General features: G+C 29.4%; 50 protein-coding genes, 1 pseudogene and 1 other annotated feature (2 of these 52 cut by a window edge). Of the genes and pseudogenes, 12 read left to right on the top strand and 39 right to left on the bottom strand.

Annotation, left to right across the window (positions count from 1 at the left end):
- Positions 1 to 31: pseudogene (locus ARA56_RS16370) on the top strand (3D domain-containing protein); its annotated part reaches 245 nt to the left of the window's first position; the annotation flags it as partial.
- 188 nt (positions 32 to 219) lie between these two features.
- On the opposite strand, the gene ARA56_RS03810 reads toward ARA56_RS16370, so the two are convergent.
- From ARA56_RS03810 to ARA56_RS03790, 5 genes are all read right to left on the bottom strand, one after another.
- Positions 220 to 1185, bottom strand: coding sequence for an aromatic acid exporter family protein (locus ARA56_RS03810; RefSeq protein ID WP_055264123.1), 966 nt, complete (start codon positions 1183 to 1185; stop codon positions 220 to 222).
- A gap of 18 nt (positions 1186 to 1203) precedes the next feature.
- Positions 1204 to 1890, bottom strand: a complete 687-nt coding sequence (locus tag ARA56_RS03805; RefSeq protein WP_055264121.1) for a PHP domain-containing protein — start codon at positions 1888 to 1890, stop codon at positions 1204 to 1206.
- A 122-nt stretch (positions 1891 to 2012) separates the two neighbouring features.
- The gene (locus ARA56_RS03800) at positions 2013 to 3113 is read right to left on the bottom strand and encodes a DHHW family protein (protein WP_055264119.1); all 1101 of its coding nucleotides are present in this window, start codon (positions 3111 to 3113) and stop codon (positions 2013 to 2015) included.
- 11 nt (positions 3114 to 3124) lie between these two features.
- Positions 3125 to 4501 (bottom strand): MBOAT family O-acyltransferase, encoded by a 1377-nt coding sequence (locus ARA56_RS03795; RefSeq protein ID WP_055264117.1) that lies wholly within the window; start codon positions 4499 to 4501, stop codon positions 3125 to 3127.
- 73 nt (positions 4502 to 4574) lie between these two features.
- The gene (locus tag ARA56_RS03790) at positions 4575 to 5060 is read right to left on the bottom strand and encodes a DUF4358 domain-containing protein (protein ID WP_055264115.1); all 486 of its coding nucleotides are present in this window, start codon (positions 5058 to 5060) and stop codon (positions 4575 to 4577) included.
- 274 nt (positions 5061 to 5334) lie between these two features.
- Between ARA56_RS03790 and ARA56_RS03785 the strand changes: the two genes are divergently transcribed.
- Both ARA56_RS03785 and ARA56_RS03780 read left to right on the top strand, forming a co-directional pair.
- On the top strand, positions 5335 to 6105 hold the full coding sequence (locus ARA56_RS03785; protein ID WP_055264113.1) for an N-acetylmuramoyl-L-alanine amidase family protein: 771 nt from the start codon (positions 5335 to 5337) through the stop codon (positions 6103 to 6105).
- 109 nt (positions 6106 to 6214) lie between these two features.
- Complete coding sequence (locus ARA56_RS03780) at positions 6215 to 6631, top strand: hypothetical protein (protein WP_055264111.1); 417 nt, start codon at positions 6215 to 6217, stop codon at positions 6629 to 6631.
- Positions 6632 to 6876: 245 nt separating this feature from the next.
- On the opposite strand, the gene thiI is transcribed toward ARA56_RS03780, so the two are convergent.
- From thiI to ARA56_RS03760, 4 genes are all read right to left on the bottom strand, one after another.
- Entirely contained in the window at positions 6877 to 8034 is a 1158-nt protein-coding gene (gene thiI, locus ARA56_RS03775) for a tRNA uracil 4-sulfurtransferase ThiI (RefSeq protein WP_055264109.1), read from the bottom strand.
- Positions 8031 to 9176: a cysteine desulfurase family protein gene (locus ARA56_RS03770; protein ID WP_055264107.1), complete on the bottom strand. Its 1146-nt coding sequence runs from the start codon at positions 9174 to 9176 to the stop codon at positions 8031 to 8033. Before ARA56_RS03770 ends, thiI begins: the two co-directional genes overlap by 4 nt.
- A 117-nt stretch (positions 9177 to 9293) precedes the next feature.
- A complete protein-coding gene (locus tag ARA56_RS03765) occupies positions 9294 to 10166 on the bottom strand; it encodes a DegV family protein (RefSeq protein ID WP_070205642.1) in 873 nt (290 codons plus the stop codon).
- A 196-nt stretch (positions 10167 to 10362) separates the two neighbouring features.
- Positions 10363 to 12942: a calcium-translocating P-type ATPase, SERCA-type gene (locus ARA56_RS03760; RefSeq protein ID WP_055264103.1), complete on the bottom strand. Its 2580-nt coding sequence runs from the start codon at positions 12940 to 12942 to the stop codon at positions 10363 to 10365.
- A 158-nt stretch (positions 12943 to 13100) separates the two neighbouring features.
- On the opposite strand from ARA56_RS03760, the gene ARA56_RS03755 reads away from it, so the two are divergent.
- Positions 13101 to 14741, top strand: coding sequence for a putative manganese-dependent inorganic diphosphatase (locus ARA56_RS03755; RefSeq protein ID WP_055264101.1), 1641 nt, complete (start codon positions 13101 to 13103; stop codon positions 14739 to 14741).
- A gap of 28 nt (positions 14742 to 14769) precedes the next feature.
- Here the strand turns inward: ARA56_RS03755 and ARA56_RS03750 are convergent, their stop codons facing one another.
- The 8 genes from ARA56_RS03750 to ARA56_RS03715 form a co-directional block, all read right to left on the bottom strand.
- Complete coding sequence (locus ARA56_RS03750) at positions 14770 to 15615, bottom strand: aminotransferase class IV (RefSeq protein WP_242855866.1); 846 nt, start codon at positions 15613 to 15615, stop codon at positions 14770 to 14772.
- A complete protein-coding gene (locus tag ARA56_RS03745; RefSeq protein WP_055264099.1) occupies positions 15606 to 16250 on the bottom strand; it encodes an HAD-IB family hydrolase in 645 nt (214 codons plus the stop codon). Before ARA56_RS03745 ends, ARA56_RS03750 begins: the two co-directional genes overlap by 10 nt.
- 255 nt (positions 16251 to 16505) lie before the next feature.
- Complete coding sequence (locus ARA56_RS03740; RefSeq protein WP_055264097.1) at positions 16506 to 17699, bottom strand: pyridoxal phosphate-dependent aminotransferase; 1194 nt, start codon at positions 17697 to 17699, stop codon at positions 16506 to 16508.
- A 14-nt stretch (positions 17700 to 17713) separates the two neighbouring features.
- Positions 17714 to 18538: a PHP domain-containing protein gene (locus ARA56_RS03735; RefSeq protein WP_055264095.1), complete on the bottom strand. Its 825-nt coding sequence runs from the start codon at positions 18536 to 18538 to the stop codon at positions 17714 to 17716.
- A 139-nt stretch (positions 18539 to 18677) separates the two neighbouring features.
- The gene (locus tag ARA56_RS03730; protein WP_055264093.1) at positions 18678 to 19013 is read right to left on the bottom strand and encodes a DUF1292 domain-containing protein; all 336 of its coding nucleotides are present in this window, start codon (positions 19011 to 19013) and stop codon (positions 18678 to 18680) included.
- A gap of 162 nt (positions 19014 to 19175) precedes the next feature.
- The gene (gene nifJ / locus ARA56_RS03725) at positions 19176 to 22697 is read right to left on the bottom strand and encodes a pyruvate:ferredoxin (flavodoxin) oxidoreductase (protein WP_055264091.1); all 3522 of its coding nucleotides are present in this window, start codon (positions 22695 to 22697) and stop codon (positions 19176 to 19178) included.
- Between the two features lie 140 nt (positions 22698 to 22837).
- Positions 22838 to 23269, bottom strand: coding sequence for a flavodoxin domain-containing protein (locus ARA56_RS03720; RefSeq protein WP_055264089.1), 432 nt, complete (start codon positions 23267 to 23269; stop codon positions 22838 to 22840).
- 131 nt (positions 23270 to 23400) lie between these two features.
- Positions 23401 to 24474, bottom strand: a complete 1074-nt coding sequence (locus ARA56_RS03715) for an undecaprenyldiphospho-muramoylpentapeptide beta-N-acetylglucosaminyltransferase (RefSeq protein WP_055264087.1) — start codon at positions 24472 to 24474, stop codon at positions 23401 to 23403.
- 146 nt (positions 24475 to 24620) lie between these two features.
- On the opposite strand from ARA56_RS03715, the gene ARA56_RS03710 reads away from it, so the two are divergent.
- On the top strand, positions 24621 to 24803 hold the full coding sequence (locus ARA56_RS03710) for an alpha/beta-type small acid-soluble spore protein (protein ID WP_032117680.1): 183 nt from the start codon (positions 24621 to 24623) through the stop codon (positions 24801 to 24803).
- A gap of 203 nt (positions 24804 to 25006) precedes the next feature.
- Here ARA56_RS03710 and recJ read toward each other — a convergent pair whose 3' ends face one another.
- The 5 genes from recJ to gdhA all read right to left on the bottom strand — a co-directional run bounded on the left by recJ (position 25007) and on the right by gdhA (position 33969).
- Positions 25007 to 26773 carry a single-stranded-DNA-specific exonuclease RecJ gene (gene recJ / locus ARA56_RS03705; protein WP_055264085.1) on the bottom strand — a complete coding sequence of 589 codons (1767 nt, stop codon included), beginning with the start codon at positions 26771 to 26773 and terminating at the stop codon, positions 25007 to 25009.
- Positions 26774 to 26931: 158 nt separating this feature from the next.
- The gene (locus ARA56_RS03700) at positions 26932 to 27471 is read right to left on the bottom strand and encodes a DJ-1 family glyoxalase III (protein ID WP_055264083.1); all 540 of its coding nucleotides are present in this window, start codon (positions 27469 to 27471) and stop codon (positions 26932 to 26934) included.
- Between the two features lie 11 nt (positions 27472 to 27482).
- Positions 27483 to 30401: a DNA topoisomerase IV subunit A gene (locus ARA56_RS03695; protein ID WP_055264081.1), complete on the bottom strand. Its 2919-nt coding sequence runs from the start codon at positions 30399 to 30401 to the stop codon at positions 27483 to 27485.
- A 22-nt stretch (positions 30402 to 30423) separates the two neighbouring features.
- Positions 30424 to 32373 (bottom strand): DNA gyrase/topoisomerase IV subunit B, encoded by a 1950-nt coding sequence (locus ARA56_RS03690; protein WP_055264079.1) that lies wholly within the window; start codon positions 32371 to 32373, stop codon positions 30424 to 30426.
- 249 nt (positions 32374 to 32622) lie between these two features.
- The gene (gene gdhA, locus ARA56_RS03685) at positions 32623 to 33969 is read right to left on the bottom strand and encodes an NADP-specific glutamate dehydrogenase (RefSeq protein ID WP_055264077.1); all 1347 of its coding nucleotides are present in this window, start codon (positions 33967 to 33969) and stop codon (positions 32623 to 32625) included.
- A 207-nt stretch (positions 33970 to 34176) separates the two neighbouring features.
- On the opposite strand from gdhA, the gene uvsE reads away from it, so the two are divergent.
- The gene (uvsE, locus tag ARA56_RS03680; protein WP_055264075.1) at positions 34177 to 35415 is read left to right on the top strand and encodes a UV DNA damage repair endonuclease UvsE; all 1239 of its coding nucleotides are present in this window, start codon (positions 34177 to 34179) and stop codon (positions 35413 to 35415) included.
- A 211-nt stretch (positions 35416 to 35626) separates the two neighbouring features.
- Here uvsE and ARA56_RS03675 read toward each other — a convergent pair whose 3' ends face one another.
- Genes ARA56_RS03675 through ARA56_RS03660 form a run of 4 tightly spaced genes read right to left on the bottom strand, consistent with a single transcriptional unit; the run spans position 35627 to position 39491 of the window.
- Positions 35627 to 36241 (bottom strand): DUF2238 domain-containing protein, encoded by a 615-nt coding sequence (locus tag ARA56_RS03675; protein ID WP_084758945.1) that lies wholly within the window; start codon positions 36239 to 36241, stop codon positions 35627 to 35629.
- 41 nt (positions 36242 to 36282) lie between these two features.
- Complete coding sequence (locus ARA56_RS03670) at positions 36283 to 37263, bottom strand: rhomboid family intramembrane serine protease (RefSeq protein WP_055264071.1); 981 nt, start codon at positions 37261 to 37263, stop codon at positions 36283 to 36285.
- 1 nt (position 37264) lies between these two features.
- The gene (gene pepF / locus ARA56_RS03665) at positions 37265 to 39061 is read right to left on the bottom strand and encodes an oligoendopeptidase F (RefSeq protein WP_055264069.1); all 1797 of its coding nucleotides are present in this window, start codon (positions 39059 to 39061) and stop codon (positions 37265 to 37267) included.
- A 31-nt stretch (positions 39062 to 39092) separates the two neighbouring features.
- Positions 39093 to 39491 carry a DUF6762 family protein gene (locus ARA56_RS03660; RefSeq protein WP_055264067.1) on the bottom strand — a complete coding sequence of 133 codons (399 nt, stop codon included), beginning with the start codon at positions 39489 to 39491 and terminating at the stop codon, positions 39093 to 39095.
- A gap of 148 nt (positions 39492 to 39639) precedes the next feature.
- On the opposite strand from ARA56_RS03660, the gene ARA56_RS03655 reads away from it, so the two are divergent.
- The gene (locus ARA56_RS03655; RefSeq protein WP_055264065.1) at positions 39640 to 40053 is read left to right on the top strand and encodes a hypothetical protein; all 414 of its coding nucleotides are present in this window, start codon (positions 39640 to 39642) and stop codon (positions 40051 to 40053) included.
- A gap of 50 nt (positions 40054 to 40103) precedes the next feature.
- Here the strand turns inward: ARA56_RS03655 and ARA56_RS03650 are convergent, their stop codons facing one another.
- From ARA56_RS03650 to ARA56_RS03645, 4 genes are all read right to left on the bottom strand, one after another.
- Positions 40104 to 40376, bottom strand: coding sequence for a hypothetical protein (locus tag ARA56_RS03650; RefSeq protein ID WP_055264063.1), 273 nt, complete (start codon positions 40374 to 40376; stop codon positions 40104 to 40106).
- A 12-nt stretch (positions 40377 to 40388) separates the two neighbouring features.
- Complete coding sequence (locus ARA56_RS17115) at positions 40389 to 40676, bottom strand: sensor histidine kinase (RefSeq protein ID WP_084758949.1); 288 nt, start codon at positions 40674 to 40676, stop codon at positions 40389 to 40391.
- A gap of 241 nt (positions 40677 to 40917) precedes the next feature.
- Positions 40918 to 41085 carry a hypothetical protein gene (locus ARA56_RS16580; RefSeq protein WP_156334251.1) on the bottom strand — a complete coding sequence of 56 codons (168 nt, stop codon included), beginning with the start codon at positions 41083 to 41085 and terminating at the stop codon, positions 40918 to 40920.
- Between the two features lie 219 nt (positions 41086 to 41304).
- Positions 41305 to 41862, bottom strand: coding sequence for a manganese efflux pump MntP (locus ARA56_RS03645; protein ID WP_055264061.1), 558 nt, complete (start codon positions 41860 to 41862; stop codon positions 41305 to 41307).
- Positions 41863 to 42084: 222 nt separating this feature from the next.
- Here ARA56_RS03645 and ARA56_RS03640 point away from each other — a divergent pair, with 222 nt between their 5' ends.
- On the top strand, positions 42085 to 43302 hold the full coding sequence (locus ARA56_RS03640) for a 6-phosphofructokinase (protein ID WP_055264059.1): 1218 nt from the start codon (positions 42085 to 42087) through the stop codon (positions 43300 to 43302).
- 56 nt (positions 43303 to 43358) lie between these two features.
- Here ARA56_RS03640 and ARA56_RS03635 read toward each other — a convergent pair whose 3' ends face one another.
- Entirely contained in the window at positions 43359 to 44660 is a 1302-nt protein-coding gene (locus ARA56_RS03635) for an aminotransferase class V-fold PLP-dependent enzyme (RefSeq protein WP_055264057.1), read from the bottom strand.
- A gap of 149 nt (positions 44661 to 44809) precedes the next feature.
- On the opposite strand from ARA56_RS03635, the gene ARA56_RS03630 reads away from it, so the two are divergent.
- The 3 genes from ARA56_RS03630 (at position 44810) to abc-f (ending at position 48323) form a co-directional block, all read left to right on the top strand.
- Positions 44810 to 45472: a hypothetical protein gene (locus ARA56_RS03630; protein ID WP_055264053.1), complete on the top strand. Its 663-nt coding sequence runs from the start codon at positions 44810 to 44812 to the stop codon at positions 45470 to 45472.
- Positions 45473 to 45476: 4 nt separating this feature from the next.
- Positions 45477 to 46091 (top strand): DUF4397 domain-containing protein, encoded by a 615-nt coding sequence (locus tag ARA56_RS03625; RefSeq protein ID WP_055264051.1) that lies wholly within the window; start codon positions 45477 to 45479, stop codon positions 46089 to 46091.
- 315 nt (positions 46092 to 46406) lie between these two features.
- The gene (gene abc-f, locus ARA56_RS03620; RefSeq protein ID WP_055264049.1) at positions 46407 to 48323 is read left to right on the top strand and encodes a ribosomal protection-like ABC-F family protein; all 1917 of its coding nucleotides are present in this window, start codon (positions 46407 to 46409) and stop codon (positions 48321 to 48323) included.
- Positions 48324 to 48357: 34 nt separating this feature from the next.
- On the opposite strand, the gene tyrS is transcribed toward abc-f, so the two are convergent.
- From tyrS to ARA56_RS03605, 3 genes are all read right to left on the bottom strand, one after another.
- Positions 48358 to 49551, bottom strand: a complete 1194-nt coding sequence (gene tyrS, locus ARA56_RS03615; protein ID WP_055264047.1) for a tyrosine--tRNA ligase — start codon at positions 49549 to 49551, stop codon at positions 48358 to 48360.
- 263 nt (positions 49552 to 49814) lie between these two features.
- Positions 49815 to 50074: a binding site (T-box leader), on the bottom strand.
- Between the two features lie 177 nt (positions 50075 to 50251).
- Positions 50252 to 51028: an SDR family oxidoreductase gene (locus ARA56_RS03610; protein WP_055264044.1), complete on the bottom strand. Its 777-nt coding sequence runs from the start codon at positions 51026 to 51028 to the stop codon at positions 50252 to 50254.
- Between the two features lie 36 nt (positions 51029 to 51064).
- Positions 51065 to 51916: an NAD(P)-dependent oxidoreductase gene (locus ARA56_RS03605; protein WP_055264042.1), complete on the bottom strand. Its 852-nt coding sequence runs from the start codon at positions 51914 to 51916 to the stop codon at positions 51065 to 51067.
- Between the two features lie 286 nt (positions 51917 to 52202).
- Between ARA56_RS03605 and ARA56_RS03600 the strand changes: the two genes are divergently transcribed.
- Entirely contained in the window at positions 52203 to 53030 is an 828-nt protein-coding gene (locus ARA56_RS03600) for a hypothetical protein (protein ID WP_055264040.1), read from the top strand.
- A gap of 119 nt (positions 53031 to 53149) precedes the next feature.
- Here the strand turns inward: ARA56_RS03600 and ARA56_RS03595 are convergent, their stop codons facing one another.
- The 5 genes from ARA56_RS03595 to ARA56_RS03575 all read right to left on the bottom strand — a co-directional run.
- Positions 53150 to 54385, bottom strand: coding sequence for a Gfo/Idh/MocA family protein (locus tag ARA56_RS03595; RefSeq protein WP_055264038.1), 1236 nt, complete (start codon positions 54383 to 54385; stop codon positions 53150 to 53152).
- 129 nt (positions 54386 to 54514) lie between these two features.
- Complete coding sequence (locus tag ARA56_RS03590; protein WP_055264035.1) at positions 54515 to 55396, bottom strand: GGDEF domain-containing protein; 882 nt, start codon at positions 55394 to 55396, stop codon at positions 54515 to 54517.
- Between the two features lie 121 nt (positions 55397 to 55517).
- On the bottom strand, positions 55518 to 56204 hold the full coding sequence (locus ARA56_RS03585; RefSeq protein WP_055264032.1) for a pseudouridine synthase: 687 nt from the start codon (positions 56202 to 56204) through the stop codon (positions 55518 to 55520).
- The gene (locus ARA56_RS03580; RefSeq protein ID WP_172675739.1) at positions 56191 to 57645 is read right to left on the bottom strand and encodes an aminotransferase-like domain-containing protein; all 1455 of its coding nucleotides are present in this window, start codon (positions 57643 to 57645) and stop codon (positions 56191 to 56193) included. The genes ARA56_RS03585 and ARA56_RS03580 overlap by 14 nt, the downstream gene beginning before the upstream one ends.
- Positions 57646 to 57659: 14 nt before the next feature.
- Positions 57660 to 57671 carry the 3' end of a D-alanine--D-alanine ligase gene (locus tag ARA56_RS03575; RefSeq protein WP_055264028.1) on the bottom strand. 213 nt of this gene lie beyond the right edge of the window, so only the last 12 of its 225 coding nucleotides appear in the window; its start codon lies off the right edge, out of view; its stop codon occupies positions 57660 to 57662.

The raw sequence follows: 57671 nt of genomic DNA, 5'->3' as shown, positions 1-57671 counted from the left end.
TTATTTAATTGCGTATCCTGGACAATGGTAAAGAAGTGCAAAGCATTTTCTTAATGATAAGTAACAAATTACAAGTGACAAGTTAATGTTGAAACTACTTGCAGTTTCTTTTAAATTCAACTTTTGTAAACTAAGCCTAAGCTGAATTTATTCATTAACTTGCCACTTGTTACTCTTAACTTGTCACTATAATATTTTTCATTTTTATTATTTTAGAGCTTACTTTTCTGTTTTATTATTTAAAACAAAGTTTCTTTTTATATTTAAGAAATCTTCCATATCATTTAATAAATTTAATAATTGCGCTCTATTTTCAAACTCTTCTCTTGTTTTTGGAAGTTCCATCTCTTTATACTGTAGCTTTAGCTTTTCTAATCCATATAATAACTCTTTGCAGTCATTATTTTCTCTAATATCTTCTGCAACTCTTTTTAAAAATATAGACATGTTTTTCATTTGATCAACTGGCATACTAAATCTCTCAAAATTTTTTCTCATCTTTTTGATAGTATCAAATTGATTCCTTCTCATAGCAATATAATCAGTATAGTATGATGAACTTTTAAAGAAATTATTATTTACAATTTTATATGCAGTAATATTGCTACTAATTAACTTTTTCTCTATATCATCCATTATTTTTTGCTCATCTATATCTACGGTTTGAGTTAATAAGGACTTAGACATTTTTAATAATATAACTTTATATTTTTCTTCTATCCATATCTTATCTTTTCTAAATTCATCCTCTAATGCAGGCATGAACAGATTGGCTATTGATGATACCCCTATACCTATTATCATAATTCCAAATTCATTTATTATTAGATTTAAATCTATTTTATCTGCTACTAATAAATGAGTAGATAATACAACTGATGCTATCATCCCTTCTTGTATGTTAAATCTAGAAGTTATCGGTATCAATATTAATAAAAATATTCCAAAACTTATAGCTCCATTGCCTAATATTCCATAAATAATTAAAGATAGTATTTGTCCAATTATGCAGGCAATAGCTCTATTTCTCCCCACTATTAAAGCTTTTCTTCTTGTATCTTGAATTCCTAAAATAGCTATAACTGCAGCTACAGTGGAATATTTAAATCCAAGTGCTTCTCCTATAACCAAAGCTATAGTTGCACTTAAAGCCATTTTAAATGCTAAATTGTAAATATATTTCACTATATCCCTACTTTCTTCTCATTTGCTATATAACCTCTCTAAAAATCTTTTGATTTCTTCTTCTTCTAAAAATACATCACCAATACACCCATGTGCTCTATAATAATCATATCCATTGTGATAATCAGATCCAGCTGTATATATCATATTTCTTTTATTAGCTATTTCAATAAAGTACTCAGTATCCTCTTCCGTATTTGCAAAATACTTTGCTTCAAGCCCATCAAAATCCATAACGACTACTTCACTAAAAATATTTCTTGGTAATAAAACCGGATGAGCTAATACTACAACTGCATTAAAATACTTAAGTATCTTTATTCCATCTTCAATAGATATTTTTTTACTACCTCTATTTAATGTAAGTATATCTTTGAAACGATTTTTTATATATGATATATTTCCTTTTTTAATATTATTTATTGTATCTATAAATAATTCATTTTGATAAATATCACAATTGAAATATCCTAAGATATGAATTCTAATTCCCTTATATCTAGTCGATAGTTCTAATGCTGGTATCACTTTAATACCATGTGTTTTACCACATTTTACTGCTGCCTCGACTCCAGCAACTGTATTATGATCTGTTAATGATATAATATCTAAATTTCTCTTTTTTGCAAACAATACTATCTCTTCTGGTTTTAACGCTCCATCTGAGGCAGTAGAATGAATATGAAAATCTCCTCGTTTATACATAATAATTTTTCCACTTATACTTAAAAATTTTATACAATATTAGTTTATATATATATACTTATCTTTGTTCATATTTCAAGAAAACATATTATAATAACAAAAAGAGGTATCTTTTGATACCTCTAATATTTTAACCTAATTATATTTACATCTCTAGTAAAATTAATAAAATTATATAATATTAACACATCTTTTATATCATTTTCATCTACATATTGTCCTACTTGTTCTTTAAAAGTTCTTAAATCAATAACATGTATCTCTTCATAATTTTGAGTTAGGTAAGGTACTAAAGAATTAGCGTATGAGTCTTTAATGACAACTATCTTTTTACCATTTTGTAAATTAGTATTTTTTATAATAGTTAAAGGATTGTTTCCTCTTAAAAATAAAGCATATTTATCTCTTAACTCTAACTGAGAATAATCATAAATAGAATCAAACTCTTCCCCTGAAATATTCATGGTTACTCCACTTAAATCTAAATAGCTAAAAATATCTGGCTTTACATTAAAAGGCTTAGCTTTAGAAAAATACGTTCCATAAAAATCATCTACTTCTACAAAGTCTTCTTGATTTAATTCTATAGGTTTTTCCCCTATACTTTCAATAAACTCTTTATAAGCTAAATATGCTCCATAGGCAGTCCAATGGTGATCCGTTCTATAGTAAATATACTTATCTTTATTTTCTGTCATAACATCAAATAATTTAATATTATTTGTTTCTAATACATTATCATATATGTAATCTATATTCTCTTCTTGAGGAACTAACGGTGCTGCTTTAGGTACCAACTCTTTATATATTTCATAAGAATTAGGTACTATCATAAGCGATATATTTGATGAAATATTGTTTTTAAAAATATTTATGGCCTCTATATTATTTAAAAATCTACTCTTCTCAAAGTTAGAGTATTTTTCAAATAAATATTCATTATCACCATATATAATTCCGTTATTTTCAATTTTACCTAAACAAAATTCACTTCTTGATTTTATATCAATCCATCCATCTCTAAATATGAATTGATCATTAATATAGCTTTCATAGTTTTGTTGAAAACTATTATCCCAAAATCCCTCCACAGTAAATTTCACTTTTTGTTTTAAATTTCTATTTTCTAAATCAGAAAAAGTCTTATCAGGCTTAATTATATCTAATATGCTCAATAAAGCTAAAACTATAAAAAAACTATATAATAAATAATTTCTTTTCATCATATCACCACCTAAAATCTAAAATATAAGAAGGGATTATAAGTAGCATCTACTAAGTAAGCAATGGATATTATAAAAATCCCCATTAAAATTAATGTATTTATCAACTTACTTTTAACAACTCTTCTGTAAGTTATTTCAATTATAGGTGTTGAAAATAAAGTTGCTACAATTAATGTAACTCCATAATTTCTTATATAATAAATCCAATCTATTCCCCCATTCATATTGAATAATCTTTCAAATAAAATCTTAAGCTGACTTAAATCTGTTACTGCAAATAACGCCCAACCTATCAATATAAAGAATATTGAATATATATGAGAAAATATTTTGTGATTTTCTAAAAATTTTAATAAACCTAGCTTTTCAATTCCTATAAGAATAAAGAAATAGATTCCCCACATTATAAAATTATAACTTGCCCCATGCCAAAATCCAGTTAAAAACCATACTATAAATAAATTAAATACAAGCCTACCTTTATTAACTCTATTTCCCCCTAAAGGTATATAAACATATTCCCTAAACCAAGATCCTAAAGTTATATGCCATCTTCTCCAAAACTCAGTTATACTTCTTGATATATATGGATTGTTAAAATTCTGAGGAAAATTAAATCCTAACATTTTCCCTAATCCAATTGCCATTAGAGAGTATCCACTAAAATCAAAATATATTTGAAAAGCAAAAGCTATAACCCCAAGCCAAGCTAAAATAGATGATATATTAGAAAATCCTAATCCTTCAACTTCAGTCCAAAGCATTCCTATATTATTAGCTATTAATACTTTTCTCCCTAAGCCTAATATAAATAACTCTATGCCATCCTCTATTTGATTTGCATTCATCTTTCTTTCTTTTAGTTCTTTGTTGATATCTGTATATTTTACTATAGGCCCTGCTATAAGTTGTGGGAACAGACATACAAATGCACCAAAAGAAATTATATTTTTCTCTGCACTAACCTTTCCTCTGAAAACATCTATAGTATAAGACATAGTTTGAAATGTATAAAAACTAATTCCTAAAGGCAACGTAATCTTTACATGATTTAAAGTTAATCCTAAGATTGAATTTATATTATCAATAAAAAAGTTAAAGTATTTAAAGAAAAATAACATTCCTAAATTAAAGCATATAGAAATACATAAGAGTCCTATTTTAATACTTTTCTTTTCTCGATATTTTTCAATTCCTCTACTCACAAAATAATCTACTATTATTGATGAAATCATTATTACGAAATATTTTGCTTCTCCCCAGGAATAAAAAATTAAACTTAATATAATCAAGATAAAATTCTTATATTTTTTAGGTGTTAAATAATATATTCCTAAAGCTAAAGGTAAAAATCTAAAAATAAATAAAATACTACTAAAAACCATTGTACTTTCTCCATTTACAATCTATTAATAAAAATAAGGAGCTGATTATCAGCCCCTTTAGTTTTTTAATTAATTACTTAATTGCATCTTTATAAACTTGAGTTGCTTCAGCTGCTACATCATCATTAAATATTAATAATGAAACAAAGTTTCCATCAACTTCAACTTTTGCTTTTTCAGCAACATCTTTTTCATCTGGATAAAAAGCTGCTCCTATTCTATCTTCTAAAACTTTATCTACTGAAGCTTTAACAGCATCTACTTTACCATCTTTAGCTTTAACAACCATAGCAAATCCAACTCCTGGACTTCTTCCAGTTAAAGCTATTCCATAACTCTCTACATCATCTAAATTTAAATGATAAATATCTTTAGCTTCCTCTTCTGTTGGTTCCATAGGCATTGGCATATATTCTTTTAATTGTTCTACTATGTCTGCAGCTGATACTGATGATCCTTGTTCTACTTGAGTTCCATTACCTTCAGCCTTTGATCCACATCCTGTTAATGTAGCACCTACCATAGCTGCTACTAATAAACTTACTAATATCTTTTTCATTTTGAGCACCTCTCTAGTTAATAAATATTAAAAATTTAATAATACAACAATTTTCAAAAAACGCACTTTTTTATTTATATATTTTGCATTTCTTCTTATGTTATTCTTATTTTCACTCATTAGACTACAAATACCTATAAATTGTTCCAGTAAAAAAAATTTTTTTTTTACTTTTTATGAACATATCTGCATTACTCTTAACATTTCCATATATTTACATAATTTATTTACATTGTTATACTATTTATATATCTACTGTAAATAAGAGGTGCTTATGGAACCATCAAACTTTAATTTAGGTTACAGAAGAAAAATGCTTCAAAAACGTAAGAAAAGACGTCAAATAATTACTAGCACCATTTTACTCTCTTTTATTTTGATTCCACTGATTCTCTCTATTAAAAGTGAAAGTAATTTTATTACTACTATTCAAAAAGTTGATAACACTGATAATAGAAATTTTGTTATATGTATAGATGCTGGTCACGGTGACTGGGATGCTGGTACATTAGGTATCTCTGGATGTCAAGAAAAAGACATAGTATTAAATATTGCGTTAAAATTAGGAGATTTGTTAAGTGTTGAAGAAGATATAAAGGTCATTTATACTAGAACATCAGATTCTCTACCTTGGTTAGAAAGTGCTAATGATAGCTTAAAAGAGAGAATTAAAATTTCAAACTTAGCAAATGCTGATTTATTTATATCACTTCATTGTAATAGCAATTATAATGATACAAATGCAAAAGGAGTAGAAACATGGTATAATCCCTCCTTCAAAACTAATGAAACTTTTGCTTCTTATCTCCAAAACAAATTAGTTAATTTAAACTATACAACTGATCGTGGTTTAAAATTCTATGAAGATAAAGATGATGCATTAGCTGTTCTTGAAAAAACTACTGCGACTTCCGCTTTAGTGGAATTAGGCTTTATTAGTAATTTTCAAGATGAATATTATCTTAAATCTAAACCTGGTCAATTAGCTTGTGCCGAAGCATTATATAACGGAATAATAGAATATAAACGTTCATTATCAAATTAAAATAATAAATGTGTATACAAATATAAACATTTATTATTTTATAATTATGTTTCCTATGTTATAATGTAGTTACTGGTAGTAGAATTTTTTAATAAAAGGAGTTTTTGAAATGGGTTTCAAAGATAAATTAGGTAAATATTATTCAGATGCATACATGCAAAAATATGGGGATAGAATGACTAGCGTTTCTGGTACTATTTTATCAGTGAAAACTGAAACTAAGAGTATTCTAGGAATTTTCAATAAAATAAGAGTATATCTAGTTGTTAAACCTGAAGCAGGAAAACAAGTAGTTAAATGTCAATATAAAATGAATAAATGGTTTAAAAAGCCAACTTTTATCGATGTTAATCAAGGTCACAAAGTAATTATTATGGGAATCAAAGGGGAAAAAGGTAAAGCTGAAGCTGATACAGTACTTATTTCTAATATAGCTAACTTAACTACTAAAAAAGACCTACATCCATTTGATCACGCTCAAATAAAGAAGGCTAGACAACAAGCTACGAAAATGAGAACAAGATAATAAAAAAGGAACTGCAACTGCAGTTCCTTTTTTTAATTGTGCATTAAATGCGTAGTCCAAAAGTCGACTTCGTCGAGTCCAAGATTGCCTACGGCAGTCCAATATATTTACTTCGTAAATGTCCAAAGGCTTTTTAAATTCTAAGTCATTACTATTTGATATTGTAAATCTCTTGGTAGTCACAAAGTGACCTCTTGAACTTTAACGAAGTCAAACTTTTGCCCAAAGTGCTTCGCACTTTCCTTCTAATAAGTAACAATTTCTGTTTCTTCTATAGCCTTATTAACTAAAGCTTCTATATCTAATACTGACTCTGCTCTTCTCATATCTTCTAATCTTGGTTTTGTTTTTGGATGCTTTGGTACAAATATTGTACAACAATCTTCATAAGGTAAAATTGAAGTTTCATATGTACCTATTTCTCTAGCTATATCCATAATTTCAGTTTTATCCATTGTAACTAATGGACGGAATACTGGTCTATCAGCACAATCTGTGCTTACTATTAATCCTTCCATAGTTTGAGAAGCTACTTGCCCTATACTTTCACCTGATGATACTGATTGAATTCCATTTCTTTCAGCCAATTCACATGCTACTCTCATCATAAATCTTCTCATTATTATAGTTAACTCATCTTCTCTACATCCATTTATTATAGCCATTTGAATTTCAGTAAACGGAACTATATATAATTTAACTTTTTCTGCATATTCAGATAAAATTCTAGCTAGTTCTTTAACTTTATCTTTTGCTCTTTCAGATGTATATGGATGGCTATGATAGTAAACACAGTTTAATGCTACACCTCTTCTTGCCATTAAATACCCTGCTACCGGTGAGTCTATTCCACCTGAAAGCATAAGCATAGTACTACCATTTATTCCATATGGTAATCCACCAACAGCTTTTATCTTATCTTTGCTTGTAAATATATATGCTCCTTTTTCTCTTATTTCAATATTTACTAGACATTCTGGATTTTTAACATCAACTTCTAATCCTTCTCCGTAGTGATGTAATACATATCCTCCAACATCTCTTGATGTTTCTATAGAGTTTAATGGGAATTTCTTGTTTGCTCTATTAGTCTCAATCTTAAATGTTCTTGGTTTTATTTCGTTAACCATTTTAAAAACTTCTTCTTTTATAACAGTTAAATCTCTTTTAACTTCAGTTACTAAGCAAACTTCGACAACACCAAATACTTTTCTAACTCTTTCTACCGCAGCTTCAACATCTTGAGCCTTTATAAAGTATCTTCCTTGATCCACAACTATTTCATACTCAATATCATCTAATCTCTTTTTGATATTATTCATTAGTTGTCTTTCAAATTTACCTCTATTTAGACCTTTTAAAAATATCTCTGGTGCATACTTAACTAATATTAATTTATTCATCTTCTAACTCTCCTTAAAAACATAAGTGATCCTTTTAAAACTTCAATAGTTTTATCCACTTCTTCTTTTGTATTTTCATAACTAAATGAAAATCTTATAGCACTTTCTATCTCTTTAGCATTAAGTCCTAATGCCTTAATAACATAGCTCCCTTTTGACATACTTACTTTTGAACTACAAGCTGAACCAGTTGCTACATAAATATTTTGATCTTCTAGCAAATGTAATAATACTTCTGATCTTACACCTCTAAAAGATACATTTAGAATATATGGAGAGAAATTTCCTTCTAAAGGACTATTTATTCTTATATCCTCTATTTCTTTAAGTCTTTCTATCATATATTTTTTTAACTCATAAACCTTTTTATAAGTCTCATCTTTATGAGCAAATGTTATTTGAGCAGCCTTTTCTAATCCTATTATGCTTGGTAAATCAACGGTTCCGGCTCTTAACCCTTTTTCCTGTTCACCTCCAGAAACTAATGGATTTAATACTATACCTTTTTTAATATAACAAAATCCAACTCCCTTTGGCCCATGAATTTTATGTCCTGCAACTGTTAAAAAGTCTATATTCATCTTTTTTACATCAATATCAAACTTTCCATAAGCTTGAACAGCATCAACATGTAATCTTGCTCTATTTGATTTTTCTTTTATAAGTTTTCCTATCTCCTCAATGTTCTGGATAGCACCCATCTCATTATTAACATACATTATTGAAACTAATACCGTATCTTTAGTTATTGCTTCTTCTAAATCCTCTAAAGATATGTTTCCATATTGGTCAACATCTAAATATGTAATTTTAACACCTTTGTCTTCTAATTCTTTACATGTATTCATTATTGAACCATGTTCAAAAGAAGTTGTTATAAAATGATGCCCTGGCTTTAATAATCCTTTTAAAATAAAATTATTTCCTTCACTTCCACCTGAAGTAAAATATATCTCATCTTTATCACACTTTATTGTCGATGAAATATATTCCCTACATTGAGTTAATCTTTTTTCACACTTAATACCTATCTTATGAAGTGATGATGGATTACCAAAATACTCCCTCATCCCATCAGCTACAGCCTTTATAACCTCTTCATAAGGCTTTGTAGTAGCACTATTATCAAAATAAATATCCATATTATCACTCCCTCCTTTTATTATTCACTTATTTTATACATTAAATTCTTAATGTTTTTTTATATAAAATTTTCCTATAAAAAAATAGACTTGTCAAAGACAAATCTATCCAATTTCTTATTCTCTTCCTTTTGCAAAATAAAAAATTGCTACAGTTCCAGGTCCTGAATGCGACCCTATAACTGGCCCCACATGATTAACAACAATTTCCTTAACCTTTACTTTTTCTAAAATTTTTTCTTTTACATACTCTACATCTTCTATACAGTCACCATGACTTATAAAAACAATTTGTTCTTCCGGATTTACTATCTCTTCGATTAACTTGTTTGCTAATGCGCTTAATGATTTTTTTCTTCCTCTAGCTTTTTCTACTGGTGTTAATCTTCCTTCATTATCTACATGCATAACAGGTTTTATACTCAATAAAGACCCAACTGTTGCTGTTGCTTTAGATACTCTTCCACCTCTATATAAATAATTTAAATCCTCTACTGTAAACCAATGAACAACTTTAAGTTTATTTTCTTCTACCCATTTTACTATTTCATCTTTACTTTTTCCTTCTTTAATCATCTTGTTTGCATAATATACTAAAAGGCCTAACCCCATAGATGCACTCTTGCTATCTATTACTGATATATCAGCATCACTATATTTTTCTTTTAAAGATTCCATCGCAACATTAGCGCTATTATAAGTTCCACTTAATGCAGATGAAAAACCTATATAAATTATCTTATCTCCATTTTTAATATATTTTTCAAATTCTTGTTCAAATTCATAAACATTTGCTTGTGCTGTTTTTGGCATCTCTCCACTTCTAACAGCTTTATAAAAATCTTCATATTTTAAAGTTTTTCCTAAGTCATCAGCTATAGTCCTATCTCCTAATGTTAACATTAGTGGAATAACTACTAAATTATTATCCTCTGTAAAATCATAAGGCAAGTCACAACATGAATCTGTCATAAGTATAATTTTATTCACTATAACCCCTTCTTTCCTCATAAAATTTTAGTATATATTATAATCTAAATGATATCTTATATAACTTTAAATCCCCCATCAAATATTACCATAATATTCCTATTGCTGCAATATTCCTACTTAGAATTAAAAAATATTTAACTATTAATTATATATATGTTTATAAATAGAATAAAAAGCCAGCTAAGCTGACTTTTTAATTTGATTTTTTAGACTTAATCAATAAGTAAATACTATTTATTAAGAAAATACTTCCTGAGAAGAATAATACTAATGTCCACTCTTTCAATCTTAGTGGTACAGTATTAAATATTCCACTTAAGAAAGGAATATATAGTATACTACATATCATGATTATTGATACTGATACTGCTCCAACTAAATATGGATTAGTAAACAACTTAATTTCAAATATTGAATGTCTTTCTGATCTACATTCAAAAACATGGAATAATTGTGACATTACTAATGTACATAAAGCTATTGTTCTACATGTTGCTAAATCTAATCTATAGAATCTACCTACCATAAATGCTAATAATGTACATACTCCAATTAAGCATCCTCTAACTACTATTTTTTCCCACAATCCTCTAGCAAAAATATTTTCATCTTTTTCTCTTGGCTGTTGCCTCATTATATCTTTATCTGCAGGGTCTACTCCTAACGCAATAGCTGGAAGACCATCTGTAGCTAAATTTACAAAAAGAATTTGTATAGGTGTTAATGGATTTGGCAAATAAAATAATGATGCTAAGAACATTGTAAGGACTTCTCCTAAGTTACAAGATAATAAGTATCTTATGAACTTTCTTATATTATCATATATTATTCTTCCTTCTTCTACAGCTGATACAATTGTTGCAAAATTATCATCAATAAGAACCATAGATGCTGCTTCCTTAGTTACATCAGTTCCTGAAATACCCATAGCAACTCCGATATCAGCTTCTTTTATAGCTGGTGCATCATTAACACCATCACCAGTCATGGCAACAATATTTCCTGTTTTCTTAAAAGCTTTTACTATTCTTAACTTATGATTAGGTGATACTCTAGCAAATACCCTAACTTTAGCCACCTTTTCAACTAATTCCTTATCAGACATCTTTTCAAGTTGTTCTCCTGTTAAAGCTTGGTCATCGCTAGTACAAATATTTATACTTTTTGCTATTGCTAATGCAGTATTTTTATGGTCTCCTGTAATCATTACAGGTTTAATTCCTGCCATCTTACATTTTAATACCGCATCCCTTACTTCCAATCTTGGTGGGTCAATACTACCTGCTACCCCTAAGAAAATTAAATCATTTTCTACCATATCACTCTTCACTACAGCTTCATCCCTATATGCTGCTGCAATACATCTTAAAGCTCTGTTAGACATAGCTTCAATATAGTTATATATCTGCTTCTTCTTTTGAGGTGTTAAAGGTCTAACCTTCCCATTTTCTAATATACTAGAGCATCTCTCAAGAACTCTTTCTGGTGCACCTTTCATATAACAAACTTCTTTATTATGCTCTTGAATAATTACACTCATCATCTTTCTATTAGAATCAAATGGTATTTCAAATGTTCTTATTCCACCTGAAACAAAATTTTTTATATCCTTTGCATTTTTAAAGAACACTTTAATCAAAGCTGTCTCTGTAGGATCTCCCATAAGAGCTTTTTCCATATCTTTTTTAGAGTAATCGTAATTTGTATCATTACAATATACAAAAGCTTTTTTTAACATCTCACAATTCTCTGGCATTCCTTTATCCACTTCATATATCTTGCCATTAACCAAAAGTTCTTTTACAGTCATTCTATTTTGAGTTAATGTTCCTGTCTTATCTGAACAAATTACGGATGTACATCCTAAAGTTTCAACTGCTGGCAGCTTTCTAACTAAAGCATTTCTCTTAAGCATTCTATTAACACCTAATGCTAATGCAACAGTAACTATAGCTGCTAAACCTTCTGGTATTGCCGCAACTGCTAATGATACTCCAAGTAGGAACATTTCTGTAATATCATTACCTCTAATTATCCCTAGAACAGTTACTATAAAACATATAACTAAACATATAGCGACAAGAATCTTTCCTAAAGAATCTAGCCTTATTTTCAAAGGTGATTTTTCTTCTTCAATATTATCAAGAAGATTTGCTATTTTCCCCATTTCAGTCTTCATTCCTATAGCATCAACTAGTAATAGACCTCTTCCCTTTAATATTATAGTTCCCATAAAGCCTTTACATCTATTTTTATCCCCATTTTTCCCTACATCTAGCTCAGCATCTTTACTAACTCCTACAGATTCTCCTGTTAATAATGATTCATCTACCATTACATTTTGACAATCTATAAAATTACCATCTGCTGGAATCCTATCTCCTGCTTCTAGTACTACTAAATCACCAATTGTTAATTCCTTTGAATTTATAACCTTTATAGCTCCATCTCTAACAACTTTACAAGTAGGTGCAGCTAACTCCTGAAGAGCTTCTAAAGATTTTTCAGTCTTAAATTCTTGTACAAATCCTAATATTGCATTTACAAATACTATAATTAAAATAGTAATAGCATCTGCTACATCTCCCATAATACCTGATATAATTGTAGCTCCTATTAGAACCCAGGTAATAAAGTCATTAAATTGAGATAAAAAAATTAAAAATGGTGACTTTTTCTTATTATGTTTAAGTTCATTTAATCCATAAGTCATTTGTCTTTTTTCAGCTTCTCTTGTAGATAATCCTCTAGTAAATTCTCTTTCCTGTATCACATTTTATCCTCCTTCATTAGAACTCTTCTATATATATATTAATGTTTATGTAATATATGAATAAGAGATGTCTATTTTTTCATTTACAAATTGTAATTAAATATATAGAATATTACTATATGCTTAGAATGCATTTTAAACTTAAGGAGGAAAAAAAGTTGAAAGATTTAATTTATGTAACTGGTCATAAAAACCCAGACTCAGACTCAATCTGCGCAGCTTATGCTTATGCTGAGTTTAAAAACAAGACAGGAAACATTCCTGCAGTAGCTTGTAGGCTTGGTACTCCAAACCAAGAAACTCAATTTATTTTAGATTATTTCAAAGCAGAAGCTCCAAAATATTTAAATACTGTTAAGTTAAAGGTAGAAGACTTACAATTTGATTACATCACTCCAATTTCACCTGAAATATCTTTAAAGATGGCTTGGAAAATAATGAGTGACAAGAATATAAAAACTATTCCAGTAGCTGATGAAAATGAGCACTTATTAGGTGTACTTGCAGTTTCAAACCTTACATCATGTTATATGGATATATGGGATAATCAAATATTAGCTAAAAGTAATACGTCTTTAGACAATATCTTAGATACACTTTCAGCTAAAGCTATCTATGTTAACCAAAATACAAAAACTTTCCCTGGTAAAATAGTTGTTACAGCTATGCAACCTAATAGCATGGTTGATCATATTGATGCTGGAGATATCGCAATAGTTGGTGACAGAGAAGAAGTTCAAGAAGCTTTAATTAAACTTAATGTTTCTTTATTAATAATAACTGGTGCTCATGCTCCATCTGAAAATATAGTTAATTTAGCTAAAGAACACGGTGTAACTGTCATCCTTACTAACTATGACTCATTTACAACTTCAAGATTAATAATTCAAAGTATACCAGTTGGATATGTTATGGTTAAGGATAACTTAGTTACTTTCACAACTGATGACTTAGTAGATGATATAAAGCCAATTATGATTGAAACTAGATTTAGAAGCTACCCTGTAACAGATTCTAACGGAAAAGTTTTAGGAACAGTATCTAGATATCACTTAATTTCAAATCATAAGAAAAAAGTTATTCAAGTGGACCACAATGAAAGAGGTCAATCTGTTGATGGTTTAGAAGATGCTGAAGTAATCGAAATAATAGACCACCACAGAGTTGCTGATATTCAAACAAGTAATCCTATATACTTCAGAAATGAGCCAGTTGGAAGTACTTCTTCAATAGTTGCTAAATGCTTCTTTGAAAATGGATTAAGACCTTCTAAGAAGGCTGCTGGTTTATTATGTGGAGCAATAATTTCTGACACATTATTATTCAGAAGCCCAACTTGTACTCCATCTGATGAATATATTTGCAGAAAGCTTGCAGAAATAGCAGGAATTAATGTAGAAGAATTCGCTAAAGAAATGTTTAAAGCTGGTACTTCACTAAAAGGTAAGACTGTAGCTCAAATCTTTAACCAAGATTATAAACCATTCACTATAGAAGGTACTAGAGTTGGAATAGCTCAAGTTAACACTATGGATATCGAAGGATTTATGCCTTTAAAAGAAGAAATGCTTCAGTACATGGAAACTAAAGCAAAAGAAGCTAACTTAGATATGGTTATGCTTTTATTAACAGATATACTTAACGAAGGTTCTGAAATATTAGTTGCTGGTGAACAACCTGAAATAGTTGAAAAAGCATTTAATGTTACATTAAAAGATAACGGTGCTTTCCTTCCAGGAGTTCTTTCAAGAAAGAAACAAGTTGTACCACCAATAACAAACACAATAACTTCAGCTTAATAAAAAAATCCAGCTCTTGCTGGATTTTTTATTCTTTATTTTCTTTTATACATTCATCTACCATATAATTATATCTATCTATTATATTTCTTAATATTTCATTATGTGCATCTTTTTTCATATCATCAACATAAGCTATTGGAAGAACCTTAGCTAATGACCCTGAAATAAACATTGCATCCATATCTTTTATTTCACTTTCTTTTACAGTTCTCTCTATAACGTCAATTTTTAAATCTTTAGCAATTAACATAACCTTTGCTCTTGTTACTCCTAAAAGAACAGCCTGCCCTGGTGCTGTTATAAGCTTTTTATCTTTTATAAAAAAGATATTAGATCTACTACCTTCTGTTATATCACCATTTCTGTCAACTAATATAGCTTCATATGCATTTTGCTTAGCTAACTCTTCATTTATTAATTCTCTAAAGCTTTTGTTAACTATCTTTATATTTGGATTTTCTCTTTCTCCATGATAAAGAATTGTTTTAACTCCATCTGCATAATCTTTTTCTGATGGATACTTATGAGGTATATAGAATATCTTTAACTCTTTGCTTAAAATATTATAAGTCATCTTCATATTTCCAAGAACATAATCATTAGCCTTTATAACTTTCGCAATATTATTTCTAAACTCTTCAATAGAAAATGGCATTTCTAAATTTAAAAGCGAAAAAGATCTCTGTAACCTTTCTGTATGATCCTTTAGAAAAATAGGGGTCCCACCTTCTATTCTAAAAACTTCATAAATAATATTTCCTTTATCACTATTATCATCTACAAAGTCTTTTACTTCGCAAATCTTTCCATCTTTTAGATAGAACTTATTTATAGCTTCTACCTTCATTAAACTCTCTCCTTTTACTTCCATCTTAAAACCTCTATATTATGATTCTTATTATAATTTATAAGATATGGCTTACCAACTAACTCTAAAAGAGGTAAATCAGATAATGAATCAGAGAACATATAAGAATTTTCATAATCTGCTTCTATATTATTTTCCTTAAGATATGCTTTCAATCTACTCACTTTTTCATCTCTTTTGCAATTATTGCCGCTCATTTTTCTAACAAACTTTCCATTTTCAAAAGTAAATCGAGTACCTATAATAAAATCTACATCATCTATAGCATAAAATTCCTTTATATAAAATTCTGGTGATGCAGATATTAATATAACCATATATCCTTCACTTTTTAATTTATGCATCATATCTAGTGCATCTTTATAAAGAATTTTACTTAATCTTTCATCATAAAACTTTTTAGTCAATATAGCTAAATCCTTCTCCTCTATATTCTCTATAAATTTTAAGAAACATTCTTTAACTTTCTTTTCATCATAAACTTTAATTCCATACATAAGTCCTGAATATAAAGCTCTTGGCAAAAACTTAATATTTTTTATATCTTTAGACACTATATACTTATAAAACTCCATAAGTGTTTCTTTTCTAGTTATAGTATAATCTATATCAAATAAAGCTAATTTAACTTTCTCCATCTTATCCTCCAACATTAAATAAAGTGCGATCTAAGGCTCGCAAGTGAAAAGTCGACTTTGTCGAAGTGAAAGGCTACTACGTAGCTGGGAAAAGTTAACTACGTTAAGGGGAAAATGCTACTATAAGTAGCAGAGAAAATCATTTTATCTCATTAGAGATCTTTTCCCTATTGCCCTAGGCAATATTTTCTCCTCAGCTTTAGCTGACTTTTCCCCTTTGACGAAATCAAACCTTTCACCAAAGTGCTTCGCACTTTATTTCAACTTACTTATAAATTCTCTTATTCTATTAATTCCTTTTTCAATTGCTTCCATAGATGTTGCATATGATACTCTAATATAATTATCTAATCCAAAAGCTTCTCCTGGTATTACTGCAACATTTTCATTATCTAATAATAATCTAGCAAAATCTAATGAACTTTTTATAGTTTCTCCATTAATTGCTTTCCCAATTGTCTCTTCTACATTAATCATAATATAAAAAGCACCTTGTGGCCTTATTGGTTTTATACACTCTATATTACACAATTCTTTATACATATAATCTCTTCTACGCTCAAATTCCTCTATCATATGATAAATATCTTCTTGTGGCCCATTTAACGCTTCTAGAGCCGCATATTGAGTTATAGAGCATGTATTTGATGTCATATGGCTTTGAATATTTGTCATAATCTTAGCAATTTCTGTTGAAGATGCTGTATACCCGATTCTCCATCCAGTCATAGAATAAGTTTTAGAGAATCCATTAATTACAATAGTTCTAGATTTCGCGTCTTCACTTAACGATGCTATACTAACATGCTTATTTCCATCATAAGTTAATTTCTCATATATTTCATCAGAAATAATCATTAAATCATATTTTTTAGCAAATTCACTTATAGCTTCTAATTCTGTTTTTGTATAAATAGTTCCTGTAGGATTATTAGGATTATTTAATATAATAGCCTTGCTTTTGCTAGTTATAACCTTTTCTAAAGCTTCTACATTATATTTATAATCATTTTCTTCTCCAGTATTTACAAATACAGGCTTTCCATCAGCTAATTTGATTAGTTCAGGATAGCTAACCCAATAAGGAACTGGTATTATAACTTCATCTCCTGGGTTTAATATTGCCATAAAAGTATTTGCTAAAGATTGTTTAGCCCCTGTAGAAACAACTATTTGTGAATCATCATATAAAAGTCCATTATCGTCTTTTAGCTTTTTACATATAGCTTTTTTTAATTCTATTATTCCACTAGTTTGAGTATATTTAGTATTTCCATTATCCATTGCTTCTTTTGCTGCATTTATAATATTTTTAGGTGTATTAAAATCTGGCTCACCTGCAGCGAAACTCACTACATCAATTCCTTTTGCTCTTAGTTCTTTAGCCTTTGCTGTTATCATTAAAGTTACAGATTGTTCTATTTTTCTTGCTTTTGTCGATAGCTCCATATTTCCCCCAATTATTATCTATTTTTTATAAATTTATTTAATAATATATCATTTATTCCACAACTACCTATAGATTGTTCATCAAAGTTTGCTCTTCCATGAAAATCGCTTCCTCCAGTAATTGATAATTTATATTTTTTCGCCATATTAAAAAATTTATTTGTATCTATCGCAGAATGACTTGGATGATATACCTCCACTCCACTTAATCCAAAGCACTTTAATTCTTTTATAATATTTTCTACTTCTATCTTCTTATAAATTTGTCCTGGATGTGCTAAAACTGGTACTCCTCCACTTTCCATAATTATATCTAAAGCTTCTCTATAAGTTAATTTAAAACCCTTAACATACCCTGGTTTACCTTTAATTAAATAACTTTTAAATGCTGTTTTATAATTATCAAAATAGCCCTTTTTAACCATTGCATTAGCTATATGGCTTCTACCTATTGTAGAATTTAAATCTACACCTAAATCATCTAATTGTATATTTATATCATATCCTTTTAAATTATAAAGTATTTTCTCTACTCTTTTTAACCTCTGTTTATTCAGATTATCTACTAAACATTTTAAGTTATTGTTTTCTATATCTATAAAATATCCAAGTATATGTAATTCCATTTCTTTATATTCTGTACTTAATTCTATTCCTGGTATTATTTTTAAGTCTTTATTATTATATTCTGTATTTACAATATATTGAGCTGCTATTGAATCGTGGTCAGTTATAGAAATGCATTTAATTCCTTTTTCCTTTGCCGTCTTTGCTATTTGTTCTGGTGTGTATATTCCATCAGAATAGCATGAATGTATATGTAAATCTACTGATTTCATTTTATCCACCTTTTCCTCAAGTGAAATTCTTATCTATTTTTCCTTATTAATAAATATATCACTAGCTGAATAGATTGTAAATTACTATAGATATTTAAATAAAATTATAATAAAAAAAGTGCCCAAGGCACTTTTTTTATTATTCTTCTTCAGCTAAAACGTTGCTATAGTAATCAGCAACTTTATCGAATTCAGCTTCATCTGGAACTACTAATTCTCCTGATTCAGTAGCTCTAAATAAGTATATTGAATCACCTTCTGGATCTTGAGCTAAAACATACTCTTCACCTTCGTATTCAAATGCATCAATTATAGGACAAGAAATAACATTTCCGTTATCGTCTTCTAGGTCTACAACCATATGCTCATGTTCGTGTTCTCCACATCCACAGCCTTCTCCACAACCTTCATTGTTGTGATCATGATCGCATCCGCAGCTTTCACCGCATCCACATTTATTTAATTCGTTATCCATCTTAACTCCTCCTTATATTTAAGTAGTCCTTATCATTGTACCCTTATTTATAGGAAAATAAAAGTAAAACTTTAAAATTTAATATTAATATTTTACGCAAATTATATATTTATGTCAATCTTCAACTAAAAAAGAGACCTTTCGGTCTCTTTTTATTTATAACTACTCTTGAGCAGCAAGTCTCTTGTAGTTGTTTAATCTTTCTTTAGCATCTTCTTCAGTCTTTTGGAATAAAGCTTCTGCTTGTTCTGGGAATGCTTTAGCTAATGCAGCATATCTAACTTCTCCCATTAAGAATTCTCTGAAGTCTGCTTTTGGCTCCTTAGAATCTAATGAGAATGGGTTCTTAGTTCCCTTTAATGCTGGGTTGTATCTGTATAGAGCCCAGTATCCTGAATCAACAGCTTTCTTAGCTTCATCTTGTGAATTAGCCATACCAGATTTAATACCATGGCTTATACATGGAGCGTAAGCTATGATTAATGATGGTCCATCATAAGCTTCAGCTTCAGCTATAGCTTTTAATGTTTGGTTCTTATCTGCACCCATTGAAATTTGAGCAACATATACATAACCATAAGACATAGCCATCATACCTAAGTCTTTCTTCTTAGTTCTCTTACCAGAAGCAGCAAACTTAGCGATTGCAGCAGTTGGTGTAGATTTAGAAGATTGACCACCAGTATTTGAGTAAATTTCTGTATCAAATACTAATACATTTACGTTTTCTCCTGATGCTAATACGTGATCTAATCCGCCGTATCCTATATCGTAAGCCCAACCGTCTCCTCCGAAGATCCATTGAGATCTAGCAACGAAGAATTCTTTGTCTTTTAATATAGTGTTAGCTAATTCAGAATTTATAGATTCAAGAGCAGCTGTAAGGTTATTAGCTCTATCTCTAGTACCTTCTCCGCTTTCTCTGTGTTCTAACCAGTCATTTAATACTGCTTTAACATCTTCTGATAATTCTTCAGTTTCAATAAGCTTAGCTATATTGCTAGCAATTCTTTCTCTTATTGTCTTAACTCCTAAGAACATACCTAATCCGAATTCAGCATTGTCTTCGAATAATGAGTTAGCCCAAGCTGGACCATGTCCGTTATGGTTAACTGTGTATGGAGTTGAAGGAGCTGATCCACCCCAAATTGATGAACATCCAGTAGCGTTAGCTATCATCATTCTATCACCGAATAATTGAGTTACTAACTTAGCATATGGAGTTTCTCCACAACCAGCACAAGCACCTGAGAACTCGAATAATGGTTGCTCAAATTGGCTTCCCTTAACTGTGTTCTTGTTCATTGGGTTCTTCTTAGCTGAAACTTCTTCTACAGCGTAATCCCAAGCAGCGATTTGATCGTGTTGAGTATCTGCTGGTTTCATAATTAATGCCTTACCTGGAGCTGGACATACTTGAGCACAGTTTCCACATCCAGTACAGTCAAGTGGTGATACACCGATGCTGTATGACATTGGTTCTTCAGTCTTTAATGCTCTAGCAGCAACTATCTTCATAGATTCTGGAGCATTGTTCTTTTCTTCTTCATTTATTAAGAATGGTCTGATTGTAGCATGTGGACATACATATGCACATTGGTTACATTGTATACACTTATCTGGTTGCCATTCAGGAACATTTATAGCTATTCCTCTCTTTTCATAAGCTGCAGTACCAGCCATGAAAGTACCATCTTCCATATTGTGGTCTACGAAAGTAGATACTGGAAGTGAGAATCCTTCTTGTCTATTGATTGGTTCAACTATTTCTTTGATGAATGCTGGAACATCTTTAGTAGTTTCAACTTCAGCATCAACAGCATCTTTCCAGTCAGCTGGAACTTCTACCTTAACGATAGATTCTACACCCATATCGATAGCAGCGTTGTTCATGTTAACAACTTTTTCACCCTTCTTACCGTATGAAGTTACAACAGCTTCTTTTAAGTACTTGATTGCATCTTCTACTGGAATGATGTGAGCTATCTTAAAGAATGCAGCTTGCATTATCATGTTGATTCTTCCACCAAGACCGATTTCTTGAGCTATCTTAACAGCATTTAATGTATAGAATTCAATGTTGTTTTCAGCTAAGAATCTCTTCATGCTTGCTGGTAATTTTTCATTTAATTCTTCTGGTGTCCAGATAGTATTTAATAAGAACTTACCGTTCTTCTTTAATCCTTCTAAAACATTGTATTTATAAACATATGATTGGTTGTGACAAGCTACGAAATCAGCTTTATCTATTAAGTAAGGTGACTTAATTGGAGATTTACCAAATCTTAAGTGAGATACTGTTATACCACCTGACTTCTTAGAGTCATATGAGAAGTATGCTTGAGCATACATATCAGTCTTATCTCCGATAATTTTGATAGCACTCTTATTAGCACCAACTGTACCATCTGATCCTAATCCCCAGAACTTACATGCTTTTGTTCCTGCTGGAGTAGCATCGATATCTTCAGTTACTTCTAATGAAGTATTAGTTACGTCGTCTACTATACCTATAGTGAAGCCGTTCTTTGGCTCTTCCTTAGTAAGGTTAGCATATACAGCAGCAATGTGAGATGGGTTTGGATCTTTTGATCCTAATCCGAATCTTCCTCCTACGATTTGTGGAGCATTTGCTTTTCCTGAGAATGCTGATACAACGTCTAAGTATAAAGGTTCACCAATTGATCCTGGTTCCTTAGTTCTATCTAATACAGCTATCTTCTTAACTGTAGATGGAATAGCCTTTAATAATCTTTCTATTGAGAATGGTCTGTAAAGTCTTACTTTAACAACCCCAACCTTTTCTCCTCTACCATTTAAGTAGTCAATTGTTTCTTCAACTACATCTGTAACTGATCCCATTGCAACGATAACTCTATCAGCATCTGGTGCTCCATAGTAATCGAAACAGTGATATTCTCTTCCAGTTAATTTGGTAATTTCAGCCATATAGCTTTCTACTACTTCTGGAACATCATCATAGAATCTGTTAACAGCTTCTCTAGTTTGGAAGTAGATATCTGGGTTTTGAGCAGTACCTCTTGTTACTGGATGATTTGGATTTAAAGCTCCTTTTCTGAATTCTTCTACTGAATTCCAGTCTACTAATTCAGCTAATTCTTCTGTTTCTAAAACTTCTATTTTTTGAATTTCGTGAGAAGTTCTAAATCCATCAAAGAAGTTCATGAATGGAATTCTGCTCTTTATAGCTGCTAAGTGAGCAACTGCAGATAAGTCCATAACTTCTTGTACTGATCCTTCAGCTAACATTGCAAAACCAGTTTGTCTTGCAGCCATTACGTCTTGGTGGTCACCGAAGATACTTAATGAAGATGTTGCTAAAGCTCTAGCAGAAACATGAATAACTCCTGGTAATCTTTCACCAGCAATCTTATACATGTTAGGGATCATTAATAATAACCCTTGTGAAGCTGTGTAAGTAGTTGTATAAGCTCCAGCTTGTAATGAACCGTGTACTGCACCTGCAGCACCTGCTTCAGATTGCATTTCCATTACGTGTACAGGTTGGCCAAAAATATTTTTTCTTCCTTGAGAAGCCCATTCATCAACGTGTTCAGCCATTGGTGATGATGGTGTGATTGGGAATATTGCTGCCACTTCAGTAAATGCGTATGATATATGAGCTGCAGCAGTATTACCATCCATAGTTTTCATTTTTCTCATTGTGTCTACCTCTCTTTCCATCTAAAAATAATCAATAAAATTTATTATATGATATCATATAATATCATAAAAACCATTTTAAAGTACTTTTAAGTGTTATATATAAAAACTCATTAGAGATTTCTCTAATAAGGTTTTAATTATAATAATAATTTTGATATTTCTTCGCCTAAAGTTTTAGCTAACTCTACATCCTTTTCTGTAAGAGACTCTTTACAAACTACTTTCCCTATAGTTTCAAACCCATAATCATTCATAATAGCTTCCCAGTTATGTATAAACTTATCGTCTCTCCATCCACAAGAACCAAATAGCACTAAAGGCTTATTATTAAATCTAATACTAGATAACTTATCTATGAAGGGTTTCATTTCTAATTGTTCTATCTCATCCTCCACCATTGCCGGGCTCCCCATAGCAACAGCATCAGCTGTTATAACATCTTCTTCTGAAGCATCATTAACGTGTTTTAAATTTATTTCTATATCACCTTTAATACCTTCTGCTATGCAGTTAGCTAAAAGCTCAACGTTTCCGCCATTGCTCCAATAAATAATTGAAACTTTCTTCATATACTAGCACCTCTTATTTTTCTAAAATACTTCCTATTTTTACACTCCATCTTTTATTATATAACAGCTGAATTTTTTTTCAAGTTATCAAATGTAATATTTTCGTGTATTACTAAATTTGTTATACGTTTTTAATTAATACTTTTCAAAATAATACTTATTATTTCATCAACACCATTTTTTACCTTACTATTTTGCATAGAGGTAATAAGTTTATTTTTATTATTCTTCAAATCTGTTAATTTATCAATTAAATTATGTTTTTCCATCATTTCATCTTCATCTAAAACTAAAGAGTAACCTTCTTTTTCAAAAGAATTCGCATTTAAAATTTGATCTCCTCTACTTGTTTTCTTAGAAAGAGGTATTAAAAGTGTTGGTTTCTTTAATGCTAATAGCTCAAAAATAACATTTGCTCCAGCTCTAGATATTATAAAATCTGCCGCTTGAAGAAGATGTGGTAAGTCTTCTTTTACGTACTCAAACTGTTTATAACCATTTATAGAGTTTAAGCTTTCATCTAAATTCCCTTTTCCACATATATGAATAACATTAAAATCTAATAAAATCTTACTTAAATCTCTTCTTACTTCATCATTTATACTTTTAGCACCTAAACTTCCACCAATTACAAGCAGAATATCTTTATCATCCTTAAATCCACAAATTTCTTTTCCTCTTATTTTGCTACCTTGAAGTATTTCATTTCTTATAGGAGTTCCTGTTAAAACACCCTTACCATCTTTTACATAAGCTAAACTTTCTCTAAATGTAACACAAAGCTTATTACAGAAAGGAGCTGAAAGTTTATTTGCTAATCCTGGCGTTAAGTCTGATTCATGAGAAACAACAGGTATCTTTTTCATAGATGCAGCTATAACTACTGGTACGGCAACAAACCCACCTTTTGAGAAAACTACATCTGGCTTTTCTTTATCAAGAATTCTTTTAGCCTGGTAAATACCTTTTATAACTTTAAAAGGATCTGAAAAATTCTTCATATCAAAATAGCGTCTTAATTTTCCGCTTGAAATTGGGAAATATGGAATATTAGCATCTCCTATTATTTCTTTTTCTATTCCATCTATACTTCCTATGTATTTTATATCAAACCCTCTCTTCTTCAGTTCAGGAATCAATGCTAAGTTTGGAGTTACATGTCCTGCAGTTCCCCCACCAGTCATTATTATTTTATATTTACTCATAAAACACCTCATATAAAATTTAAAATTATAAATCATCTCTATTTTACCACTAAGTCGTTATTTTGCCACCTTTTCCTTTAATTTAATAAAATACAACTTAAAAATTTGGATAAGCTATTAACGTAAAGATAAAAGGAGGTGAAACTATGGCATATAATTTAGTACCTGAAGCTAAACAAGGTTTGGCAAAATTCAAGAGCCAAGTTGCTACTGAAATGGGTGTTCCTTTTACAGATTACAATGGAGACCTTACTTCAAAACAATGTGGTAGCGTTGGTGGTGAAATGGTTAAACGTATGGTTGAACAATACGAATCAGGTTTAAAATAACCGCCATGCATAACACTCACTACATATGCTAGAATATCAACATCATAATCTTGTAAAAACTAGTATTTAAATAAAGAAGGAAATGTTTATTCATTTCCTCCTTTAGTTTTAACCTAAAAATATTAAGTATAAAAAAGTTTTATATTTATCAACTTATCTACTTGCTTTATTGAGTAATTGAAATTTTACTAGCAGTATAACTTTTAATTAAATCTATAATTTTGAATTATCAACTGAACTTTTTTATTTCCTCTAAATTCGTTTATCTCTGGAACACATACTACATCAATCTTTACCCTATTAGGATATCCATTAAATACTTTATTATATTCATCTTCTCCATAACTTACTTTTAAAGCTTCATCAAAATCATTTATATCTCCAAAGTATATTCCATCTATACAAAGATTACCGTCGCTTATCTTCAACTTTAAAACATTTTTATCTTTACCTAAAATTTTTGCTTCTAATACTTTTAAATTTTTAATACCAAAAGTTGGTTTAGGATTAGCTTTTCCATAAGGCTCTAACTTAGCTATCTCTTCTATAAGGTTAAAATTTATATCTTTTAATGCCAAAGGCATATCAATAGATACTTTTGGAATAATATCTTCATCAGTTAAAGTAGTTTGAGTATTTAATCTTTTTCTAAACTCATTTATGTTTTCATTTGCAATAGACATTCCAGCAGCCATGGGATGCCCTCCAAATTTCCCCAATAAATCCTTACACTTTATTAATTCCTCAAACATATTATACTCTTCAATAGATCTTCCTGACCCCTTAGCTCCTTCGTGAGCTGATGTTAATACAATAGTTGGCAAATTATATTTTTCTCTTATTCTACCTGCGATTATTCCAGCTATGCTTTCATGAGTTTCCTCTAAGTATACAACTAATACTTTTTCTTTATTCATGTTGTTACATTCTATTATCTCAATAGCTTTCTCTAATCCTTCTCTTGTCAGTTCTTGTCTCTCTTTATTTAGTTCATTAAGCTTTTTAGCAAGTTCTTCTGCTTCCTTTTCATTTTTTGAAAGCAACATCCTTAAAGCCCACTCTGCTTGTTCTAAACGACCTGATGCATTTATACTTGGTCCAATAACAAAGCCTAATGCGTATACTGAAATCTCTTTATTATCAAGACCTGTTTCTTTAAATAAAGCTCTTAATCCTATATTATCAGTTTTATTAATTATCGTTAAACCTTCTTTTACGATTATTCTATTTTCTCCAATCAAATCAACTACATCACAAACAGTAGCAATAGCAACATATTGTAATAATTCAAGTGCTTCATTCTTATTTATTCCATAGGCTTCATACATACCTTCAATAAATTTATATGCAACTCCTGCACCACAAAGCTTTTTAAATGGATATTTGCATTCTTCTTGTTTAGGATTAATTACAGCATCACCTTCAGGAACTATAAATGTTCTATCACCATCTTCATTTTCAACAAAAGGTACATCATGGTGGTCAGTTATTATCACTTTTAGTCCTAATTCCTTAGCTAATTTTATTTGCTCTATAGCTGATATACCATTGTCACATGTTATTATTAAATCTACTTTATCAGCATAAGCATTTTTTATTATATTTTCATTAATTCCATATCCATCCTTTATTCTATCTGGAATCACATAACTTACATTAGCTTTACATTTTTTTAATCCACTATAAAGTACATAGGAACTTATTACTCCATCAACATCATAATCTCCTACAATAAGAATTTTTTCACCTTTATCTATGCTATCTTTCATTATTTTTATAGCTTTATCCATATCTAAAAGCTTTTTGTAATCTTCAAAATCATCTATTTTGCTATTTAAAAAACTATTAGCCTCTTCTAATTTATAAATATCTCTATTAACTAATAATCTAGCTACTACATTGCTAACTCCAAGAGCTTTAGCAAATGCTTCACAGTTAAATTTAACATTTCTAACTGTCCACTTTTCCATACTTACTCACCCCTTTTTCTTAGTTAAAAGTTAATATTTTATAGTTAATGATTCAGGAAAAAAGCCAGCTATACGCTGACTTTCAAACTTGCATTATAAAAAAATCGTCTAAACAATTTTCCTTTTTAACTCTTAACTTTTAATTCTTTGCTATTAACTTATTTAAAAAGCATCCCTTTTTGTAGCTCTTCTACTTTATCTGGTGCAGCATGCTTTAATAATTCAAAAGCAAATGGTATTGCCGCTGCAGGACCTCTTCCTGTTATTATATTTCCATCTACTACAACTAATTCTTCTTTGTAGTTACAATTTCCAAGTTGATCTTGGAATCCTGGATAACATGTAACATTTTTACCTTCTGAAATTTTAAGTTTTCCTAAAGTTATTGGACCTGCACATATTGCAGCTACTATTTTATTATTCTTATAGAAATCCATAACAACTTCATTTACTTTCTCATCATCTCTTAGGTTAACTGATCCTGGCATTCCTCCTGGTAAAACTATCATATCATATTCTAAAACCTCATCATTTAATAACTTGTCAGCTTCTACAACCACGTCATGCGATGTTCTAACATTTTGAGATTTTGTTCCAAAAGTATGACAACATACCCCTGCCCTTCTCATTATATCTACTACTGTTAAACCTTCTAAAGTTTCAAATCCATCTGCTAATAACACAGCAACCTTCATCATAAAACCTCCCTTTATTGATTAAATTCTGCTTCTACAACTTCATCTTCAAAAGCAGTAACCATAACTGTTGTTCCTCTACCTGCCCTGTTTTGAAGCTTAATTTCATTTATATTTACAACTTTTATTTCTTTATTTCTTGTAGTTAAAGTTAAATCTACATTAGCTAAACCTACGGCGATTTCATCATCAGATAAGCTATTTTTCAATTCAACGACTTTACCCATTATTACAAAGTCATCATCTCTTAAGCTTATTCCGGTAACCCCTGATGCAACTCTTCCCATAGTGCTTACACTTTCCTCTAGGAATCTTATAGCCATACCATTCTTAGTTGCTATAATTACATTTCCATTACCCTCACTACATATATTAACTGAAACAACAACATCATTTTCATACTTTAATTTATATGCTACTTGATAAGCATAATTACCATCATACTCTTTTAATAATGTCTTTTTTATCATTCCCTTTTTAGTAAAGAAATACACTAACTTATTATCATCATAGCTCTTCAGTGAGTATACATCTACTATCTTCTCTTTTGATGTGTATCCTTCTATAACTTTTTCTAAAGGAATCTCTGTTTCTGTTACATTTTGAATTAAGAATGTTGGTAACTTAAATACATTTCCTTTATCAGTGAATAAAAGTAATTCACTTGCTGTGTCTGTATTTACTTTTAATCTATCACTGCTTCTGCCCCTAGAAAATGATTTTATAGTCCCTTTTTGAGTTACTCCTACCCAGAACTGTTTATACTCAATTTGTTCTACATACTCTACTTTTATAACTTCATCATTAGCAGTTAAGTTAAATAATGATAATCCTAAAACATTTCTTGGTGTATCTTCAAGAGTAGGTATTTCAAGCGTAAATTTTAATCCATTTTTAGATTCAACACTTAAAAATGACTTATTTTCATCACAATCAAGCATTATTACATCGATTATAACCTCACCATCTTTAAGCTTTACAGCTTGTAATTTGCTATAATTTGTTTGGAATTTATCTAAAGAACTCTTTTTTATAGTTCCCTTATTTGTTATAAATTGAATAGATTTATTAGAGTCAAATAACGGAACAGACATTACTTGTACTATATTCTCGTCATCTAAGTTTAATGTTTTAATAATAGAATCTATTCTTTCACCTTTCTCTTTCCATTTTAATTCTGGAATATTAATTCCTTTTGTTTGATACATATTTCCTTTGTCGGTAAATACTATTAAACTTTCAGTTGTGTTAGATTTAACCAAGAATTTAAGTTCGTCACCTTCTCTATAATCTATATCATCAGCATTAGAATTAGATCTATTATATGTCTTAAGAGGTATTCTCTTTATAAACCCATCTTTAGAAAGAGTTATCATTACATCTTCTACAACTATTAGTTCTTCTATATCAATCTTAGCTTCACTATCATCCTCAACTATTTTAGTTCTTCTAGGATTTCTATAATTATCAGTGATTTCCTTTAACTCTGTCTTTATAACCTTAAGAAGTTCTTTTTCATCTGCTAATATCTTTCTTAATCTCTTAATAGTCTTTTCAAGCTCTGCATATTCTTTTTGGAATACCTTTATCTCAAGGCCTGTTAGTCTATAAAGCATAAGCTCTAATATAGCTTCTGCTTGAAGTGCACTGAAACCAAACTTAGCTATAAGATTTTCCCCTGCATCCTTTTTAGACTTAGATTCTCTTATTGTTTTAATTACTTCATCTAAAACATCTATAGCTTTTATAAATCCTTCAACAATATGGTGTCTCTTTTCAGCTACTTCTAGCTCTCTTATAGTTCTTCTTGTCACTATATCCTTTTGATGGTTAACATAGTGAGTTATTATAGTTTTTAACCCCATAGTCTGAGGTTTGCCATTTGCTAAAGCAACCATATTAAAGCTTAAATTAGATTGTAGATCTGTTTTCTTAAATAAGTATTTTAATACTTTATCTGCAACATCTTTGTCTGCAGCTTTTTTAAGTTCAATTACAGCTCTAACACCACTTCTATCTGATTCATCTCTTATATCAGTAATGGCTTCTAAAGCTTTTTGATGTCTTTTATCTCCAGTCATTTCAGAGATTGTTTGAAGTATCTTTGATTTATTTCTTCTATACGGGAATTCTGTTATAACTATTCCCCATCTGCCATTCTCTAATTTTTCTATATCAGTCTTAGCTCTTAACGTAACCTTTCCTTCTCCAGTTTCATAGGCAGCTAATAAAGAGTTTTTACCTATTAAAACTCCTCCTGTTGGAAGATCTGGTGCTTTTATATATTCCATTAACTCTTTTGTAGTTATTTCTGGATTATCAATATATGCAAGCACACCATCTGTTACTTCTCCTAAGTTATGAGGTGGTATATTAGTAGCTAATCCTACCGCTATACCAAAGGTTCCATTAACTAAAAGATTTGGATATCTAGATGGTAATACTTTAGGTTCCATTTCTGAATCAGAATAGTTTGGAACCATATCTACTGTATTTTTATCTATATCTTTTAGCATTTCCATAGCTATCTTGGAAAGTCTAGCCTCAGTATAACGCATTGCTGCAGCTCCATCACCATCCATAGAACCGAAGTTACCGTGTCCATCAAATAAAGGTTCTCTTGTAGAAAAGTTTTGAGCCATTAATACCATAGCATCATAAACTGATGAATCTCCATGAGGATGGAATTTACCTAGTACGTCTCCTACTATTCTTGCAGACTTATAATATGGTCTATCCGGAAAAGCCTTTAACATATATGCACCATAAAGTATTCTTCTATGTACCGGCTTTAATCCATCTCTAACATCTGGCAACGCTCTATCCTTAGCAACTTCTACTGCATAAGGAAGGTAGTTATCAGGCATAGCCTCTTCAAGAGGTACTCTTAAAATATTATTATCTCTTGGAATATTGTGTTCCTTCTTAGCCATTAAAAAGCTCCTTTCGTACTATTTAAAATTCCGCATACTTATACATATAATTTTTTCTCGGTTCAACTACATCTCCCATTAATAGAGATACCATTTTCTCAGCCTTAGCTGCATCTTCTATGGTAACTTGGAAAAGAGTTCTAGTCTCAGGATTTAATGTTGTATCCCAAAGTTGGTCTGGATTCATTTCTCCAAGTCCTTTATATCTTTGAATTAATGCGCCTTTACCGATTTCTTTTTTTACCTTTTCTAACTCATCATCACTATAAGCATATTTATGAACTTCTTTTCCCTTAACAGTTTTATAAACCTTATATAATGGTGGTTGAGCTAAATAAAGATGTCCATTCTGTATAAGAGGTCTCATATATCTATAAATGTATGTCATCCATAATGTTCTGATATGATATCCATCAACATCGGCATCACTCATAATTATTATTTTGTCATACTTTAAATCTTCTTCTCTATAGTTGTCTAAAGTTCCTGTTCCTACTGCAATATTAAATATTTTCAGTTCTTCAGACGCTAATACATTTTCAAGTTTTTGCTTTTCAGTATTCATTATCTTACCTTTTGATGGCATAATAGTTTGGAATCTTCTATCTCTAGCTTGCTTTGCAGAACCTCCCGCAGAATCTCCCTCAACTACGATAAACTCATTAACTGTATTATCTTTTAATGTACATACAGCAACTTTACCAGCTAACGGTGCAGTACCCTTACCTATTTTCTTCTTTTCAGCTTCATTTATCTTTTTAATCTTTTCTCTTCTTTGAGCAGTAGCTAATGCATTATTTATAATCGTTGTTGCAAGTTCTTTATTATCTTCTATCCATTCACCAAGTCTAGTGTATGCTAAATCATTCATCATTGTATAAGCTTCTGAACTTCCTAGCTTAGTCTTAGTTTGTCCTTCAAATATAGGATTAGTAATTTTAATTCTTACTATGGCAGTCATACCTTCTCTAAGGTCATCGCCTTCAAAATCCTTATCCTTTTCTTTTACAAGACCTAATTTTCTAGCCCATTCTTTGAAAGCTCTTGTCATACCAGTCTTAAATCCAGCTTCATGAGTACCAGCTTCAGTAGTTGGAATATTATTAACATAGCTTGCTATATATTCTGTAGTTGAATCAGTAAATTGAATACATACCTCTCCAAACATCTGTATATTATCTACAGTTCTTTCTCCTTCAAAAATAATTGGATTTGGATGTAATACCGTCTTACTTTCATTTAAATATTCAATGAAATCTAGTAAACCTCTTTCAGAGTAATACTCTTTAACTACCTCTTCATCTTTTCTTCTATCTATAAGCTCTAAACGTATCCCTTTATTTTGGAATGATAATTCTTTTAATCTCTCATCTATTATGTCAAATTTAAAATCCGTAGTAGAGAAAATTTCATTATCAGGCTTAAATGTTACTCTTGTTCCAGTAGTCTTAGATTTTCCAACCACCTCTAAAGCTGTAACTGGAGTACCTGGCATATCCTTCTTAAGTTCTTTATCATAAGCAAATTCGAATCTTTGTCTGTAAATATTACCATTTTGATGCACTTCAACTTCTAACCATTTAGATAAGGCATTAACTACAGCAGCTCCAACACCATGAAGCCCTCCAGAGGTTTTATAATTCTTATTATTAAATTTTCCTCCTGTATGTAATTCTGTAAATACCATTTCAACTCCAGACTTCTTTTTAGTCGGGTGAATTCCAGTTGGTATTCCTCTTCCATTATCTATAACAGTAATACTTTTATCTTTATTGATAATTATCGTTGCTTTATCCCCATAACCATTTGAAATTTCATCAATGGAGTTGTCTAAAATTTCCCATATGCAATGATGTAATCCCTTAGTTCCAGTTGAACCTATATACATACCTGGTCTTACTCTAACTGGCTCAAGTTTTTCTAAAGATGTTAAGTCTGTTACATCATATCTATTATCTATATTATTACTCATATAAACCTCCAAGAAAAATCTATATAAAACCTATCTTTTTTTCAATTAATTCTGTCATATCTTTTAATTTTACATAAACATACTTTCGATTGCAAATTTATTTCTAAAAATTTTTAAAAATAGCTATTATCTGGTAATTTTTTCACTTTTACTTTACATACTTATATTATCCCGTATTTTATGAATTAGCAAAGTTTTTCAGAAACCAAAAAAAGTCAACGCATACTAAACGTTGACTTCTTTTATTTTTTATACTATTCCTTGAGCCATCATAGCTTCTGCAACTTTGTTAAATCCAGCAATATTTGATCCCATTAATATATTACCTTCTTCTCCATATTCTTTAGCCGCTTCAGCAGATTGTCTATATATATTAACCATTATATCTTTTAATTTATTATCAACTTCCTCAAATGTCCAAGATAATCTCATACTATTTTGTGACATTTCTAGTGCTGAACAAGCAACTCCACCAGCATTTGCTGCTTTTGCAGGTCCAAATAATATACCATTTTCTTGGAACACTTTTATAGCATCTAAGCTTGAAGGCATATTAGCTCCTTCTGCTACTACTCTAGTCCCATTTGATACTAAAATTTTAGCTGATGCTTCATCTATTTCACCTTGAGTTGCACATGGAAGAGCTACGTCACACTTAATATTCCATATTCCTCTGCATCCTTCAGCATACTTAGCAGTTGGAACATAGTTTAAATAATCTTTAATTCTACCTCTTTTAACTTCTTTAATTTCCTTAACTGCATCTAAGTTAATTCCATTTTCATCATATATATATCCATTAGAATCACTTAAAGCTACTACTTTTGCCCCTAATTCAGTAGCCTTCTTTGTTGCGTATATAGCAACATTTCCTGAGCCTGATATAACTACAGTTTTACCTGCTAATGATAAGTTGTTATCCTTCATCATTTCTTCTGTGAAGTAAATTAATCCATATCCAGTTGCTTCAGTTCTAGTTAAACTTCCACCGTAAGTTAAGCCTTTACCTGTTAAAACTCCAGGGTCATTTGCACCTCTTAGCTTTTTATAATATCCGTACATATATCCAATTTCTCTTGCACCTACCCCAATATCTCCTGCAGGTACATCTGTATCTTGACCTATATGTCTATAAAGCTCTGCCATAAAGCTTTGACAGAATCTCATTACTTCTCCATTTGATTTTCCTTTAGGGTCAAAGTCTGATCCGCCTTTTCCTCCACCTATTGGAAGTCCAGTTAAAGAATTTTTAAATATTTGCTCAAATCCTAAGAATTTAATAATACTAGCATTAACTGTTGGATGGAATCTTAATCCTCCTTTATATGGCCCTATAGCACTATTAAATTGTACTCTAAATCCTCTATTTACTCTAACATTTCCATTATCATCTACCCATGGAACCCTAAACATAATTTGTCTTTCTGGTTCAACAATTCTTTCTAATAAACCTGCTTCAATATATTCTGGATGTTTATCAAAAACTGGTGATAAAGATAATAAAACCTCTTTAACCGCATCTAAAAATTCTTTCTCTCCTGCATTTCTATTACTAACTTCATCTAAAACTTTTAATACGTACTCTCTTCCATTCATATATATCGCCCCTAACATTCTTTTTCTATTAAATGATACAACATATTTTAAATATTTTCCATGTTATTTCATATTTTTTTGCTGAAATATCAAAAATTTAACATAATATTTAGATTTATTTTATGAATATATCTACTTTTATATTAAAATACTAATATTAAATTTAACGTTTTTTCTTAAATATATTTTAACACAAGGAGACTAAGTATGAAAATTGGATATGCCTGTACTCCACTTATGGTTCCATATAAAACAACAAGAAAATTAACTCTTTCAAATTATTCTGAAGAAAAAGTCTCTTTACTAATAAAAGAAAATCTTGAAGACTTATATTCTATACTTTATTATAACAATTCTAAAAACATTAATTTTTTTAGAATAAGCTCTGATGTAATTCCTTTAGGGAGCCATCCAATAAATAACTATAATTGGTGGGATAATAATAAAAATCTTTTAGATAAAATAGGTTCTTATATAAAAACAAATAATATTAGAGTATCCATGCATCCAGGTCAATATACGCTTTTAAACTCTCCTAAAAAAGAAGTTGTAGAAAAATCTATATGTGATTTAAAGTTTCATTGCAAGTTTTTAGATAGCCTTAACTTACCATCAAGTCATAAAATAGTTCTTCATGTTGGTGGTGTTTACGGAAATAAAAAAAGTGCTATAGAAAGATTTATAACTGAGTACAACAATTTAGATAATAATATTAAGAAAAGATTAATAATAGAAAATGATGAACGCTTTTTTTCTATATATGATTTATTAGAGATTTATACTAAATGCAAAGTACCAATAGTATTTGATAATCTACATTATGAATGTTACGGAGATACTTCTATGTCTATATCTGAATTATTGCCATTAATACAAAGAACCTGGAAAAAAGATGATGGAGATATGAAGGTACACTATAGTATACAAGATATTACTAAAAAGAGCGGTGCTCATTCTCCCACTATTTTTATAGATAATTTTCTAGCTTACATAAATAATTACGATTTCTCAAATATAGATATAATGCTAGAAGTCAAAGACAAAGAAGTTTCTGCAATAAAGGCAATAAACTCTATAAACTATCTTAATAATAACTTTTCTTATATTGATTATTTAAACGAGATACAAGCCTATCAATTATTTGTATTAGAAAAATATGATTATAGTGGTATATCTAAATTGAAAGATATAAAACCTCAAAACAATTTTTTAAAGCTATACACATTTATAGATTCATTAATCTATGAAGAATATAACGAAGTATCATTTAGGCGTGCATTAAACCAAGGATTTGAATCTATAAGAAAGGATTTAAATTCAAAAGAAATTAATCATTATAACAAAAACTATAAAGATCAATCCTATTCAAAGTGTAAAGAATACCTAAAAAAATTAAGTGATAAATACAATTTACCACTTAATAACACATACTACTTTATTTATTAATATATAAGTACAAAGCTCACTTACTAGGTGAAAAGTCAACTATGTTGAGATTAAAAAGCTGCTGACGTAGCTATAAAAAGTTAACTTAAGTTAAAGTGAAAAGTATTACGGTAGTAACTTTTCAATATTGCCTAAAGCAATCTTTTTCCTGTCACGTTAGTGACATTTTCACCTTTTCACAAGAAAACCTTTCACCAAAGTTCTTTGCACTTTATCTTCTCATATCTTCAACCAATTTTTCTATAAACTTTACTTTCTTTCCCTTTATATACATGGCTATTGGAATATTTGCTAAAATCCCCATAACTGTCCCACATATAATATCCATCATAGTATCAATCAAACTATTGTTTTGTGATGTAAATCCAAATAATTGGTCTGTACTAAACTCCCAAATTTCCCATACTCCTGCTGCTGCAATTGAAAATATTATAGAGAATACTACTCCCATCATAGGATTAACAGCTTCTTTATCATCAGTCTTAACCAAGGTTAAATAGAAAATATATCCGATATAAGCTATTATTACTCCTGAAATTAAATGAAGTATCTTATCGTATCCTGGAATTATTATATAAAAATCTAATACACTTCCTAAATACATTGCTGCAAATACGAATGTAAATATCAAATAAAAGCTTATTCTTGATCTTCTTAAGAAAGTCTTCTTATAAACAAAGAACATAATCCATGCAGTTACTGCTGCTAATGCTATCCTAAATGTATGAACTCCTTCTTTAGCCATCATATCATATACTAAGGTTAAAGCTAATATAACCATATATGCCAAATTAATAATTAGTGCTTTATCTTTTTTCAAATCCAAAGCCAACGCCTCCTCTGCCGCTTTAATATAGATAAAATCCATTAATTAAATGATTTTTCTAAATTACTTTTAACTATTAAAGCAGTTATTCCACCTATAATTAGTCCACCAAGATGTGCATAATTATCTATGTTACTTAATGAAACCCCTATAATTACATTAATAATTATAACTTGAATAATATTCATCATATAGCTTTTTCCTATTTTATCTCTATGTTTAACTCCAAATACCAACATAGCTCCTAAAAGTCCAAAAATTGCTCCTGAAGCTCCTACAGATATAGAGTATGGACTAAGGATATAGCTAAATAGACTTCCCCCTAAGGCTGCCATTAAATATATTATTAAATATTTCTTTCGTCCAAAAACATATTCAACCTCTGATCCTATTATTTTTAGCGCATACATATTAAAGACTAAGTGCATAATTCCTCCGTGTAAAAACGCACAAGTTAACAATCTCCAAACTTGTCCACGGTTAATTAATTCATTAACCTTTGCACCTAATCTTATTAACACATAGGTATTGCTATTAAATACATCTCTAGACATTATTGCAGTTAATATATAAATTAAAACATTTATTCCTATCAATATATAAGTAAGCTTATTATCCTTAAATCTATTTCTATGCTTTTGCTCTTTTTTACTCATATATTCATATACTTGAAGGAGAGGCTTACAGCCATCTCCGCTGTAAAGCACTCTTTCTTCACTTAATGAATAAATAAGTTTATTATATTGTCCTAAATACTCCTGTGCTACTTCATTACTTTTAGTTGTAATAACTACATTCAATGCTATAGGTTTAGTAAATACTTTTTTTAAAGATTCATAAGCTTCACTATAAAGCAAAGTAGCCTCCATTTCATCGCATACTATAACGGCATATGCATAATTCTCATTTTCTGATATTGCAACCCACCTATTTTCGTTCTTAGATGAACTGAAATAATCTTTTATATAAAAACCATATCTATTAATCAATATATTAAAAAATTTATCTTCAAACTTTTTCATATTAAATATCTTTCTCTAACATATCTAATAATTCATTAAATCTTTCAATAGTAGCTTCTAAAGGCTTAGGTGTAGTCATATCCACTCCTGCTTTCTTTAATATTTCTATTGGATAATTACTTCCTCCACTCTTTAAGAAGCCAGTATACTTTTCAACAGCATTTGGTTCTTTATCTAAAATAGATTTTGCAAAAGCAGATGCAGCTGCATAACCTGTTGCATATTGATATACATAGAAATCATTATAGAAGTGAGGGATTCTTGCCCATTCAACATCTATTTCATCATCTACAACTATGTCTTCACCAAAGTATTTAACATTTAATTCATGCCATTTAGCATTGTAATCTTCTGCTGTTAATGGCATACCTTTTTCAAAGCTTTCATGAGTATATAGTTCAAACTCTGCAAACATTATTTGTCTAAATACAGTTGTTCTTATTTGTTCTAACTCTTGATTTATTAAATAAAGTTTTTTCTTTTCATCAGTTTCTTTATTTATTAAATGATGAATAAGTAGAGCTTCATTAGTAGTCGAAGCAACTTCTGCACAGAATATTGAATATCCTGCATAATAGTAGCTTTGTTCTTTTCTTGAATAATAAGAATGGATTGAGTGACCCATTTCATGAACTAAGGTAGATACATCATTTAAATCGTAATTATAATTTAATAATACGTATGGTTTTGTATCATATCCACCCCATGAATAAGCTCCACCTCTTTTACCTTTATTAATATATTTATCTATCCATCCACCTTCAATTCCACCTTTAAATATATCTAAGTATTCTTCTCCTAGTGGATTAAGACCTTCAATTGCCATCTCAACGCCTTTATCAAATTCTACATGTTCCTTATCAATTTCTATAACTGGCACATATAAGTCATACATATGCATTTCATCAAGTCCAAGTAATTTTTTCTTTATTCTTACATATCTATGAAGTGATTCAATATTATCATTTATAGTTTTAATAGCATTCTTATAAACTTCAAGTGGAATATCTTCTGGTTTTAAAGCCGCTTCTAAAGCACTATTATACTTTCTCACTCTTGCTGAGAAATTAAATGCTTTTATTGAACTAGAAAGTGTTGTAGCTAAAGTATTTTCAAAATCCTTATAGTGTCCAAATAAATCTTTAAATGCAGCTTCTCTAACACTTCTATCTTTAGATTTAATAAATGAAGAATAGTTTCCTTCTGTCAATTCTACTTCATGACCATCTTCATCTTTAATTTTTCCAAATTTCATATCAGCATTAGTCATTATATTATGAATTGATGATGGAGCATCAAGACAATCAGAAGCAGCTGCTAAAAGTTCCTCTTCTTCCTTACTTAATACATGAGGTTTTTCCTTAATTATATTAATTAATAAAAATTCATATGGCTTTAATCCATCTAATCTTTTTATCTCTTCTTCTATAAATCCGTCTGGTAAACTTAATAATTCTGGTACAAAATAAGCTGAATATGTTGCGTACTCTGCCATGTAAGCATCAATTTTATTCATCATGCTTTGATATTTAGGATTTGATGTATCTTCGTCTGATTTTAAATGAGCATAAACATATATTTTTTCAGCTTTTCTTGAAATCTTCTCATTTAAATCTAAATATTCTATTAATACTTCTCCATTTTTAAGTTTTCCTTGAAATTCTTTAAGCTTTGGAGCTTCTTGTTGAAGTTCCTTATACTCTTTTTCCCAAGCTTCATCACTAGGATAAACTTCATTAACACTCCATTTATCTATTTCTTGAATTTCCTCTCTCTTCTTTAAAACCTTACTTTCCATAGCACACCTAGCCTTTTTCGGCTACTCCTTTCTACTTATATTCTTCTTCTTTTCCTTCTATATCATTAAAAGCTTTTTCCATAGCTTCATGAATTAACCCTAAAGCTAAAGATAATTTTTCACTAATATATTGATGTTCATCTTCATATTTAAAAGTAATTAAGAATGTTGGATTATATTCATCATCCACATCTTCAATCTTAAATCCTTCTTCTTCAAATATAGAATAATTAAATACATCATATATTGCAGAGTATTCCCACTCTTCAACATCTTTATTTGTGTCAAATTTTATATAAACAGTATCTCCTTTTACATAAAACCCTTTTACATATTCAGCTTCAACAGATACTTGATAACTTCCTAACTCTTTTGTAACAAATCCTGTTTCAGCATCTCTTTCCATTAATATTAAACTTGAGTAATCCATATTTATATTCTCCTTCTATTCTTCCATTGTTTTCATTTTTTTGTCTTATCCTTATTATATGTTTCCTTCTTTAATTATACAATATCCACTTTACATATTTACAATTTATGGTAATATATTAACATAGAGTTTTTTTGGGGGCGATTTTATGGTGCAAAAACGTTCTAAAAAAAATAGGACATACACTAGAGTTCAACGCTTAAAAAAACGTAGAAAAAAGTTATTTGCAATAATTTTTCCTATAGTTGTTGTTGTATTATTGATTACTAGTGGAATCCTATTAAAAGGAAAGTACGTTTCTTACAGATGTAGTAATTTAACTTATGCAATTGATTACTACTTCACTAATTGGAAAGATAAAGATTTAAGAATTAACAGAGTTCAAAGTATGACATTCGTTGATAAAACCGAGGATAAAGTTATCGTAGAAGCTTTTGGCCTTAGTCATAATGAGCCACATCAAAGAACTACACTAGTAGGAGAATTAACAAAAGATTCTAGTGGATCATGGGTAATGAACTCATTAGAAAAAAAAGATGATTCACAAAAAAACGCTGAATAAATCAAAGACAGTAGATAGGTTACATAACCTTTCTACTGTCTTTTTTCATATTATTTATCAGCTAATATATGATCAAATCTTCTTCCCATTTCAAAGCTATGGTAGTTAACTCCATCCTTTGAGTGATTATCTATAAAGTCTTGTAATTCTATTTCATAAGTTTCACAACCATCTAATTCGATAGTTATCACATCTTCATCATCAATTTCAAAATTAGTTATTTCGCCATTATCAATTTCTTCATTACCATAGTGGAAAACTACTCCACAATCAGTTAGCTCAGTGTATAATTCTAATAATTCTTCTCTTGTGTCTCTTGTCATATTTCTTTCTCCTTAAACTACTAATTTTAGAAATGTTATATAAAAGGTTGTGCCTACCCCAACTTCACTTTCTGCAACTACACTCCCATTATAAGCTTCAATTATCTTTTTACTTAAAGATAATCCTATTCCAATGCTCTTAGGATTTATAGAATTCTTACCCTTATAAAATCTTTTAAATATATTTTTAAGATCTTTCTTTTCTATCCCTTCACCATTGTCACTTATAGTTACTGTAACGCTTAATGTTGTTTCATCAAGAGAAATTTTTATATTTTCTCCTATAGCAGTATGCTTTATAGAGTTTTAATAATATTACTAAAAACTTCTCCTATCTATTTCTCATCATGAAAGTAAAGGCCCTCACCCTTAAAATCTAATCTTATCTTTTGTTTTTTTCCTCAGCCTTAACTTTTAAAGGCTGCATACAATAATTTATAGTATCTTTTAAAGAAAGTAAAGACCTATTATAATTTATTGCATTACTTTCTATTCTTGCATACTTTAATAAAGTGGTAATAACCCAATCTATTCTGTTTAATTAATGCGATATATCATTAGTAATATTTTCTAAATTAACTTTTCCTTCTCTAAAATCTATTAAAGCACCTTCAAACCTTTCTTCCATATCAAGAAATCTGTTGTAAAATACCTCTCTTTCTCTTTTATTTAATACTAATTGCTTATTATTAAATTTACCTTCTACCATATTATTTGCAATTTCTCCAAGAGTATTTAGATTTTTAAAAATAGGTTTAATTATGTATCTAGGTTATATTCAAATAGGTTGTTTTTCATATATTTCCACTATTAATAATGTTTATACACAAATAAATACTCCTTTAATTTCAAAATTTTAAAGTATAATAAAATAGCTACCATATACCGTTGTCATAGTAGCTATTTTTATGAATCTTTTACGGCGTCATTAAAAAAATATCATTTTAATTGCAAAAATAATTAATATTATTCCACCTAAAAAATCTGCATATCTAGTTACAAAGTCAAGTCTCCTTATATACCTACATAAGAAAAATCCTGTTGTACAAATTAGTAATGTTATTAATCCAATCATAACTGCATTTAATACCATAAGAAGACATATGCATGCTCTATGTGATGCTGTAAATCCAACAACTAGTGCATCTATGCTAACAGATATTCCTAAAATTATTGGCATTCCCTTTTTAAGTAATAGTTCATCATCTTTCTCTTCAGATTCAAATCCTTCTTTAAACATCATAATTCCAACAATTCCAATGGCTATTCCGCCTATTATATTAGGTATAGCAACTACATATTTTTCAAAAAGATATCCAAAAACTCCTCCTAAAAAGAAAAATAAAAACTGAAAAAAACCAAAAGAAATTATATATTTTATCTTACTATCTCTTCTAACTCTTGGGTTTAGACCTATACTTAATGTAACACCTAATGCATCCATAGCCAAAGCTATTCCAATAATAATTAAATGTCTTAAATCCATATTCTCTCTCCTACTAGAAATTTACTTCTATATAATTGTATTAACAATCACCTTTACATATGAATTATATTATTTAATTATTAAAATTTAATAAATAACACTTTATTTTTCACACCTTTTATTGTATAGTATATATTGTATTCAAAATAATAAGCAAATTGTGTATCACATTTAATATATTTTATAATTATTTTTGATTTTCACATAAAGGAGAGTAACATAATGGCAAATTGTATCATAGCTCAATCTGGTGGTCCAACATCTGTAATAAACTCTAGTGTCGTTGGATTAATAGATGCTAATAAAGATTTAAAAATTTTTGATAAAGTTTATGCTGGTTTAAACGGAATAGAAGGTATTCTTAATGGAAATATCATAGAGTTATCTAGCTTTAGTGATGAAGAGATTAACTCATTTAGATATACTCCTTCATCTGGATTAGGTTCTTGCAGATACAAAATGAAAAAGTTAGAAGAATCAACAGAAGAATATGATAAACTATTAGAAATTTTAAAAGCTAATGATATAAAAGCTTTCTTTTATGTTGGTGGAAATGATTCAATGGACACTACTGCAAAGCTTGGTAAGTACGCTAAAGAAACAGGTCTAGATATCAAATTTATAGGTATTCCAAAAACTATAGATAATGATTTAATGTACACAGATCATACTCCTGGCTTTGGATCAGCTGCAAAGTTTATTGCAACAACAGTTCTTGAAACATATTTAGATTCATCAGTATACATAAATAACGGAATATTCATAGTTGAAACTATGGGACGTGATACTGGATGGCTTGCAGCATCAGCTGCTTTAGCTAAACTTAATGGTAAACAAGTTGCCGATTTTATATATTTACCTGAATCTGCTTTTGATGTAGATAAGTTTTTACATGATGTAAAATTAAAATTTGAAGAGCAAAACCAAGTATACATAGTTGTATCTGAAGGAATTAGAACTGCTGATGGTACATTTGTTGCTGAAACATCTTCACAAGCTCATGATAAATTCGGACATGCTCAACTTGGTGGAGTTGGTATGTATTTAAAGAATTTAATAATACAATCTGGAATCACAAAGAGAGTAAAATCTTTAGAACTTGGAGTACTTCAAAGATGTGCTATGCATTGTGCTTCAAGCTTAGATTTAGAAGAAGCTCATCAAGTTGGCTATGAAGCATTAAAATATGCTAATATGGGACATAGCGGATATATGGTTGCTATAAAAAGAGATTCAAATGCTCCTTATTCAAGCTCATATTTCTTAGTAGAAGCTGATAAAATAGCCAACAATGTTAAATACTTCCCTAAGGAATGGATTAACGAAGAAGGAAATGGTGTTACTGAAGAAGCTATTGAATATTTAGCTCCTCTTGTATCCTCACTTCCATCAATTTTAACTCAGTCACCTATGCCTAATTTTAAGGTGTTTAATAAATAATAATAAATGCTTAATGATATCTATACCCATGGCATCATTAAGCATTTTACTTTTACTTATTTTTTAGGTAAATATCTTCTACAAATATACTCTATAGTATCTAAGAAAATATCTACTTCCTTTTCCGTATTATATATTCCAAGACTTGCTCTTACCATCCCAGGAATTCCATTCTTTCCTATATACTCATCAAGATCTTTATCTTTAATTCCTAAAAGTCTTCTTGTATATGGATGAGCACAGAATCCACCTTCCCTAACAGCAATTCCTCTTATGCTAGCAAGTTTTTCTCCTACTTCTTCATAATTCATTCCATTTATATTAAATACCATTATTCCTAATCTATCATCAATGTTTTCACAATCCCCATATAAATTAACATCAGCTATATTTTTCATACCTTCTAATAACTTAGAGAATATATTTTTTTCATTGTCTTCTATTGTTTTAAACCCTATTCTCTCCATATCCTTCATCGCTTGAGTCATAGCTACTACTCCAAAAAAATTTGGTGTTCCTGGTTCATTTTTTTCTGGAGTATCTAAATAAATCTGCCCTTCATCTCTTACAATATATACTATTCCTCCACCAACTATATCAGGAGGGTAATAATTAAAAGTTTCTTTTAATCCAATTATTGCACCACATCCAAACGGAGCATACATCTTATGTGCAGAAAATACAAGATAATCTATATTCTCATCACTTTTTACACCTAACATAGATACCTTTTTGTGAGCGACTAATTGTGCTCCATCTACAATTATATGGGCTCCATATTTATGAGTAAGCTTCGCTACTTTCCTTATATCATTTAGATATCCAGTAACATTAGATGCACCACTTATTGTAACATATTTTACTTTACCACAATACTTTATTAATAACTCCTCAAGTTCATCTACTTTTACTCTTCCATTTTCGTCTACTTCTAGATACTTTAAGTTACATTTTCCTCTCCAAGGCAAATCATTTGAGTGATGTTCCATTCTAGTAGTAATAACAATATCCTCTCTATCTTTAATCAATATATTTGATAATCTATTTAGCCCCATTGTAGTATTATCTGTAAAAATCGCCGTATATAAATCCTCAGGTGCATTAAAATAATTCATTATATACTTTCGACATTCATCATAAGTATCACTACAAAATTGTGATTTTTGTCCATCACCTCTAGCTATTGAACCATACATTTCACTACATTCTAATATTCTTTTCAACACTCTTTTAAATGCCGGAGTGGTAGCTGCATTATCAAAATTTATAGGAACTATTTTTCCTTTTCCTTCTACTTCAATTTTTTTATCTATACCCACAAATAATTCCCTTATTTTTTCCATATTAGTTTTATGCATAACAATCCCTCCCCCTACATTCTATTCTTGTATATAAATTAGTGTGATGATAAATGTACTAAATAACCTATTTCCATCATATTCTATAAAGTAACATATGTCCTAAAATAGACATATATTGATAATAAATTATTCTTCGGAGGATATAAATGGATTCAAATAAAACCAATAAAACCAATAAAAATAAGAAAGATAATGATTTAACTTTTGCTCCTATGAATATTCAAGATGCTCTTAAACCAGCTAATTTTCCTACTCCTAATATAAGCGGTGGTCCTATGAGTAATGGGACAATGTATATGTGCTTTCCTGCTCCATCAATTAATATGATGAATCCAGCTATGAATAATGAAAATAAACCAAGTACTGTACCATTAACTCCATACCCTTCAAATATTCCAGATATTGAACAAACACAAACTTTACCTAGTACTAATACTAATAATTCAAATAATACCACTAACAAAGTTCCAAGTAGTTTTCCTACTGAGTCTAGTAATTTAGAATATCCATCTGAAGTAAACTCAGAGGACCTATATTCTTATAATAAACCTAGACTAAATGATAACTATGATAAAAATTCCGTAAATCCATTAGATATTGTAAGAAATTTTACATTAGAAGATATCTCACTTTCTAATGATTATAGAGGTGATAACAAAGAAAGTGAAGTAGATAAAATATTCAAAAAAATAGAAGATAATAACTCTGTAGTTTTAGCAACAATGAAAGCTTATAGAATTCCTTATCCTATTGCCAAATTACTAATTAAAAATATAATAAAACTTACTCTTGAATATGAAGGAAGGTGATTTTATGACTTATATAAGATTAAATACACCTGATGTAAACTCTAGCATTAGAATTCTTCATGCAGTTCCAAATGCACCTAATATCGATGTTTACGCAAATGGTAGTTTAATATTATCAGATCTTTCTTTTAGTTCTATATCTAATTACTTAAATCTATCACCAGGAACTTATGAACTTCAAGTATATAGATCTGGCTTTTATGATACACCATTAGCTACACAAAGTGTTCAATTAGCACCAAGTGCTAATTATACTATTTCTGTAGTTACATTAGGAGGTTTATTTCTATTTAAATTAAGAGATGCTTCAATTGCAACTTCAACTGAATATACTTATTTAAGATTTATGAATCTTTCACAAAGTGCACCTCTATTAAACCTAGACCTACCTAATGGAAATGAACTTTTTACTGCTGTTGAATACTTAGAAACAACAGGTTACTATACAACCTCTCCTGGAATATACAACTTTAGAGTTGAAAGCACAGGTGGAACAGCACTAAATAAAAATATTAAAAACTTAACTCTAGAAGGCGGAAAACTTTATACAATTTATATTTTAGGAATATTTAATGGTAATCCACCACTTGGTTATTTATTTGTAGAAGACGAACGGTAGAAAAAAAGTACGAGCTAAGGCTTGCAATTGAAAAGTCGACTTCGTCGAGGTGAAAAGGCTACTACGTAGCAGGGAAAAGTTAACTAAAGTTAACGGGAAAAGTATTAAAATAGATATATTATACAATTGCCAAGGGCAATATTTTCCCTATCACCTTAGTGATATTTTCTCCTCAGCTTCAGCTGACTTTTCCCCTTTGACCTAGTCAAACTTTCCACCAAATTGCTACGCAATTTATTTATATTTTTCTCCTATTTGAATAAACATAATGTTAATAGTATAATTATATGGAAACTTCGGGATATGGAGGATAATATGATAGTTTTAAGTTGTAAAGATATATGTAAAAGTTATGGAATTAGGGATGTACTAAAAAAAGTTACATTTTCAATAAATGAAGGTGATAAAGTTGGTATTATTGGAGCTAATGGTGAAGGTAAATCAACTCTATTTAAAATAATATGCAGAGAAATATCTCAAGACTCTGGTGAGATTTTTATAGATAAAAATAAAACTCTTGGGTATTTATCTCAAAATCTTAATTTAGATACAGATAAAAATATCTACGAAGAAACACTCTCTGTATTTGATGAGCTTATTAACATAGAAAATAAATTGTCTACATTAGAAATCAAAATGAACGAGCCTTATGATGAATCTAAAGCAGACTATCATGAAAAGTTAATTAAAGATTACACTACTCTTCAAGATATTTATTCTCATAAAGGTGGATACATATATAAAGGTGAAATCTCTAGAGTATTAAAAGGTCTTGGATTTACTGAAGCTGATTTTTATAAAGATATAAGTACATTAAGTGGTGGACAAAAAACTAGAGTAGCTCTTTGTAAGCTACTATTAAGAAAACCTGATATACTACTTCTTGACGAGCCTACTAACCATCTTGACTTAGAGGCTATAGCTTGGCTTGAAGAATATATGAAAACTTATAAAGGTACTGTTCTTGTAATTTCTCACGATAGATTTTTCTTAGATTCTGTTACTAATAATACATTTGAAGTAATAAATGGTGAAGTTGAATGCTACAATGTTCCTTATACTAAGTTTATTGAATTAAGAAAAAAGAACTATGAAGCTAAATTAAAGGCTTATAATCTTCAACAAGCTGAAATTAAAAGACAAGAGGCTATAATTGAAAAATTCCGTTCATTTAATAGAGAAAAAAGTATAAGAGCTGCTGAAAGTAGAGAAAAAGCTCTAGATAAGATGGAAAGAATAGATGCTCCTACTCATGAAAAAGAAGGTTCAAAAATTAAATTTGAAGCTTCAGTAAAAAGCGGATATGATGTTCTTCATATCGAAAAAATGAGTAAAGCTTATGGAGATAAAGTATTATTTAAAAATCTTAATATGGATTTAAAACGCGGTGAAAAAATCGCTTTAATAGGTGAAAATGGTAGAGGTAAAACTACTCTATTTAAAATAATAATGGATGTAGTTAAAGCTGATACCGGTGTTAAAGTTCTTGGAACTAATGTTAATGTTGGTTATTATGATCAAGAACAATCTGACCTAGATTTAAATAAAACAATTTTAGATGAAGTATGGGATGCATTTCCTAATATGACTACAACTAAACTAAGAAATGCTTTAGCATCTTTCTTATTCACAGGCGATGATGTGTTTAAAGTTATAAATACTCTTAGCGGTGGTGAAAAGTGTAGAATAAATTTATTAAAGCTTATGCTTTCTAAATCTAATCTGTTATTAATGGATGAACCTACAAACCACCTTGATATAATCTCAAGAGAAGCTTTAGAAGATGCTATTTTAGAATATGATGGAACATTAATGATAATTTCCCATGATAGATATTTCTTAAATAAAGTAATTGGAAGAATTTTAGAGCTTAATGAAGATGGTGTAACCGAGTATCTTGGTAACTATAATTACTATCAAGAAAAGAAGCTTAATCCAAGCAGATTTGAAGACTATGAAGAAATAGCTAATGGAAAAACTAAAACTCAAATTAAAGAAGATAAGAAAAAGAAAAGAGAAGCTGAAAAAGAAGCTAAGGCTATGCAGCTTAAATTAAAAAACATTGAAAAAACAATATCTGAAAAAGAAGAGGAATTAGTTAAACTTCAAGAAGATCTTTGTTTAGAAGAAATTTACTCTAACCCAACAGAAAGCCAAAGAGTGAATAATGAGATTAAAAATTTAGAAGAAGAAATTGCTAACCTTTATGAAGAATGGGAAAACATGGTTTAGTAAATAATTAATGGTGGCATATAGCCACCATTTTTTAACTTATAATTACTTTAATAAACTTCTTCTTTCCAATTTGAATTATAAATTTAGATGCTAAAGAAACTTCATCAATATTACTTATGCTTTCGCCATTTACCTTAACTCCACCTTGTTCCACTAATCTTCTAAATTCTTTTTTACTTGGAACTAACTTATTCCCTAAAACTATATCAGCTAAGTTAAAATCTCCTGAATTAACTTCTACAGTTTTTATATCATCAGGAATTTCACCTTTCTGAAAGACCTTTCTAAATCTATCTTCTGCTAGTTTTGCTTCTTCTTTTCCGTGGTATAATTCTACTATTTCTTTAGCTAAAGAAATTTTTACATCTCTAGGATTAACATTATCTTCTTCAAGGTCTTTTCTTATCCTTTCAATTATATCTGGATGAATATCTGTAACTAATTCAAAGTATTTAATTATTAAACCATCTGGAATACTCATTGCCTTTTCAAACATTATAGTAGCTGATTCATCTATTCCAATGTAATTTCCTAAACTTTTGCTCATCTTATTTTCGCCATCAAGACCTTCTAATAATGGCATAATTATTATTGATTGTGGCTCTTGCCCAAATTCTTTTTGAAGCATTCTTCCCATCAAAACATTAAATCTTTGGTCAGTTCCTCCCATTTCAATATCAGCTTTTATTTCTACTGAATCAAACCCTTGCATTAATGGGTAGAAAAACTCATGAAGAGATATGGACATATTACTTTCGTATCTCTTTTTAAAATCATCTCTTTCTAGCATTCTTGCAACTGTTGATTTTGCAGCTAATTTTATTACTTCTTCAAAAGTCATCTTAGATAACCATTCACTATTAAATTTAACTTCAGTTTTCCCTCTATCGAGTATCTTAAATATTTGTGTTTCGTAAGTTTTAGCATTTTCAAGCACTTGCTCTGTCGTTAATGGCTTCCTAGCTTTTGATTTCCCTGTTGGATCTCCTATCTTTCCTGTAAAATCTCCAATTATTATAACTACCTTGTGTCCTAAATCCTGTATTTGCTTTAGTTTTCTTAAAACTACAGTATGACCTAAATGAATATCTGGAGCACTTGGATCTAATCCTAATTTAACTACTAACTCTTTTTTACTTTTTAATTTCTCCTTTAATTCTTCAAGTCCTATTATTTCATCTACACCTTTGCTTATTATCTTTATTTGTTCATCTATATTAATCATCTTTATTCCTCCAAAATTTTCTTTGTTTTCTTATATAATTTTATAAGGAAACACACTACTCATATACATTCGTAGGTGTACACTTCCAGTGTAACTTTAATCTACCAAATCATAAATTTGGATTTTCAGTTAAGTTCGGTTACCTAAATTACATGTGCGCCCTGTGGGTGAAATTTAGAACCTCACTTATAGTAACTCATAACTTTCTCTATACTTAAAAATCCGCGCGTATATTTTTAAATATAAAAAAGCCCCCGTCCTACTAAAAGGACGAGAGCATAAAACTCACGTGTTACCACCTAATTTCATTGTTAACTCACATTAACAACCTCTTCAGGTACGCCAAAAATATGGTTATACCCTAGCACTATAACAGGTGCGAATCCGACATCTGCCTACTGGTTGTAATCTTTCGGAGTGCTGCTCAGAGACGTATTCAAATTAATTTGTCATTCCCTTTTCACCAACCAGGACCTCTCTTTATAACTCTATTAACTCTACTCTTTCTCTTCAAAGCTTTAACAATTCTTATATATTATTATATGCTTGTTTTTTTCTTTGTCAACATAAACCTAACATAAAAAAGGAAACTCCTTATCATCTCATCGAATGAGTACTCTTCAAGGGTAACTTCAAGTTACCGAATTTTAAATTTGGACTTTCAGTTAAGTTCGAGTATCCAAATATAAAATTTGCACTCTTACTTAAATTCCCTTATACATCTTGATATAGCTTCTTCAGTACTCTCAAAATAAATTCCATTATCTCTTAACTTTTTATTACTTATTCTTAAATCTCTTTTCTTATCTTTAAATCTTTCTGTATCTTTAATAAGTATATCTTCAATTCTGTTTTGTAAGCCTAAATTTTCAAGAACTCTACATCCAATATCATAAGTAGAAATATCATTTTCAGAACCAAAATTATAGTCTCCATAAGAAACTTCTAATAACTTTTCAACATTTTCAATTACTTCATAAACGTAGCTAATTCCCCTATATTCATTAGTTGCTAATGATATTTTTTCACCTTTTAGCGTTTCATTTAATATATTAGTAATTATGTTTATATTAACTCTTTTATTTCTTTCTGCATAAGAAAACATCCATGTTAATCTTAAATTATAATATTTATCAAAAATATTTTTAATTTCATTTCCAGCATAAAGCTGATCACTACTTGCAAAAATCAATTTTGAGTCTTTTAATGCACAGCCTTTAGCAATATTTACAGTCCCATCAAAATTTATTTTATTTGCAAACTCAGGTTCATTTTGACACCTTCCTGTATCAGATATTGCAGCTGAATGAAATACTATATCGAAATTATTATTTTTAAATAAATCATAAACCTTTTTTTCATTAGTAATATCTAAATCTTTATGACTTAAAGCTAAGATATCATATTTATCTTTATAATACTCGCTAAATCTCGATGCTAAAAATCCATTACTTCCTGTAACTAATACCTTTTTCATATTCTCTGCCCCTTAACCTTTAACTTATCTTTTGTCTTATTTATAATACTCAATAATAGCTTGAGTTCCTTCATCTTCTAATCCATCATCCGCAATTTTCTCATATAGTTCTAATACTTTATTTAAAACTGGTAATTCTTCATTTTTACTTTCCATAGTATCTCTTGCTATTTTTAAATCTTTAATAAAATGCTTTATAAAAAAGCCTGGTTCATAATCATGTACAAGCATCTTAGGCGCATTATTATCCATTTGCCAGCTACCTGCTGCACCTTTTGAAATTGCCTCTAATACAGTCTTTCCATCTAATCCAACGCTTTCTGCATAATGAACTGCTTCAGCTGTGGCTGCTATTGTTCCAGCTATAGCTATTTGATTGCAAGCTTTACAGTTCTGTCCACTACCTGCTTTTCCTAAATAAATAATATTTTTGCCCATAGATTCAAATACAGGAAGTAAAAAGTCAAAATCTGCTTTTTCTCCTCCCACCATTATTGATAAAGTTCCATTTTTAGCACCTATATCTCCTCCTGAAACAGGAGCATCTAACACATGAAACTTAGTACCTAATTCAGAAAGTTTTTTTGCTAAAGCTGGTGATGATGTCGTCATATCTACCATATATGCTCCTTCTTTAGCATTAGCAAATATTCCTTCTTCGCTTAAATATACTTCCTCAACATCCTTAGGATATCCAACTATAGTAAAAATAGCATCTGCACCTTCTACACAGTCTTTTATAGTCTCGCAAACTCTTATTCCCTCATCTTCCAATCCTTCACACTTTGATAAAGTTCTATTATATACACTAACAGAGTGACCAGCTTTTTTTAAATTTAGAGCCATAGATTTCCCCATTACCCCTACACCTATCCATGCAATTTTCATAACAATTCCTCCTATATTTTAACTGTTCTCTATTTATTTTTATTTAGCTAACTATTTTATCTCTACAAATATTCATATTAATTTACTGTATATTTATAATTTTAGCACTAATTAGAATATCTTAATATGATTATTTTTTTGTTAAAATTCTTAAACATAAAAACTGTATATATTTTTACTAAAAATAAGTATAGATATTTTTAATAATTTATTTACATTTATAAAATAATAAACGATTTCCACTCATATACTTTACCATAATAATTTAATTAGGAGTAAAGTTATCATGCGTAAAGACGGAATATTATTAAAAAATATTGACCCAATGAGAAAACTCATGCCATATCTTTTTAAAAGTAGAAATGGTAATATAGTATACTCCCCTGAAGAAATAGAATTTGACTTTTCAAAAGATTATTTAAGGAACTTAAATAAATCAAACCCTGGTTTAAAAATCGGAACATTTGAATTAATAATCACTGCTCTTATTAGAACATTTGCTATGTACCCTTATCTAAATAGATTTGTAGCTAATAAAAAAATTTATGCTAGAAATAATTTTTCACTTTGTTTTGTAGTCTTAAAACTTATAGACGGAAAATATGTAGAAAGTACAGCAAAAGTTTTTTTTAACAAAACTGAAAGTATTTTTGAAGTTTCTAAAAAAATTAATGATGCCATTGAGCTTTCTAGATCTAACGTTGTAAAAGATGATGATAAGCTTATGAGTTTTTTTGCAAATCTCCCTTCACCTATATTGACCTTTTCAGCTTGGGCAATTAATAATCTTATACACATCGGTGTAGTTCCTAAAAAGATTACTGATGCTATTCCTCTTTTTAGTAGTGTCTATATATCAAACTTAGGGAGTATTGGCCATAACACTCTCCACCATCATTTATTTGAATGGGGCACAACATCAATTTTTCTAACCATGGGTAAAATAACTAAAAGAAATGATAAATCATTTTTAAATGTAGTTTTTTCTGTTGACGAAAGAATAGCAGATGGTATATATCTAGTAAAGGCACTTCGATATTTTTCTAAATTACTAAAGCATCCAGAAGCTCTTGAATTACCTCTTTATGAAATAGTTGAAGATGATGGAATTTAATATTTTTTATTTTTAGGAATTATATTATTTATACTTTTTTAATTTAAAATTCAAAAGTTAAATAATAGAATGTTAGTTATACTTCTATTATTTAACTTTATATTTTTATAGTAGCTATTTTACTTAACCTGTACTACTATATTATTTTTTCTAGCCTCTTCAGCTCCAAAAGCCATAAGATGACTTTGCAATGATTTCGACCCACTAGAAAGAGATTCAACTGATTTATTTTCTAAAAGTCTAAATAACTCATTCATTAAGCCATTATCTCCACCACTATGTCCACCTACTGGAATTTCTATTTTATGAATTGTTATATCCTTATCTTGTTTTACATTCGATCTAAATTTTATTACTTCAATTTCTCTTTTACCTTCGTGACCTCTTATCTCACCTTTTGTTCCCATTATCTTTATAGTTCTCGAAATTTCATCTGTAAATGCAGAAAGACTAAATGTAGCTGTTATTCCATTTTTAAATTTGATTATAGTACTTTGATGATCACAAACATTGTTATCACAATTAAATACACATCTACCATATTCATTCTCAGATATAGCATTTAATATACCTTCTTCTGTCTGAACTTCACTTACTACAGTTGATGGCCATCCCCCTTTCATTGGCGGATATATCTTTCTTGCATCAAATACACAATCTTCAACCTTACAGCTTACACATCTATCTGCTGCACCTTCTGGCTTATTATCATTATTAAAAAAGCTTAACTCCCCAAAGGAAGAAATACTTTCACATTCATCATCTACAAGCCATGACAATATATCCATGTCATGACAACTCTTTTGTAATATTATTGGTGAAGTTTCATCTGAATTTCTCCAATTTCCTCTTACAAAGCTATGAGCCATATGAAAAGCACCAACATTCTCATTATGCTGAATATTAACTACTTTTCCTATTTCTCCACTATCAATAATTTCTTTTAATTTAGTAAAGAACGGTGTATATCTTAAAACATGACATACCATAAGTAGTAAACCTTTATCTTCTGCCTTCTTAACCATATCAACACACTCTTCTTTATTTATTGACATAGGTTTTTCTAATAAAATATTATATCCTTTATCTAAAGCTTTCATAGTTGGTTCATAATGTAATCTATCTAATGTAGATATTATAGCTAGGTCTGCTAACTTTTCTCTCTTAAAGAAATCATCCCAATTAGTAAATATATTCTCTTGTGGTATGTTATGTTCTCTTACTAATGTTTCTCTCCTAAAGTCATTTGGTTCAACTACAGCAACAACCTTACCCATTTCACTATGATTTTTAATAAAGTTTGCATAAATATCTTGTCCCCTTTGTCCTGCTCCTATTATTGCAACAGTCTTCATAATTCTTGCCCCCTATTAATACATTATATCTACATTTTACATTTATATTGTTACACCTTCCATAATTTATACCTTTATTGCTAAAAAAGTCCACAATACTCTTATAAATATTGTAGACTTTAATATTTCTTATATTATAACTATGTTCTTTCCTAATTCCTTTGCTTTGTATAATTTTTTATCTGCTTCAGCTATAAGCATATCCATTTCATCAATTTTATCAGATAACTCAGCTACTCCAAAGCTCGCAGTTAATTTAATCTCAACTCCATTATATATAAACTTATGCTCTTCTATACTTTTACGAATTTTCTCTGTAGATTTTATAAAATTTTCAGTATCCATATTTTTAAATACTATTAAAAACTCTTCTCCACCATATCTAGAAACCCAATCATATTCTTTTCTAATATTGCTTTTTACAATTTTTCCAATTTCTTTTAAAACATAGTCTCCTGATTGGTGCCCATATTTATCATTAATTTTTTTAAAATTATCTATATCCATAAGTACAATAGTTAATTTCTCATTTTTTCTTTTTGATTCTTTTATTTCTAGAGGAAATCTTTCATTTATGTACCTTCTATTATAACATTCTGTCAATTCATCAGTAATAACTAGCTTATTTAATTTTTCAATTTCCTCGCAAATTTCACTTATAGCAATACATGAAACTTCATTTATAAGCATAGAATCTGTTATATCTTTAATACATTCTATTACATAATGCTCTCTACCTTTGTTCATAGTAATTGCTGTAATTGCAAATACTCTATTATCGTTATACTCAACTTTAGTAAAAACTTTATTTTCATTATAAGCTCTCATAGATATGCAATTTTCACACATATTACTTTTATTCCATATGCTATAGCATTTACCATCACTCTCATTTACACCTTTACTAAAGATATGAATTATTTCATTTTTCAAAGGATTTATTACTCGTACCTTATCAAATAGTAATTTTAAATATTCACATTCCGCTAATCCGCTACATATATTACTCAAAATACTATCTCCCACCTCCATATAGTGAAGTACTTACTTTATTATAATCCTCTTTTAATATATTACAAATAATCTTATCTAAAATTAATTCTATTTAGTATATCTTTTCATCACTAATACTTTATTTAGCATGTTCTCTCAACACACTAATCTCATCCTCGGTTAGCTTTCTCCATTTCCCATATTCTATACCATCTATTTTTATATTCATTATTCTAACTCTCTCTAATCTAACTACATTAAACCCAAAAGCTTTGCTCATTCTTCTAATCTGTTTATTTAAACCTTGAGTTAAAATGATATTAAATGTCTTATCATTTACTCTACTTACTTTACAAGGTCTCGTTATAACTCCACCTATATCTACTCCATTTGACATTCCTTCAATAAATTTATTATCAAACTCTTTATCTACTGTTACTATATATTCTTTTTCTTTATTATTATCTGCCTCTAAAATACTATTAGCTAAATCACCATTATTAGTCATCAAAATAAGTCCCTGTGATAATTTATCTAATCTTCCTACTGGAAATATATATTCAGGATAATTCATATATTGGATTATATTATCCTCTACATCATTTGCCGCTGTACAAGTTATTCCAACTGGTTTATTTAAGGCTATATAAATTCTTTCCTTTGGCTTTAATTTTTCTCCATCTAAAAGAATATCATCATATTCTTCTACCCACTGCCCCGGAAAGGCTAATTCGCCATTTACTATAACTCTACCTTCTTCAATTATTCTATTAGCTTCTTTTCTTGAGCAAACCCCATAATTGCTAAGAAGTTTATTTATCCTCATTTAATTTTATCCTTTCTACATTTTTTCCAATTATCTTTATTCCCTCTTCAATCTGATTTAAGCTTAATCTTGTTAATCCTATTCTAAGAGTATTTTCACAAGAATTATCTACAGAGAATATATCCCCTGGAGTAAATATAACATTTTCCTTATAACATTCTTCTAGAAGTTTTCTTGATTTTACTCCTTCTATTCCAATATAAATATGAAGAGCTCCTTCCCCCCATATAAAATCAGGTTTAATATATTTATTAATGCAATTTAATGCAAAATCATATTTTTCTCTATAAACCTTTCTTATCTTTTTTACATTTTTATCAAAAGCTCCACTCTTTAAATATTCATAAAGAATTCCTTGATCTAAAAATGAAGTATGGATATTTTTACATCTCTTAACACTTTCTAAAACATCTATTATCCTTTTATCTGCCAATATCCACCCTACTCTCAATCCTGGGAAAAGGATTTTAGAAAAGCTACTTATATAAATTACACCATTACCACCTTTATCTATAGACGATAAAGGTGAAATATGAGTACTATTATATAAAAGCTCCTCATTAAATCCATCCTCAATTATTGGAATATCATACTTTCTAAACAATTTATATACTTGCTGCCTCTTTTCAGCTTTCATAACTATTCCTGTTGGGTTATGATATGACGGAATCAAATATCCAAACTTAATTTTATTGTTCTTTAATTTATTCTCTAACTCTTCTATATCTATTCCATCTTGATTCATCTTAACTCCAATTATATCTAAACCAAGAATTTTCATTATTTTTATAGATGTATTATGAGTTGGATTTTCACATAGTATCTTATCTCCTGGATTACAAAAAGTATTTAAAATCATTTCTAATCCTTCTGTAAACCCATTTGTAATAATGATATCTTTATTTTCTATACTAACTCCCTTTTGCTTCATATACTCTAAAAGATAATCTATTAAAGGCTTATATCCCTTAGCATATCCGTAGTTTAATATCTTATCTCCTTCTAAAGATATTCTATTTAGAAAAGACTTTTTAAACTCATCAATATCAAATAAAGAACCATCAGGAGAGATACTTTTAAAAGAAATCATCCCTCTTTCCCAAGGTATTTCTGTTTTTACTATGTCTAGCTCTTCAGCTAATCTTCCATAGTTATTTATCATATTATCCCAGGATACCTTCCATCCATTTTTATAATCTTCTTTATTTTTAGATACAAATGTTCCTCTGCCTTTTATAGTATACACAATACCATCAGCTTCTAAGTTTTCATAAGCAACTATTACAGAATTTCTACTTACTCCTAAAATCTTACTTAAATCTCTTGATGATGGTAATTTTGCATCTGTAACTACCATATTATTTTTTATCATATATTTAATATAATTTTCAATTTGTAGATATATAGGTTCATTATTATTGAATTCTAAGCTAGAAAAAATCACTATTTCAACTCCTACTCTAAGGA

It is taken from the genome of Clostridium disporicum (assembly GCF_001405015.1).
GTDB lineage: Bacteria > Bacillota > Clostridia > Clostridiales > Clostridiaceae > Clostridium > Clostridium disporicum_B.
This window is presented reverse-complemented; position numbering and strand designations above follow the sequence as displayed.

Bases quoted from the DNA above. Each gene is read 5' to 3' on its own strand.
- ARA56_RS03805 (WP_055264121.1), bottom strand. From the start codon at position 1,890: ATGTATAAACGAGGAGATTTTCATATTCATTCTACTGCCTCAGATGGA.
- ARA56_RS03800 (WP_055264119.1), bottom strand. From the start codon at position 3,113: ATGAAAAGAAATTATTTATTATATAGTTTTTTTATAGTTTTAGCTTTA.
- ARA56_RS03795 (WP_055264117.1), bottom strand. From the start codon at position 4,501: ATGGTTTTTAGTAGTATTTTATTTATTTTTAGATTTTTACCTTTAGCT.
- ARA56_RS03790 (WP_055264115.1), bottom strand. From the start codon at position 5,060: ATGAAAAAGATATTAGTAAGTTTATTAGTAGCAGCTATGGTAGGTGCT.
- ARA56_RS03785 (WP_055264113.1), top strand. From the start codon at position 5,335: ATGGAACCATCAAACTTTAATTTAGGTTACAGAAGAAAAATGCTTCAA.
- ARA56_RS03780 (WP_055264111.1), top strand. From the start codon at position 6,215: ATGGGTTTCAAAGATAAATTAGGTAAATATTATTCAGATGCATACATG.
- thiI (WP_055264109.1), bottom strand. From the start codon at position 8,034: ATGAATAAATTAATATTAGTTAAGTATGCACCAGAGATATTTTTAAAA.
- ARA56_RS03770 (WP_055264107.1), bottom strand. From the start codon at position 9,176: ATGGATATTTATTTTGATAATAGTGCTACTACAAAGCCTTATGAAGAG.
- ARA56_RS03750 (WP_242855866.1), bottom strand. From the start codon at position 15,615: ATGGAAGTAAAAGGAGAGAGTTTAATGAAGGTAGAAGCTATAAATAAG.
- ARA56_RS03745 (WP_055264099.1), bottom strand. From the start codon at position 16,250: ATGGAGAAAGTTAAATTAGCTTTATTTGATATAGATTATACTATAACT.
- ARA56_RS03740 (WP_055264097.1), bottom strand. From the start codon at position 17,699: ATGGAGCTATCGACAAAAGCAAGAAAAATAGAACAATCTGTAACTTTA.
- ARA56_RS03735 (WP_055264095.1), bottom strand. From the start codon at position 18,538: ATGAAATCAGTAGATTTACATATACATTCATGCTATTCTGATGGAATA.
- ARA56_RS03730 (WP_055264093.1), bottom strand. From the start codon at position 19,013: ATGGATAACGAATTAAATAAATGTGGATGCGGTGAAAGCTGCGGATGC.
- nifJ (WP_055264091.1), bottom strand. From the start codon at position 22,697: ATGAGAAAAATGAAAACTATGGATGGTAATACTGCTGCAGCTCATATA.
- ARA56_RS03720 (WP_055264089.1), bottom strand. From the start codon at position 23,269: ATGAAGAAAGTTTCAATTATTTATTGGAGCAATGGCGGAAACGTTGAG.
- ARA56_RS03715 (WP_055264087.1), bottom strand. From the start codon at position 24,474: ATGAGTAAATATAAAATAATAATGACTGGTGGGGGAACTGCAGGACAT.
- ARA56_RS03710 (WP_032117680.1), top strand. From the start codon at position 24,621: ATGGCATATAATTTAGTACCTGAAGCTAAACAAGGTTTGGCAAAATTC.
- recJ (WP_055264085.1), bottom strand. From the start codon at position 26,773: ATGGAAAAGTGGACAGTTAGAAATGTTAAATTTAACTGTGAAGCATTT.
- ARA56_RS03700 (WP_055264083.1), bottom strand. From the start codon at position 27,471: ATGATGAAGGTTGCTGTGTTATTAGCAGATGGATTTGAAACTTTAGAA.
- ARA56_RS03695 (WP_055264081.1), bottom strand. From the start codon at position 30,401: ATGGCTAAGAAGGAACACAATATTCCAAGAGATAATAATATTTTAAGA.
- ARA56_RS03690 (WP_055264079.1), bottom strand. From the start codon at position 32,373: ATGAGTAATAATATAGATAATAGATATGATGTAACAGACTTAACATCT.
- gdhA (WP_055264077.1), bottom strand. From the start codon at position 33,969: ATGAATGGAAGAGAGTACGTATTAAAAGTTTTAGATGAAGTTAGTAAT.
- uvsE (WP_055264075.1), top strand. From the start codon at position 34,177: ATGAAAATTGGATATGCCTGTACTCCACTTATGGTTCCATATAAAACA.
- ARA56_RS03670 (WP_055264071.1), bottom strand. From the start codon at position 37,263: ATGAAAAAGTTTGAAGATAAATTTTTTAATATATTGATTAATAGATAT.
- pepF (WP_055264069.1), bottom strand. From the start codon at position 39,061: ATGGAAAGTAAGGTTTTAAAGAAGAGAGAGGAAATTCAAGAAATAGAT.
- ARA56_RS03660 (WP_055264067.1), bottom strand. From the start codon at position 39,491: ATGGATTACTCAAGTTTAATATTAATGGAAAGAGATGCTGAAACAGGA.
- ARA56_RS03655 (WP_055264065.1), top strand. From the start codon at position 39,640: ATGGTGCAAAAACGTTCTAAAAAAAATAGGACATACACTAGAGTTCAA.
- ARA56_RS03650 (WP_055264063.1), bottom strand. From the start codon at position 40,376: ATGACAAGAGACACAAGAGAAGAATTATTAGAATTATACACTGAGCTA.
- ARA56_RS16580 (WP_156334251.1), bottom strand. From the start codon at position 41,085: ATGGTAGAAGGTAAATTTAATAATAAGCAATTAGTATTAAATAAAAGA.
- ARA56_RS03645 (WP_055264061.1), bottom strand. From the start codon at position 41,862: ATGGATTTAAGACATTTAATTATTATTGGAATAGCTTTGGCTATGGAT.
- ARA56_RS03640 (WP_055264059.1), top strand. From the start codon at position 42,085: ATGGCAAATTGTATCATAGCTCAATCTGGTGGTCCAACATCTGTAATA.
- ARA56_RS03635 (WP_055264057.1), bottom strand. From the start codon at position 44,660: ATGCATAAAACTAATATGGAAAAAATAAGGGAATTATTTGTGGGTATA.
- ARA56_RS03630 (WP_055264053.1), top strand. From the start codon at position 44,810: ATGGATTCAAATAAAACCAATAAAACCAATAAAAATAAGAAAGATAAT.
- ARA56_RS03625 (WP_055264051.1), top strand. From the start codon at position 45,477: ATGACTTATATAAGATTAAATACACCTGATGTAAACTCTAGCATTAGA.
- abc-f (WP_055264049.1), top strand. From the start codon at position 46,407: ATGATAGTTTTAAGTTGTAAAGATATATGTAAAAGTTATGGAATTAGG.
- tyrS (WP_055264047.1), bottom strand. From the start codon at position 49,551: ATGATTAATATAGATGAACAAATAAAGATAATAAGCAAAGGTGTAGAT.
- ARA56_RS03610 (WP_055264044.1), bottom strand. From the start codon at position 51,028: ATGAAAAAGGTATTAGTTACAGGAAGTAATGGATTTTTAGCATCGAGA.
- ARA56_RS03605 (WP_055264042.1), bottom strand. From the start codon at position 51,916: ATGAAAATTGCATGGATAGGTGTAGGGGTAATGGGGAAATCTATGGCT.
- ARA56_RS03600 (WP_055264040.1), top strand. From the start codon at position 52,203: ATGCGTAAAGACGGAATATTATTAAAAAATATTGACCCAATGAGAAAA.
- ARA56_RS03595 (WP_055264038.1), bottom strand. From the start codon at position 54,385: ATGAAGACTGTTGCAATAATAGGAGCAGGACAAAGGGGACAAGATATT.
- ARA56_RS03585 (WP_055264032.1), bottom strand. From the start codon at position 56,204: ATGAGGATAAATAAACTTCTTAGCAATTATGGGGTTTGCTCAAGAAAA.